Origin of the sequence: Mycobacterium sp. UM_11 (genome assembly GCF_001414075.1) — a bacterium.
Taxonomy (GTDB): domain Bacteria; phylum Actinomycetota; class Actinomycetes; order Mycobacteriales; family Mycobacteriaceae; genus Mycobacterium.
The window spans coordinates 1-53,217 of sequence record NZ_LATC01000026.1; the positions used below are offsets into that span (position 1 = coordinate 1).

The following is a 53,217-nucleotide window of genomic DNA, read 5'->3' on the forward strand; positions in this document are numbered from 1 at the left end:
CACCGTGTCCCCGCACTGATCGGCCACCGCCGGATACGGCCGATCCGTCGGCAACTCCACACGTTCGGGAATCCCGGCCAGCGCATCCTGCCAATACGCCAACTGGCGGGCGATCGGACCGCAGCCATCCTCAAGGTCACCAAACTGTGCCCGCTGCCACAACGTGTAATCCGCGTACTGCACCGGCAAATCAGCCCAATCGGGGGCGTGGCCCTGCCGTCGCGCCTCATACGCCGCGCTGAGGTCCCGAACCATCGGCGCCAGCGACAACGCATCAAAGGCGATGTGGTGTAGGACGATTCCCACCACATGCTGGCCTGCACCGACCGAGTACACGCGCACACGAATCGGGATGTCCGTCGACAGGTCGAACCGATAGCCGGCGAGCGCGATCAACTCGGCGGTCACTTCGTCCTTCGGCAACGGCACCACCGCCGCATCCCCGCGATGCCACATGCCGCGTTCGGCCGGCAGCACCCGCTGGAACGGGACACCGCCAGTGTCCGGAAACACGGTTCGCAGGGATTCGTGGCGCTCGATGACATCGTCGAGCGCACCAGCCAGCGCCTCGAGATCCAACGGCCCGCTGATTTGCAACGCGGTGGGCATGTTGTAGGTGGCGGCGCGGTCCTGCCAGTGCGCCAGGAACCAAAGTCGGCTCTGGGCAAACGACAACGGAATCACGGACGGCCGGTCGCCCGCCACCAACGGTTGACGCGCGGTCCCGTCCTCGGCGAGGTGGGGTGCCAACAGCGAGACCGTGGGCGCGTCAAACAGGGTGCGCAACGAAAGGCGGGCATTCAACGACTTGTTGACGGCGGTGACGAGACGCATAGCCGACAGCGAGTCGCCGCCCAGGTCGAAGAACGACTCATCGACGCCGACCCGCTCGAGCCCCAGCACCTGGGCGTAGGCGTCGGCCAGCACCTCTTCCACGGCGGTGGCCGGTGCGCGAAATCTATTGGCATCGGCTAGTTCCGGTGCCGGCAGCGCCCGGGTGTCGAGCTTGCCGTTGACCGTCAGCGGCAGCGCCTGCAACACGACGATGGCCGCGGGGACCATGTAGCCGGGCAGCCGCTCGGCCAGCTCGGCGCGCGCGGCGTCTGGGTCGATTGTCCCGGTGACGTAGCCGACCAGGCGCTGGGCCCCGGGTTGGTCTTCGCGGGCGATCACGGCCGCCTGATCGACGCCGTCCAGCCCCGCCAGCGCGGCCCGAATCTCGCCGAGTTCGACTCGGTAGCCACGGATCTTGACCTGCTCGTCGGCGCGACCGAGGTAGTGCAGCTGCCCGTCGCTGCCCCAGCGCACCAGGTCCCCGGTGCGGTACATCCGGGTTCCGGGTGGCCCGAACGGGCAGGCGACAAAGCGTGACGCCGTGAGGCCCGTCCGGCGCCAATAGCCGACGCCCACACCACGGCCCGCCACATACAACTCGCCGACCACGTCGACCGGCACCGGCCGTAGCCAGCCGTCGAGGACGAACAGCGCCGCCCCCGGCACCGGCGCGCCGATCGGCGGCGCACCCGAGCCCGGCGCCAGCGGCGCGCTCCTGGACGCGCACACCGTGGTCTCGGTGGGGCCGTAGCCGTTCACCATTTCCCGTCCCGGCGCCCACTGGTCCACGATCTCGCCCGGGCATGCCTCGCCGGCGACCAATAGCGTTGCCGACGCCAAACTTTCGGAGGGCAGAACCGCCAAGGCGGAGGGGGTTTGACTCAACACGTCGACCCGCTCGGCCTCCAGCAGGGCTCGGAGCTCGTCCGGTGAGCCGGCCACCGATTCGGGGACCACCACCAGCCGCCCCCCGAACAACAGCGCACTCCAGATCTCTTCCACCGAGGCGTCGAACGCCAACGAATGCCACTGCGCCCACGCCCGTCCCGGGTGATCCGAGTAGAGCGATCGCAAGAGCTGCGTCACGTTCTGATGAGTGACCGCAACACCCTTCGGCTCGCCAGAGGTCCCGGAGGTGTAGATGAGATACGCGACATCGTCGGCCGAGGGCGCGGACAACGGGGTGGCGGTCCGGGCCTCCACCGCCGGATCGGCGACGTCGATGACGGTCACCGCGCGCCCGTCCACCCGCGGCCGCAACTCCGTGGTCGTCAGGACGGCGACGGGGCCGGCGTCGGCCAGCATGAACCCGATTCGGGCCTGCGGCAGACCAGGATCGATCGGCAGGTACGCCGCACCGGTTTTGAGTACCGCAAGCATCGCCGTGACCGCGTCGGCGCACCGGGGCAACAGCAGTGCGACGCACCCGCCGGGCCGGGCCCCGCGTTCAATCAGACGGTGCGCCAATCGGTTAGCGGCCTCGTCGAGCTGCCGATAGGTCATCGAGCGGCCGTCGAAGGTCACCGCCACCGCCTCCGGGGCCCGCGCCACCTGGCCGGCGCACAACTCCGGAATCGTCGCCGGCACCGCGGGCCGGGTCAACACCGCCCGGTTGCCCCAGCCGTCCAGGCGCGCGGCCTCCTCGGCGTTGGATGGGTCGATCGAAAGCAGACCGCGCGCCGGGTCGGCGGTCATCGCCGCCAGCACCCGCCGCAGCCGCTCCGCGATGTCCGAGACGGCAAAGTCCGGGAATTGTTGTCCGGCGCCTTCGATGCCGAACAACAGGTGGTCACCGACGGCGGAAAAGAACAATCCCAAGCCGTCGGCGAGGCCCGAATTGGTGTACGACGCCGACGCCGACAGGCCGGCGAAGTCCAGCGCCATCGCAGCGGGAAGGAAGTTGATGCTCACTCGCTGGGTGAACTGACGGGGATCCCCGGGCCGGGCTTTGCGTTCCAGCGCGCCTACCGGAAAGCGCTGATGCCGCAGTGCTTCCCGAATTCTGGTGTCAACATGGCGACAGAAATCGCTCACCGTTGCTTCCGGCGCAACGTTCAAGATCAGCGGAACGACCCCGGAGAGCATTCCGGGAAGGGTCTTGGACTCCGGGGAAACCCGCCTACTCACCGGGAAGTCGAGCACCACCTCCGAGCGGTCGCCGCACCACGCGCGCATCAACAGGGCGCACGCGGCCGTGATCACCGACGAGCGGGGCATATCCCACGCGTGCGACAGCTCGTCGACGCGGCGGAGGACCACCGGATCGAGCGCAACCGGGGCGGAAGACCGGTATGGGCCGCGCTCATCGCCGTCGCGCGCGAGCCTATCGAAAACCGTTGTCGTTGGCAGGTGTTCAGCCCAATAGTCCCGATCCTCCAGGTAATCGGTCGAGGCCTCGTATTCCGCCTCGGACCTGACCAAGTCCTCGAGCGAGCCGAAGAACGCCGGTGGCATCGGTGCACCCGCCATGACAGCGGAGTAGAGGGTGGCGATCCGATGGCCGATCAGCGCAATGCCGGAGGCGTCTACGACGATGTGGTGACAGCAAGTGAACCAATAGAACTCGTTGGATGCGGTTTGAAAGAGCGCGAATTTGAACAGCGGCCCGGTGAGGGGCATGGGCGCCCGCTGAATCGATGCCGCGATTTCGCGGGCCTCCTGCACGGCGTGATCCGAGCCGCGCAGGTCATGGAAAGCGAGCTCGACATCGGGCTCATCGATCGTCTTCTGCAGAACCTGGCCGTCCTCGGCGAAGAACGTGGCCCTGACGGGCTCGGCCTCGCGCAGCGCTCGGCGGATCGCCCACTCGAGGGGCTTCCGCTCGACCCGGCCGTCGATTTTCACGAACAGGCCGAGTTGCCAGTCGGTCGCGGAGCGGCCCGTTTCCTGGGCGAGCCAGATGTCCAGCTGTCCCGGTGTCAGCGGAAGTCGGCGCTCGTCGGCTTGCATCGATGTGCTCGACATCAGGCGACCTCCGCGGGCGCGAGCTTCTCGCACAGCAGGGTCGCCAGACCACGGATCGTGATGGTGGAGATGTCAGCGGATGGGATGCGCACCCCCGTTTCGGATTCGATGCGGGTGCGCAGTTCGAGCGCACCGAGTGAGTCCATGCCGTATCCGGAGAGCGGGCGGTCGGGGTCGACGCTGCGGCGCAGGATCAGGCTGACCTGCTCGGAGATCAGGCGGCGCAGCGAGGTTGGCCATTCATCCAATGGCAACCCGTCGAGTTCGGTGCGCAGCTTGCTTGTGCCCGTCGGGTTCCCCGTGGAGCGGAACGCTTCGGCGAACGGGCTGCGCTCGGCCACGAGCTGCAGCCATGAGGAGCCGGTGACGGGCGCGTACCCGGTGTAGGCGCGGTCGTGGCGCAGCAGCGCTTCGAATGCGTGGGCGCCCTCGTCGGGATGGATTGCCAGGTCGGAACTTTCGGCCAGGGCGGTGGCCCGCCCGATCTGGGCCCAGGGGCCCCAGGCGATGGTCGTGGCCGGCAGGCCCTGAGCCCGCCGCCAGTGGGTGAAGGCGTCCAGCCAGCTGTTGGCTGCGGCGTAGGCGCCCTGCCCCGGGGAGCCCACCAGCGCCGCGGCGGAGGAAAACGAGCAATACCAGTCCACGGGTTGGCCGGCGGTGGCGGTGTGCAGCTGCCATGCGCCGTAAACCTTTGGCGTCCAGCCACGTTCGACGATGTCGCCGGTGATGTTGCCCAACGTGGCATCCTCCACCACCCCGGCCGCGTGGAGCACCCCACGCACCGCAAGGCCGGTGTCGGTCGCGGCGGCGACAAGACGCTGCGCGGTGCCGGGCTGGGCGATGTCGCCGCACTCCACCGCGACGTCGGTACCGCTCGTCCTAATGCGCTCGATCGTCTCCAGTTGATCCTGCGTCGGCTGGGATCGCGAGCACAGCACGATGCGGCCGCATCCGGCGGCCGCCATCTTCTCCGCCAGGAATAGCCCCAGGCCCCCGAGCCCACCGGTGATGAGGTAGGCGCCATCGCGTCGGAAGACGGGGACCTGGGCCGGCGGCACCACCACCCGGCGCATGCCGCTGTGGGGTACGTCGAGCACGAGTTTGCCGATGTGCCGGGCGCCCTGCAGCATGCGAAGGGCGCTGTCGGCGTCGGCAAGCGGGTAGTGCGTGCCGCTCGGCGTCGGGAGCGCGCCGTCCGCTATCAGCCGGTACACCGTTGTCAACAGGGCATGTACGTGGTCTGGCTGGCTGGCCGCCAGCAACTTGAGATCCACGCTGTGGAACGCGAGGTTGCGCGCGGGGAATGGGCCCAGGCGGGCCTCGTGCCCGCTGATGTCGATGAATCGCCCTCCGGGCGCGAGCAATTCGATTCCGGCCCGTTGGACGGCGCCGGGAGCCGAGTTGAGCACGATGTCCACGCCGTACCCATCGGTGTCACGGCGTATCAGCTCGGCGAAAGCGGTGTCTCGCGAGTCGTACACGTGATCGATGCCGTTGTCGCGCAACAGTTCCCGCCGTGCCTCGCTACCGGCGGTGGCGAAGACCTCGGCGCCCGCGGCGCGGGCCATCGCGATCGCCGCCTGCCCGACCCCACCGGTCGCGGAGTGAATCAAAACCCGATCACCGGCCTTCATGCGGGCCAGCTCGTGTAATCCGTGATACGCGACGGCGTGCGACGTCGGAATCGCCGCAGCCGCTTCGTCGGACAGCCCGGCCGGCAGGGTGACCGCCAGGCGCGCGTCACAGGTGACGAAGGTGCCCCAACAGCCCCCGGCGCACAGACCCCCGACGCGATCGCCCACCTTGGGCCCGACGACGCCGGGGCCGACCGCGGTCACCGCTCCGGCGAAATCGGTACCCGGCGGCCGCCGCGGGTCACCGTTCAGCGCGGCCGGCAGGTCGGCGTAGTTGATTCCCGAAGCGCTGACCGCGACCTCTATCTGACCCGGCCCGGGCGAAACGCGTTCGCAGGAGACGAGTTCCATTGACCCGAGGTCGCCGGCGGCGCCGATTTGCAGACGCATCCCGTCCTGCCCGAGGTCGACGACGGAGGTGCGCCGCTCCTCGGGCCGCAGCGGGGCGGGGGACAACCGCGCCGTATACCAGGTGTCCTCTCGCCACGCGGTCTCGTCCTCGTCCGACCCGCTGAGCAGTTGCCGGGCCAGGTGCTCGGGGTCGGTGGTTTGGTCCACGTCGATCTGCGTGGCGCGCAGGTGCGGATTTTCGGTGCCGATCACCCGCACCAAGCCGCGCAGCCCGGCCTGCTCCAGGTTGGCCACGTCGCCGGCCACCACGGTCTGGGCGTTACGCGTCACCACGTAGAGACGCGGAAGGGCCCCGGGGAAGTCCGCGAATTCGCGGGTGATGCGGACCAGATGCTGCACGGATTCACAACCCAACCGCGGGGATTCGCCATCGGTCGCATCGGTTCGCGATCCCGTCAGCACCACCATTCCGCTGAATCCGCCGCGGCGCAGTTGATCGCGGAGCTCCGTGGCGGCCGCGACGTGATCGGCACCAGCTGGCCAGCACATGGTGATGCATTGCCCGCCAGCGCGTTTCACCGCATCCGTCAAACCCAGATCGCTGGCGGTGTTGACCAGCAGCCAGGTCCCGGCGCTGGCGTACTGCGCCTCGGGCAAATCCCGCTGTCGCCATTCGATGCTCAGCAACCGCTCCGCCAACAGGCGATCGTGGTGCTCGGCGCCGGATGCCCCGGTCCCCAACCGCAGCCCTTGCAACACCAGCAGGGTCACCCCATCCCCATCGAGGATGTCGAGGTCGGCCTCCACCCCGGAGAGGTCGGCTCTGGTCACCCGTGTGTAGCAGTAGCGGGCGGTCTTGGCCGCGCCGTGGAAACGAATCCGTCCGATGCCGAGCGGCAGTGCCAACACGTCCTGGCCCAGGGCCTGCACCCGCGGATGCGCCGCGATCGACTGGAAGCACGCGTCGAGCAACGCCGGGTGCACCCCGTAAGCCTGTTGTTGTGAACGGATTTGGCCGGGCAGGGCGACCTCGGCCAGGACGGTTTCGGTCTCCTGCTCACCGGTGTGCAACGCGATCAGGCCGCTGAACGCCGGGCCGTAGCGAACACCGCGCCGGTCCAGGCGTGCGCGCACCTCTGCGCCGTCCTCGCGGCGCGGGTGGGCGGCAAGCAGCGCGGGCACGTCGCGGGTGGCCGGCCGCTGGTCGGCGGCGGCGCGCAGGACCGCCGTCGCATGGGGCCCTTGCTGTTTGGTTTCGACGGCGAATCGGACCGTGCCCGGCGACGAGACCGTCGCCGAGGCGCTGACGGTGGTCTGCTCGTCCAGCAGCAGCGCCTGTTCGATGCGCAGGTCGTGCACCTCGGCGGGGTCACCGAGCACGGTGCGCGCGGCGGCCAGCGCCATCTCGCAGTACGCCGCCGCGGGAAGCACGGCGACGTCGCGGATTTGGTGATCGCCCAGCCACGGCTGGGCGGCGGTGCCGACCTCGGCCTGCCAGACGTGGTGTTCGGGTTCCTCCAGGAGGCGCACGTGCGCGCCCAGCAGCGGATGGACCGCAATGGTGCCGCCCCGCGTCGACGGTTCCCGCTCACCCCGGCCCAAGAACAGCCGACGGTGGGTCCAGGTGGGCAACGGCGCATCCACCAGCTGGCCATTCGGGTAGAGCACGGAGAAGTCGACCGGGGCGCCCGCGCTGTGCAGCTCGGCCACGAAGCCGCGCAGCCCGTGCGGCATCGGCTGGCCGCGGCGCATCGCGGCCAGCGCGGCCAGCGGCATGTCGAGGCTGCGGGCGGTCTGTTCGATCGCATGGGTGAGCAGCGGGTGCGGCGCCAGTTCCGCGAAGACCCGGTACCCCTCCTCGAAGGCGGCCCGGACCGCCGGGGCGAACCGCACCATCTGGCGGAGGTTTTGCACCCAATACTCGGCGTCGCACACCGGCCGCTCGCGCGCGTCGTACAACGTCGCCGAGAAGAAGGGGACGTCCGGCGGCATCGGGCGCAGCTCCGCGAGCGCGTCGGCCAGGTCGTCGAGGATCGGATCGACCTGCGGGGAGTGCGAGGCGACGTCGACGGCGATTTCGCGGGCCATCACGTCGTGCAGCTCCCAGGCCGCGACCATGTCGCGGACCGTTTGGGTGGCACCGCCGATCACCGTGGACTGCGGCGAGGCCACCACCGCCACCACGGCGTCGTCGACGCCGCGGGCGACCAACTCCGAAAGCACTTGCTGGGCAGGAAGTTCCACCGACGCCATCGCGCCGGCGCCGGCGATGCGGGACATCAGCCGCGAGCGCCGGCAGATGACGCGCGCCCCGTCCTGAAGCGATAGGGCCCCGGCGACGACGGCCGCGGCGACCTCGCCCAGGGAATGCCCGATGACCGCGCCGGGGTGCGCGCCGTACGCGCGCAGGGTGGCGGTCAGCGCGACCTGCATGGTGAACAGGGTCGGCTGAACCCGATCGATACCGATGACCGCCTGCGAGCCGGTCAGCGCCTCGGTCACCGAGAATCCCGACTCGTGGGCGATCAGGGGCTCGGCCGCGGCGACGGTCGCGGCGAAAACCGGCTCAGCCGTGAGCAATTCAGCGCCCATCCGGTCCCATTGCGAGCCCTGCCCCGAGAAAACCCACACCGCGCCGCGGTCGTCCTGGCCGGTCGCGGCCGGGCAGGGACTGTCGCCGGCGGCCATCTCACGCAAGGCCTCGATGAGCTCCGGGCGGCCGTCCGCGATGACGGCGCCGCGCACCGGGCGGTGCACGCGCCGACGCGCCAGCGTGTACGCCAGGTCCGGTAACTGCACGTCCTCGCGTGCCGCCAGCCAGTCGGCCAGCCTGCCTGCGGTGCGGCGCAGCTCCCCGGCCGAGCTCGACGACAGCGGAAACACCAGCGGGGCCGCCGTCACCGGCTCGGGCGAAAGGACCTGATCGGCAGGGGGTTCGGGCGCCTGCTCGACGATGACGTGAGCGTTGGTTCCGGACAGCCCATATGAGGACACCGCCGCCCGCCGGGGATGCCCGCCGCTGCCGGGCCAGGGGGTAATCGATTGCGGCACGAAAAGATTCGTGTCGATCGCGGCCATCTCGTCGGGCAGGCTGGTGAAGTGCAGATTCTTCGGCACCACGCCGTGCTGCACGGCCAGAATCGCCTTCATCAGGCCGATCGGGCCGGCCGCCGCCTGGGCATGCCCGAGATTGGTCTTGACCGCGCCCAGCGCACAGGGGCCGCCCGCGCCGTAAACCGCTGCGAGGCTTGCGTATTCGACCGGATCACCGACCGGCGTTCCGGTGCCGTGGGTCTCCACCATGCCGATGCTGCCGGCGTCGACGCCGGCCGCGGCCAGCGCCGCCCGGTACACCGCGGTCTGCGCGGCAACCGACGGGGTCGCGATGTTCACGGTGCGGCCGTCTTGATTGGCGGCGGAGCCGCGGATCACGGCCAGGACGCGATCACCGTCGCGCAGCGCATCGGACAACCGCTTGAGCAGCACCACCACACAGCCTTCGGCGGAGACGAATCCGTCGGCCGCGACGTCAAACGCGTGACACCTCCCGGAGGGGGACAGCATGCCTTCCGCCGAGCCCGCCACGAACTTTCGCGGATCCAGGATCACGGTGGCGCCGCCCGCGAGGGCGAGGTCGCTTTCCCCGTTCCCCAGGCTCTGGCAGGCCAGGTGCACCGCCGTCAGCCCCGACGAACATGCGGTGTCCACGGTCATCGCCGGGCCGTGGACGCCCAACGCGTACGCGATGCGGCCGGACGCCAAACTGAAGCTGCTGCCCGAGAATCCGTACGGGCCCTCCACGGCGTGCGCGTCGGCGGCCAGCAGCTGGTAGTCGCCGTGCGTCAAACCGACGAACACCCCGGTGAGCGAGCCGACCACGGTCTCGCGCGTCAGCCCGGCGTGTTCCATTGCCTCCCAAGAGGTTTCCAGCAGCAATCGGTGCTGTGGGTCGATCGCGACGGCCTCGCGCTCGGTGATCCCGAAGAAGTCGCAGTCGAACCCGGCGACGTCGTCGAGGAACGCGCCCCACTTGGTGACCGAGCGACCCGGCACCCCCGGCTGCGGGTCGTAGTACTCCTCGGCGTCCCACCGGTCGGGGGGTACCTCGGTGACGAGGTCATCCCCGCGTAGCAACGCCTCCCACAACCGCTCGGGCGAGTCGATTCCGCCCGGCAGTCGACAGGCCATGCCGATGACAGCAGTGGAAGTGGCACCCGCTGGCTCCACGGCCGTTCACCCTCTTCTTATCCGACGGGGCGGTACGAGCGTTCGAGCCCAAATCGGTTGGTGGATCCCCGCCGTTCGTGCTCTCGCCGTGCTTTGCTCGTGACCTTCCTAAGCAAATGGGCACCGTTCTCCACCGACAGAACGGGCCGCCAGTGCGCGCGGGAGTGACCCGATGCCCGCGAAGGCCACGCTCCCGTTTGCCGCCCCAGCAGTGGACGCGTCCGGCCCGCTAATTTCATCCGGCCTTGCCCAGCCTCGAAGCCCTGTATCCCGGTGGCCGCGCCGGGGCGGCCGCTGCCGCTCCTTCGTCGCCCTCGATATTCAATTCGGCCGGGCGCGGCGCACGCACGCAGCGAGGATGGGCGCGTTCTCGCCCTTCCGGCAGGTGGCCGAAGCCTCGGCGAAGCCCCGCCCCGACCCGTCCCGCGCCGGTTGTCACCGGCCGCGACGAGCGCGTTGTCATTGTCGTTGTCGACAGAGTGACGATCATCGGTTCTCCCACACCGCAAGTCGACATGCGTGCAACAAACCATACATAAGGTCACCTGGGCGCGCGCCGCGTTGAGGCAAATTCCTCGCTGCGATCAGTGTGTTAGCCAGGTGTTAAGCCGGGATTGGTCGGACGGCCCGGCGGAGAACCGCTTCCGAGGCGGGCGCTCTACTGCGCCTGGCCCTGGGAGGCCAGGAAACCGGCGACGCCGCGGACCATCGCGTCGGCGTATTTCTGCCGGCCCTCGGCCGACTCCATCAGCGCAGAATCGGCGGGGTTCTTCATGTTGCCGCACTCGACCAGGATCGACGGGTACTGCGCCAGGTTCAGCCCGGCCAGGTCCGAGCGCCCGTACAGCCCGCTTTGCCCGATGTAGTTGGCCGGCGGGATCCCGGAGGCCTGCATCTGGTCGCGCATGATCCGGGCGTATTGCACCGACGGGCCGGCCTGCACCTGGTTGAGCGGCGGGGCGGAGTAGTTGACGTGAAATCCCCGGCCCGACGCCGGTCCGCCGTCGGCGTGGATGCTCAGAACCGCGTTGGGGTGCAGCGCGTTGGCCATGTTGGCGCGCTCGTCGACGCAGGGCCCGAGGCCGGTGTCGTTGCCCCGCGCCATCGCGGTCCGGACGCCCAGGGCGTTCAACGCCGCGCGCACCCGCAGGGCGGTGTCCCAGGTGAAGGTGTGTTCCTGATAGCCGCTGTTGGTCGACGTCCCGCTGGCCTGGCAGTCCTTGGTTCCGCCGCGGCCGGTGGGCACCTGCCGGTTGATGGAGGCGTCGTTGGAACCGTTGTGGCCGGGATCGATGAAGACCACCATGCCGGCGATGTTGGACGGGACCGCCCACGCGGCGGGGGTCGTGGACGGGGTGATCGCCGCCGAAGCGGCAACCAGCACACCGATGACCAACCTGATGCCGACACGCCTGCTCGCTCGTAGGTCCACGGCGCAAAGGTAGCCTCGCGCGGTCTACGCTGGGGGTTTCGAATCGCCGGACACCCGCAGGCGAAACCAACTCGAGACCAAGATGCGAGGGGACTGTCATGCAACCCGGAGGCGACATGTCGGCGCTGCTCGCCCAGGCGCAGCAGATGCAGCAGAAGTTGATGGAAGCCCAGCAACAACTCGCCAACGCCGAGGTGCACGGCGAGGCCGGCGGTGGCCTGGTCCGGGTGACGGTGAAGGGCAGCGGCGAGGTGGTCGCGGTGCAGATCGATCCCAAGGTGGTCGACCCCGGCGACGTCGAGACGCTGCAAGACTTGATCGTCGGGGCCATGTCCGACGCCTCCAAGCAGGTCACCCGCATGGCGCAGGAGCGGCTGGGGGCGCTGGCCGGCGGATTCGGCGGGCCCCCGCCGGGCCAGCCACCGGCGCCGGCGCCGGGGCTTTAGATCGTTCATGTTCGAAGGACCCGTCCAGGATTTGATCGACGAGCTCGGCAAGCTGCCGGGTATCGGGCCCAAGAGCGCCCAGCGCATCGCCTTCCACCTGTTGTCCGTCGAACCGCCGGACATCGACCGGCTGACCGCGGCGCTGGGGCAGGTGCGCGACGGTGTGCGGTTCTGTGCGGTGTGCGGCAACGTCTCCGACAACGAGCGCTGCCGGATCTGCTCGGATCCGCGTCGGGACGGCTCCCTGGTGTGCGTCGTCGAGGAGCCCAAGGATGTGCAGGCCGTCGAGCGCACCCGAGAGTTCCGCGGCCGCTACCACGTGTTGGGCGGTGCGCTGGATCCGCTGTCCGGGGTGGGGCCCGAGCAGCTGCGGATCCGCGAGTTGCTGAGCCGGATCGGGGAGCGGGTCGACGGCGTCGACATCACCGAGGTGATCATCGCGACCGACCCCAACACCGAGGGCGAGGCCACCGCCACCTACCTGGTCCGGATGCTGCGCGACATCCCGGGGCTGACCGTCACCCGGATCGCGTCCGGCCTGCCGATGGGCGGCGACCTGGAGTTCGCCGACGAACTCACGCTGGGTCGCGCGCTCGCCGGCCGCCGGGCGATGGTCTGAGCCGCTACCCCGTCACGACGGCGAAGTTGTCGCTGGTCGCCCACGCCTTCTCGAAGGTGGCCAGGGATACCTGTTCGTCGCGGCCGGCCTCGATACCGCTGTCGTTGAGGTGCACGACGCCGGCCGTGGTGTCGATGCCGATGACGACGACGAAGTGGTTCTCCTGGGTGCGGTTGCCGGGTTCGTCCCAGATGATCCGGTCGTTGAGCCCGACGATCACCTTGTTGCCCCGGTCCAGTTCGTGGGCCAGCGCGTCGGTATCGGTGTGCACCCCGGTGGCGTGGATGCCGTAGTGCGCCAGCAGCACCGCCAGGTCGCTATTGCTGGTCTTGCCGGCGGGCCGGTAGATCGGGCCCGAATGGCTGACGCTGGGGATGTTGCCGGCGGCGGCGGTGATCTCCGCCTCGCTGGGCTCGTGCCCGCTGATCTGACCGATCACGTCGGCCACCGCCATCTCCCCGCAGTCCAAATCCTGTTGCTGGTAGCGCCAATAGGGCGCGGCGGCGGCCGGGTCGCCGTGCATCCCGTCGCGGGCGGCGTGGGCCGCGCCGGCGAAGGCGACCGCCAACGCGGCCGCCGCGCCGAGCGTCGCGGCGAGTTTGGAGGTGTCCATGCGGCAAGGCTGGGCGATGGCCCTAAAGGAATCCTTGGGGTGCCGCTCGCTGCTCGCCGACACATAAACCACGGCGACGCCTTACGGCGCGTCGTCACAACCGGTTATATGTCGCGACCCGCAGGGGGCGCCTCAGCGCGCCCCCAATCGCTCCCGGCGTAACAACTCCACCTCCGGCAGGTCCAGCGGCGCCAGGTCGCCCACCACCTTGCCCAGCAACAGGTCGGCCAGTTCGGGGTTGCGGGCCAGGCACGGCCCGTGCATATAGGTGGCGACGACGCTGCCCTGCACGGCGCCGTCGAAGCCGTCGCCCGCCCGGTTGCCCGCGCCCTTGGTCACCGCGCCCAGCGGCGCCGCCGCGGGACCGAGAACGGTGCCGCCCCGGTGGTTCTCGAAACCGGTGAGCCGTTGGGTCAGCCCGGGCAGCAGCGGCTTGGTGATCAGCTCGCCGATGGTGCGGGCATCCTGCGGCGAGGTGGTGGCGTCGAGCATGCCGACGCCGTCGACCCGTTCGCCCGCCGACGTCTCATACCACTGGCCGAGCACCTGGACGGCCGCGCAGATCGCCAGCACGGGCGCCCCCCGCTCCGCGGCGCGCTGCAGCCCCGGATGTTTGATCAGGTGCCGGGTGGCCAACCGCTGCGCGTAATCCTCCGCCCCGCCCAGGGTGTAGAGATCCAGCGAATCCGGCACCGGGTCGGCCAGCGTGATCTCGACGATCTCGGCGGGGATGCCCCGCAACAGCAGCCGCTGGCGCAGCACCAGCGCGTTGCCGCCGTCGCCGTAGGTGCCCATCACGTCGGGCAGCACCAGCCCGATCCGCACGGTCGAGTCAGCCATGGCGCGCCAACGCCCGTTGCAGCTGCAGGAAGGCGGTGTAGTTGGCGACGACCTCGACCCGCCCCGGCGGGCAGGACGCGATGGCCGCCACGGTGTCGTGCACCAACGTGTGCTCGACCCCCGCGTACCCGAGGCGCACCGCCAGGTCGGTGCCGCGTTCGCCCGCCGCGACGACCGCTGTCTCTTCGAAGTGCTCGAAGCGCACGTCCCACAGCCAGGACAGGTCCTCGCCGTCGGGCACCTGCCCGTTGACCGAGATCACCACCCCGGCCGCCTGCTTGTCGACCATCGACAGCGCCTCCTGCCAACCGGCCGGGTTCTTGGCGAGCAGGATTCGCGCCTCGTGCGCGCCCACCCGGACGGTCCGGTACCGGCCGGCGACCTCGTCGACGCCCGAAACGGCGGCCACCGCCTTCGCCGGGTCGGCGCCGAGCGCGACGGCGGCGGCGACGGCCTGGACGGCGTTGCCGCGATTCACCGCCCCCGGCAGCGCCAACCGCATCGGCAGGGCCAGCCCGTCGGGCCCGTACAGCGTTTCGTCGTCGAACCACCACTGCGGGCTGGGCCGCTTGAAGTCGGCGCCGGTCGAGTACCAGTGGCCCTGGTCGCGGACGATGACCTCGCCGCTGCGCGGGCAGCTGACCGAGTCGTTCGCCCAGGAGCCGCCGGCGGCCACCCACACCACGTTGGGACTGTCGTAGGCCGCCGACGTCATCAGCACGTCGTCGCAGTTGGCGACCACGACCGTCCCGGGGTGCCGGGCCAGCCCCGCCCGCAGCGTGCGCTCGATGACGTTGATCTCGCCGACGCGGTCGAGCTGGTCGCGGGACAGGTTGAGCAGGATGATGACAGCCGGCTCGACGGCGTCCGAAACGTGCGGCACGTGCATCTCGTCGACTTCCAGGGCCGCCAGTGGCGCCGCGCGGTTGGCCGCCAGCGCCGCCACCAGCCCGGCGTCCATGTTCGCGCCCTCGGCGTTGGTGGCCACCGCGCCCAGCGTGCCCAGGGCGGCGGCGGTCATCCGGGTGGTGGTCGACTTGCCGTTGGTGCCGGTGACGACGACGGTGCGGCGTCCGGCCGCGAGCTGACGCAGCACCGAGCGGTCCAGGGTCATCGCGATCAGGCCACCGATCATGGCCCCGGCCCCGCGACCGGTCACCCGCGAGGCCCAGCGCGCGCTCGCTCCCGCGGCGAGGGCAAGGCGTGCACGGGTGGTAACCACCCGGGCAGTTTAAGGGCGATCGCGAGCGCGGTGCAGAGCGCCGGGCGCTGCGGGTCGCCCTCATTGGCTAAGGGCGATCGCGAGCGCGGTGCAGAGCGCCGGGCGCTGCGGGTCGCCCTCATCGGCTAAGGGCGATCGCGAGCGCGGTGCAGAGCGCCGGGCGCTGCGGGTCGCCCTGATCGAATTCAGCGACCGACACGGCGGCGCAGCGACCAGGCGATGTCGGTCGGACGTGCCATCCTCAATTCATGAACCGGGTGTCCTGGGGGCGGCCGGCCAGCGAGCCGGACGGGGGCTGGGCTGTCATCGACGTCGAGACGTCCGGCTTCCGGCCGGGCCAGGCGCGGGTCATCAGCCTGGCGGTGCTCGGTCTCGACGCCGACGGCCGCGTCGAACAATCCGTGGTCAGCCTGCTCAACCCCGGCGTGGACCCGGGTCCCACACACGTGCACGGGCTCACCGCCGCATTGCTGGAGGACCAGCCGCAGTTCGCCGACCTCGTCGACGACGTGATCAAGGTGCTGGACGGCCGCACGCTGGTGGCGCACAACGTCGCCTTCGACTACGCGTTCCTGGCCGCCGAAGCCGAGCTCGCCGAGGCCGAACTTCCCATCGAATCCGTCATGTGCACGGTCGAGCTGGCCCGGCGGTTGGACCTCGGCATCGACAATCTGCGGTTGGAGACGCTCGCGGCGCACTGGGGCGTGACCCAGGAACGGCCGCATGACGCCTTCGACGACGCGATGGTGCTGACGGGTGTGCTCGCCTCGGCGCTCGAGCGGGCGCGCGAACGCGACATCTGGCTGCCGGTGCACCCGGTGACCCGCCGCCGGTGGCCCAACGGCCGAGTCACCCACGACGAGCTGCGCCCGTTGAAGGTGCTCGCCTCGCGGATGCCCTGCCCGTATCTGAACCCCGGGTTGTATGTGTGCGGCAGGCCCCTGGTCCAGGGCATGCGGGTGGCCCTCGCGGCCGAGGTCGGCCGCACCCACGAAGAACTCGTCGAGCGCATCCTGCATGCCGGGCTGGCCTACACCGACGCCGTCGACAGCGAGACGTCGCTGGTGGTGTGCAACGATCCGGCGCCGGATCAGGGCAAGGGCTACCTGGCCCGCCAGCTCGGGGTGCCGGTGATCTCCGACGCGCAGTTCATGGACTCGATCCGCGTCGTCCTCGGTGGCACCAGCATGGAGGAGTTCACCGACACCGCCGAGGTTCACCAGCAGCTCGCGCTGTTCTGAGGAATCCCTTGTACCACTACGCCTGTAGTGCTACCGTTGCGACATGAGTACCACTACAGATGTAGTACATAGGCGTTCGTGGTGGGCGTCCTTCCGCCGGCACGGCTACTTCTTCCGACCCGCGGCCATGCTGACCATCTCGCTTGGGTGCGCCCTGCATCTCTACCGGGTGATCTTCGGCGACGCACTCACCCTGCAGCACGCCGCGACGCTGACCAACGACCGGATCCTGCTGGTGCCCATGACGTACGCCGGCATCACCGGCATCCTGGTATGGCGGCGCGTCAAATTTTCCGGCAATCGGCACCGGGCGCTGTTCACCGCATCGGTGGTCTACATCGCCGGCAGCGTGCCGCTGCACATCTATCTCGACTACGTGATCAAAGACCTGAAGTTCGTGACCTGGTTTCCGATGTGGTTCAGCTATCTGCTGCTGATCGTCGTCTATCCGGCGTTCCTGACCATGTTCTGGCGACTGCGCTTGCAAGACTGATGCCGCCCAACCCGGAGCGCCGCGCGCAGTTGCTCGACGCTGCGATCGACATCCTGGCCGACGTGGGCGTCGGCGGGCTGACGCATCGCCAGGTCGACGACCGCGCCGGCCTGCCCGCCGGGACGACCTCGAACTACTTCCGGACGCGCCAGTCCCTGCTGGAAGCCACGGCCGCCCGCACCGTCGAGTTGCACTGGCGGCGCGTCGAAGCCCTGCGGGCCGCGATCGGATCGCTCACCCGCGATGGCGTCAAAGCGCTGATGACGCAACTGCTTTCGGTGCCCGACGAGCAGTTCCGCCGGTTCACGCTGGCCCGGTTCGAGCTGTTCATGGAGGGCACCCGCCGGCCCGAGTTGCGGCCGTTGCTGAAGGACCTCCAGGTAGCCGCGGTGCAGAGTGCCACGCTGATCTTCGAGGCGGCGGGCTATACGCCCGAGCCCGAGCAGATGGAGGAGCTGAGCCGCCTGCTCAACGGCTACGTGTTCAGCAACCTGACCATCGGGGGCGCACCCGGCGACCCCGCCGGCCTGGTGGACCGGCTGCTGGGGACGTACTTCGACGGCTAGACCCGCGACGCCCGGTTGACCGCCGACACGACGGCGCGCAGCGACGCGGTCGTGATCGACGGCGCGATGCCGACGCCCCAGACGGTGCGGCCGTTCACCGACGCCTCCACGTACGCCGCGGCCTGCGCGTCGTCACCGGCGCTCATCGCGTGCTCGGAGTAGTCCAGGACCGCGACGTTGAACCCGACACTGTCCAGCGCGTGGACGAACGCGGCCAGGGGGCCGTTGCCGGCGCCGCTGATCTCGGTTTCCTTGCCGTTGACCTTCACGGTCGCCGAGATCGTGGTGGTGCCGCTGTCCTCCTCCGACGCCTCGACCCGCTGTTTCATCCGTTCCAGCGGCCACACCGGGGCCAGGTACTCCTCGTAGAACGCGTCCCACATCTCCTTGGGCGAGACCTCGCCGCCCTCGCCCTCGGTGATCTTCTGGATCGCCTGGGAGAACTCGATCTGCAGCCGCCGGGGCAGGGCCAGGCCGTGGTCGGACTTCATGATGTAGGCCACGCCGCCCTTGCCGGACTGCGAGTTGACCCGGATCACCGCCTCGTAGGTGCGCCCGACGTCCTTGGGGTCGATCGGCAGGTACGGCACCTGCCACAGCATGTCCTCGACGTCGGAGTCCGCGGCGTCCGCGTCGATCTTCATCTGGTCCAGGCCCTTGTTGATGGCGTCCTGATGGCTGCCGGAGAACGCGGTGTAGACCAGGTCGCCGCCGTAGGGGTGACGCTCGTGCACCGGCAACTGGTTGCAGTACTCCACCGTGCGACGAATCTCGTCGATGTTGGAGAAGTCGATCTGCGGGTCCACGCCGCGGGAGAACAGGTTGAGCCCCAACGTCACCAGGCACACGTTGCCGGTGCGCTCGCCGTTGCCGAACAGGCAACCCTCGATGCGGTCGGCGCCGGCGGCGAAGCCCAATTCGGCTGCGGCGACGGCGGTTCCGCGGTCGTTGTGCGGATGCAGGCTCAGGATGACCGACTCTCGGTTAGCCAGGTTGCGGCTCATCCACTCGATCGAGTCGGCGTACACGTTGGGGGTGGCCATCTCCACCGTGGCGGGCAGGTTGAAGATGATCGGATTGTCGGGCGTCGGGGCGATGATCTCGCCGACGGCGTCACACACCTGCCTGGCGTATTCCAGCTCCGTTCCGGTGTAGGACTCCGGCGAATACTCGAAACGCCATTGGGTGCCAGGGTATTTGGCGGCCTCCTCGACGCACTTGCGGGCGCCGTCGGTGGCGATGGCCTGCACCGCGGCCCGGTCGGCGCGAAACACCACGCGGCGCTGCAGGATTGACGTCGAGTTGTAGAAGTGCACGATGGCGCGCGGCGCGCCCTCGCACGCGGTGAAGGTGCGCTCGATGAGCTCGGGGCGGCATTGCGTCAGCACCTGGATGGTGACGTCGTCGGGAATGGCGCCCTCGGTGATGATCTCGCGGACGAAGTCGAAGTCGGTTTGACTGGCCGACGGGAACCCGACCTCGATCTCCTTGTAACCCATCCGGACCAGCAGATCGAACATGCGGCGCTTGCGGGTGGGGCTCATCGGGTCGATCAGCGCCTGGTTGCCGTCGCGCAGGTCGACCGCGCACCACAGCGGGGCGCGGTCGATGACCCGCTCGGGCCAGGTGCGGTCGGGCAGGCGGATGGCTTCGACTTCCTCGGTGAAGGACCGGTACCGGTTGACCGGCATCGCCGAACCGCGCTGCGGATTCCACGCGGGCTGGCCGGGCCCCGGCGGGCCCGCGGGTTTGACGATCGATCGGGTCGAGGTGAAGGAGTCGGGATTGGAAGTCACGGTATTTGCTCCGGGGGTGTCAGAAGGAACCTCAGACCGGCGCATCGCGAACACCCGCGACGGGAGGCCGGTCTGGATCAGACCCCGTCGCGGCGTCCGAGGAGGAGCACCCGCTGCACGAGGAGCACTCTACCGCGATTGGCGCGTCGATCGAAATCTGCTGGCTGCGACGGCGGCGGCCGCCGGGCTCCGGCCGCCCCCGGGTGGCCGGCGAGCCGCCGAAATCGAGTACCGCACTACTCACGCCAACCCGCGTTCTCCGGCCCTACGGTCGGGGAAGTCACACAAACAGGAGGGTGTCATGACGGCTTTACGAGAGTCCCCACGCGTCAAAGACGTTGAGGCAATGCTTGATTGGAGTCACGTTCGCGGTTACGGCTGGCGGCCGCAGCTTCCGGACGTGCGCGACCGGGTCTACACGGCGAGGCTGCGGACGCCGGCGCCCGCCGAAGCCGACCTGCGGCCGTCGATGCCACCGGTCTACGACCAGGGGCAGCTCGGCTCCTGCACCGGCAACGCGATTGCCGCCGCGATGGAGTACGAGCGGGACCGGCAGGGTCTGCCGGACTTCGTGCCGTCGCGACTGTTCATCTACTACAACGAACGCGCCCTCGAAGGCACCGTGTCCAGCGACTCGGGTGCGGTCATCAGGGACGGCATCAAAACGGTCAACTCCGACGGGGTCTGCCAGGAGACGCTGTGGCCCTATGACCTCGGCATGTTCACGGTCAAGCCGCCGAAGCGTTGCTATGTGGCGGCGCTCACGGACAAGGCGATGCAATACGAGTCGATCCAGACGCTGGGCGACCTGAAGGACGCGATCTCCTCGGCAATACCCGTGGTATTCGGCTTCACCGTCTACGAGAGCTTCGAGTCACAGGCCGTCGCGCACACGGGCGTCATGCCCATGCCCAAACCGGGTGAGTCGACCGTCGGCGGTCACGCGGTGCTCGCGGTCGGTTATTCGGATCCCAAGGGGCACTTGATCGTTCGCAACTCGTGGGGAGATTCGTGGGGTGACCACGGCTACTTCTACATGCCGTACGCGTACCTGACCGGGGCCAAGTCGGCGTCCGACAGCGCGCCCATCAACGGGGCCCATCTGGCCAGCGACTTCTGGGCGATCCAGCTGGTGTCGTCGTAGCGGCCGGCCGGTAGCCCGGCGACGGCGACCGGACCCGAGCGCGCGGACCCACGTATTCTGTTTGCGACCTATCTCCGCGAACGGAAAGAGAAACGTGGCGCTCGTCGTACAAAAATACGGCGGATCCTCGGTGGCCGACGCCGACCGGATCCGCCGTGTCGCCGAGCGGATCGTCGCGACCAAGAAGCAGGGCAACGACGTCGTCGTGGTGGTCTCCGCGATGGGCGACACCACCGACGACCTGATGGACCTGGCCCAGCAGGTCTGCCCGGCCCCACCGCCGCGCGAACTCGACATGCTGCTGACCGCGGGCGAGCGCATCTCCAACGCGCTGGTGGCCATGGCCATCGAATCGCTGGGCGCGCAGGCGCGCTCGTTCACCGGTTCCCAGGCCGGCGTCATCACCACCGGCACCCACGGCAACGCCAAGATCATCGAGGTCACGCCCGGGCGCCTGCAGGACGCGCTCGACGAGGGGCGCATCGTGCTGGTCGCCGGATTCCAGGGCGTCAGCCAGGACACCCGCGACGTCACCACGCTGGGCCGGGGTGGTTCGGACACCACGGCCGTGGCGCTGGCCGCCGCGCTGCACGCCGACGTCTGCGAGATCTACACCGACGTGGACGGCATCTTCACCGCGGACCCGCGGATCGTGCACAACGCGCGCCGGTTGGACAAGGTGACCTTCGAGGAGATGCTCGAAATGGCGGCCTGCGGCGCGAAGGTGCTGATGCTGCGCTGCGTGGAATACGCCCGCCGGTACAACATTCCGGTGCACGTCCGCTCGTCCTACTCAGACAAGCCCGGCACCGTCGTCGTCGGATCGATCAAGGACATAGCCATGGAAGACCCAATCCTGACCGGAGTCGCGCACGACCGCAGCGAGGCCAAGGTGACCGTCGTCGGCATCCCCGACATCCCGGGGTACGCCGCCCGGGTGTTCCGGGCCGTCGCCGACGCCGACGTCAACATCGACATGGTGCTGCAGAACGTCTCCAAGATCGAGGACGGCAAGACCGACATCACCTTCACCTGCTCGCGCGACAGCGGGCCCACGGCGGTGGCCAAGCTGGACGCGCTCTCCGACGAGATCGGGTTCACCCAGCTGCTCTACGACGACCACATCGGCAAGGTGTCGCTGATCGGCGCGGGCATGCGCAGCCACCCCGGCGTCACCGCGACCTTCTGTGAGGCCCTGGCCGCCGTCGGCGTCAACATCGAGCTGATCTCCACCTCCGAGATCCGCATCTCGGTGCTGTGCCGGGACACCGAACTAGATAAGGCCGTCGTGGCGTTGCACGAGGCGTTCGGGCTCGGCGGTGACGAGAAGGCGACGGTGTATGCGGGAACGGGCAGGTAAATGGTTGCGATCGGAGTGGTAGGCGCCACCGGCCAGGTCGGCCAGGTGATGCGCAGGTTGCTCGACGAGCGGGACTTCCCCGCCACGTCGGTGCGGTTCTTCGCGTCGGCCCGTTCACAGGGCCGCAAGCTGGAGTTCCGCGGGCAGGAGATCGAGGTCGAGGACGCCGCGACGGCGGACCCCGCGGGCCTGGACATCGCGCTGTTCTCGGCCGGCAAGACGATGTCGCTGGTGCAGGCGCCGCGGTTCGCCGCGGCCGGGGTGACGGTGATCGACAATTCGTCGGCCTGGCGCAAGGACCCCGAGGTGCCGCTGGTGGTGTCCGAGGTGAACTTCGAGAGGGACGCCCACCACCGACCCAAGGGCATCATCGCCAACCCGAACTGCACCACGATGGCCGCGATGCCGGTGCTCAAGGTGCTGCACGACGAGGCCGAGCTGGTGCGCATGGTGGTCTCGAGCTACCAGGCGGTGTCCGGCAGCGGGCTGGCCGGGGTGGAGGAGCTGGCGACGCAGGCGCGCGCGGTCATCGACGACGCCGAGCAGCTGGTGCACGACGGCTCCGCGGCCGAGTTCCCGGCGCCCAAGACCTATGTCGCGCCCATCGCGTTCAACGTGGTGCCGTTGGCCGGCTCGCTGGTGGACGACGGCTCCGGGGAGACCGACGAGGACCAGAAGCTGCGGCACGAGAGCCGCAAGATCCTCGGCATCCCCGACCTGGCGGTGAGCGGCACCTGCGTCCGGGTGCCGGTGTTCACCGGACACTCGCTGTCGATCAACGCCGAATTCGCCCGGCCGCTGTCGCCGGAGCGCGCGCGAGCGCTGCTCGACGGCGCGCCCGGCGTCAAGGTGGTCGACGTGCCGACCCCGCTGGCGGCCGCGGGCGTCGACGACTCCCTGGTGGGCCGCATCCGGCGCGACCCGGGTGTGCCCCACGGGCGCGGCCTGGCCTTATTCGTGTCGGGAGACAACCTGCGCAAGGGGGCGGCGCTGAACACCATCCAGATCGCCGAGCTGCTGGCCGCCCAGCTGTGAATCGGCGGGTGGGCTCATCGAGCTCAGCCCACACCCGACTGGTCGCGCGGTGCTCGCTCGCACTGACTCTGCTTGCGCCGCAATGGTTTTGGGTGGCGCACGCCGACCCGCCGGCGCCGGCCCCCGAGCCTATCGTGCAGCCGCTGGCGCCCGGGCAGGTGCTGCGGATCGGCCCCACCGCCGGCACCGGCACCCCCACCGGGGACTACGGCATCGGCGCGACCGACCTGTGTGAGTTCGTCGAGTTTCCCACCGAGCTGCTGCAGGTCTGCGGGGACAGCTTCGCCGGGCAGGGGGTGGGGTTCGGCGGCTGGTATGCGCCGGTCGCGCTGCATGTGGACACCGCGTCCGTCGACGACCCGGCCGGGGTCCGCTACACCGGCGTGACCGGGATCGGCAACCCGTTGCTGGCCGATCCCACCCCGGCAGGCTCCTCGCAACTGCCCGCCGGGGTGGTGCAGATCAACCGGCGCAACTACGTGATGGTGACGACGACGAGGAACCTCGAGCCGCAGAGCTCTCGGCTGGTGACGGCCGAGCCCGCGCGGGCGGGGTGGCAGACCGTCGCCGGGTCGCGGCGACCGGCCTCGTATCAGGGCGGCTCGCAGACGCAGATCAGTGGCTACTACGACCCGATCCCCACCCCGGACTCGCCCACCGGGTGGGTGTACATCGTGGCCGACAGCTTCACCCGCAGGGAGCCGGTCGTGCTGTATCGGGTGCCCCCGCAATCGTTTACCGACCGGTCCCGCTGGCAGGGCTGGGCGGCCGGACCGGGCGGCGGCTGGGGTAAGCCCCCGACCCCGTTGTGGGCAGACGCGGTGGGCGAGCTGTGCGTGCGGCAGATCGACGGCAAGGCGGTGTTGTCCTATTTCAACGCCGTCACCGGCAACATGGAGGTCCGCGTCGCCGACGACCCGACGGCGCTGGGTGACGCCCCGGTGACCACGGTGGTGCAGCACGACGAGTGGCCCGAGCCGGCCGAGAGCCTGCCGCCGCCCTACGACAACCGGCTTGCGCAGCCGTACGGCGGGTACATCTCGCCCGGTTCCACCCTTGACGAGCTACGGCTCTTCGTCAGCCAGTGGGACACCCGCGCTCGGGTGGCCGCGCCGTACCGGGTCATCCAATTCGCGGTCAACCCGTTCAAACCGGAGTCAGCCGGCTGAATCGCGGGCCGCGTGCCGCCCGCGTCAGAGGACGATCTCCTTCGGCGGCGCCTCCGGCCGGTCGGTGGGCGGGGGCTCGGTGGGAACCGGCCCGGCCGTCTGTCCGCCGGGCGCGGCGCCTTCGGCGAGGGACGCTTGCCGTTGGGCTTCCTCGGCGGCCTTCGCTTCCTCGGCGGCCTTCGCTTCCTCGGCGGCCTTCGCTTCCTCGGCGGCCTTCGCTTCCTCTTGGGCCTTGGCTTCCTCCTCGGCCTTCGCTTCGTCTTCCTTCTTCTTCTCCTCGTCCACCGGGGTGGTGTCCGAGGCGAGCGTCGCCGGGGCCGCGCCCCCCTGCCCGAGGCCCTGGAAGCTTTGCGCGGCGCCCTGCACGCCCTGCATCACACCCTGCATCCCCTGGCCGAGGCCCTGCAGGCCTCCCGCGACCTGACCAAGCTGCGGGGTGTTCAGACCGGGCGTCGGATTCGGCTTCGGGTCGGGCTTGGGTTCTGGCTTGGGTTCGGGCTTGGGTCCTTCACCGGGGGCGTGGATCACCGTGGCCTTGGGGGGAGGCGGGGGATTCACCGGCGCCAGGGGCAAGTTCGCGTATTTCACGTAATAACTCAGCGCGGATTCCGATTGCGCCTGAAGTTTCTCGTACCAGTCGATGGCCGACGGCAAGTAGGCCTGGTTGTTCTGCGAGTAATACGCATACCAGTAATCGCAGAGGGCGACCTCATAGGACGTGGGATGCGCGCCCTCCAACGCGTACTGGTCCTGATAACCGGTCTTGCCGGCGGCCTTCTTGTGCACGTCGACGACCCGGTTGGCCTGCTTGGCGAGGTCCCCGCACAGCGCCGCCATCGTTATCACGTATTCCCGCTGTTTCTGGAAGTTCTGCTCGACGCTGTCCCTGGCCTCACCCTCCCAGCTGTTGAACAGCCGGAATCGATTGGTCTGCTCCAGAAAGGCCCGCTGGAACGTAATCCATTCCTGCGCGAACCCCCTGAAGGCGGTGCCCTGGTCGCCGGATTCGATCTCCGCCGCCGCCTGCCGCACCTCGTAGTAGGGGAGCTCGATCGTCGACGCCGCCGGCAACGGCGGCGGCGCGGTCCACGGCTCTTCGTCCGCGACCACCGCCGCGGGGGCCACCGACGACGCGGATGAACCGCTGTTCATGGTGCTTGCAATGGCCTCCGCGGACTCCGTCTCGACCTGCTCGTAGGCCTTGGCCGCGTTCCGCAGGGATTTGGCGAGCGCCTTCCACTCCCGTTCGCACCCTTTGAGGTACATCCGCACATTGTCGGCGTTGAGCGCGAGGCGTGCGGCCGCGTCGGTGACGAACGTCAGGCCACACGGCCCCGGTGGGTTGGTGGACGGGACGGGCGGCAGCGGTTGCTCGATCTCGGCGGCGCGCGCGAGGAGCTCCTGATACTCGACGTTCAGCGTCTGCGTCATAGCCGCTCGTACTCCTTGTGCCGCGGGCGGTGCGGTGGCGCCGGTCACCACCAGAGCAATCCTAAGCCCGCGAGTGGGGCCTGGTATGCGCTTATTTGCGCGGGCCGCGCGGCGCGAAACCCGCAGGAATGCGCAGCGGGGCAGGCGATGTCGGCGGCCGGCGCGGCCCGCCGTTTCAGACGGGGCCGGGCTCACAGCTGCTACATAACCAATGCATAGCCCGAACTATTGTTAACGCCTTCATCATTTGTCTCATGAGTGAAACAGCTGAAACCCCCACCGTGCGGTCGTCCACCGCAACCGCACCGGCCGCCGCGGAAGCCGTGGCGGCATACCGCGCCCCGCGGGTCTTCCAACTCGCCGCGTGGGTCGCCATCGTCGCCGGGATCGTGTTCATCGTCGCGGTCGTCTTCTTCACCGGCTTCATCCTCGGCCACCGCGGCGGACACCACGGCCATCACCATCACAAGCACCACGCCGCGTGGATGCACCAGCACCGCATGGGCGGCCCGGGCGGCCCGGGCGGCATCCAGCAGGGCGGACCCGGTGCGCAGCAGGGCGGACCCGCTTCGGCGACTCCCGGCGCGCCCGGCCCCAGCCAGATTCCGTCGTCGGTCGCCCCCTCCCGGTAGTCCAATCCCCGTCGATCAATCAGCAGCCCGGTGCTCACCAGAGCACCGGGCTGCGTGTCGCTTCGTCGCCGGCGACTAACCGGCGGGTATCGATTCACAGCAAGTTTGTCGGCGCAACCTGTTAGGCCCGACGCGGCGCTGGGCAATATTCAAGGCATGAGCCAGACACCCGAGCCGACGACCCCCTCGACGCCCGCCGCCGCAACCGCGGCCCCGCCGCCGCCCCCGGAGCGGGTGCGGCCGCCGCGGCTCTACACGGCGGCGGCCTGGGTGATCATCGTCGCCGGCGTCGTCTTCATCATCTCCACGGTGTTCTTCGCGGGCGCCTTCGTTTACGGGTATTACCACCACTGCCACCATCACCACGGCCAGATGTTCCGGCCGGGTGGCAGCCCCGGGCCGGGCAACGGCCAATGGGGTCCCGGACCCACCCCGGCCAGCCCGTGGGGTGGCGGCCCCGGGTTGATCGTGCCCATGCCGCCCGGCGGTCCGGGCGGCCCCGGCGGACCGGTCAGCGGCCCGGGCGTCAGCGGCCCCGGCGGGCCGTCGATGAGCCCGCCCGCCGCGCCGGCACCGCGTCCCTGACCGACCGCTTCGGATAACCGACGCAGCCCACCAAACGAGGAGACAGCGAAATGACGGAACGCTTCACCACCAACGACGCGGGCATCGCCGCCCCCAGTGACGACCAGTCGTTGACGATCGGTCCCGACGGCCCGATCCTGCTGCAGGACCATTACCTGATCGAGCAGATGGCCCAGTTCAACCGGGAGCGCATCCCGGAGCGTCAGCCGCACGCAAAGGGCGGCGGCGCCTTCGGCACCTTCGAGGTCACCAACGACGTCAGCAAATACACCAGGGCCGCGGTGTTCCAGCCCGGCACCAAGACGGACATGCTGGCGCGGTTCTCCACCGTCGCCGGCGAGCGGGGCAGCCCGGATACGTGGCGCGATCCCCGCGGCTTCGCGCTGAAGTTCTACACCAGCGAAGGCAACTTCGACATGGTCGGCAACAACACACCGGTCTTCTTCATGCGGGACCCGCTGAAGTTCCAGCACTTCATCCGGTCCCAGAAGCGTCTGCAGGCCAGCAACGTCCGCGACCACAACATGCAGTGGGACTTCTGGACGCTCTCGCCGGAGTCGGCCCACCAGGTGACCTGGCTGATGGGCGACCGGGGGATCCCCAAGACGTGGCGCCACATGAACGGCTACAGCAGCCACACCTACAGCTGGATCAACGCCGCCGGCGAGATCTTCTGGGTGAAGTACCACTTCATCACCGACCAGGGGATCGACTTCCTGCCCCAGGAGGACGCCGACAGGCTGGCCGGCGAGGACGGCGACTACCACCAGCGCGACCTCTACGAGGCGATCGAGGGCGGCCAGCACCCCAGCTGGACGCTCAAGATGCAGATCATGCCGTACGACGAGGCCCGCAATTACCGGTTCAACCCGTTCGACCTGACCAAGGTGTGGCCGCACGGCGACTACCCGCTGATCGACGTCGGCAAGATGACGCTGAACCGCAACGTGACCGACTACCACACCGAGATCGAGCAGGCCGCTTTCGAGCCGAACAACACGGTGCCCGGCACCGGGCTGAGCCCGGACAAGATGCTGCAGGCCCGCGGGTTCTCCTACTCCGACGCGCACCGCGCCCGGCTGGGGACCAACTACCGGCAGATCCCGGTGAACACGCCGAAGGTCGAGGTGAACAGCTACTCGAAGGACGGCGCGATGCGCATGCAGAACGTCTCCGACCCCGTGTACGCGCCCAATTCCTACGGTGGCCCGCACGCCGACCCGGCACGCGCCGCGGAGGTGCGCTGGCACGCGGACGGCGACATGGTCCGCGCCGCGTACACGCTGCACGCCGAGGACGACGACTGGGGGCAGGCCGGCACCATGGTCCGCGACGTCCTGGACGACGCCGCGCGGGACCGGTTGGCGCACAACATCATTGGACACGTCTCCAAGGGTGTGAAGGAGCCGGTGCTGTCGCGGGTGTTCGAGTACTGGCGCAACGTCGACCCCGATCTGGGCAAGAAGGTGGAAGAGGGCGTGCGGGCAGAAGGGGGCTGACCACGCCCCGGCGTTCCTGGCATGATCGCTGGAATGACCATGTGGGTCCGCGCGGCCGCGATCGCCATCGCTCTCGCCATCGACGCCGCGGCCGCCCTGCCCGTCGCGGCCGCCCACCCGTCGGAACCCGGGGTGGTGAACTACGCGGTGCTGGGCAAGGGCTCGGTCGGCAACATCGTCGGCGGCCCGATGGGCTGGGAATCGGTGTTCACCCAACCCGTGCAAGGCGATTGGGTGGACGTGCCGGTGTGCAACAACTGGGCCGACATCGGGCTGCCCGAGGTGTACAACGACCCGGACCTGGCGTCCTTCAACGGCGCGGTCACCCAGACGTCGGCCACCGACCAGACCCACCTCGTCAAGCAGGCGGTGGGCGTGTTCGCCACCGGCGACGCCGCCGGTCGCGCGTTCCACCGCGTGGTGGACCGGACGGTGGGCTGCTCGGGCCAGACCACCGCGGTGCATCTGGACAACGGCGTCACCCAGGTGTGGTCGTTCGACGGCGGGCCGCCGGGTGCCGCCGACGCCAACTGGACCAAGCAGGAGGCCGGCACCGATCGGCGGTGTTTCAATCAAACCAGGCTGCGCGAAAACGTGTTGTTGCAGGCCAAGGTCTGCCAATCTGGCAACGCCGGACCGGCGGTCAACGTGCTGGCCGGGGCGATGCAGAATGCGCTGGGTCAATGAATCGGGTTTCGGGGCCCGTTCTCAGCACGCTTGAAAGTCGGCACGAACGGGAATATGTCGGGGCCATCTGCTAGATGAAGTAGTGGCGGTTATCGTCCCTTTAGCTCCCCGCGAGGAGGCGGTCCGCCGGCGCGTGTTCAGGCTGTTCGGGCCCGAAGGGATCGTGATATGACGTTCGCCGCTATCACTACCGCGGGCTCCGAGCTGTACAGCGCGGCCATGGCCGATTCCAAGGCCGCCGCGCGCTACATCGCCGACGCCTGCCTCGTGGACGCGCCCCTGGGCCGCGTCGGCCTGGAGGTGGAGGCCCATTGCCACGACCCGGCCGACCCGCACCGCAGGCCCGGCTGGGAGGAGATCGCCGAGGTACTCGGCGTGCTGCCGGCGCTGCCGGGCGGCAGTCGGGTCACGGTGGAACCCGGCGGCGCGGTGGAGCTGTCCGGCCCGCCGGCCGACGGGGTGCTTGCCGCGATCGACGCGATGCGGCGCGACCAGGCCGTGCTGCGGTCGGCGTTCGCCGACGCCGGGCTGGGTCTGGTTTTCCTCGGGGCGGACCCGCTGCGGGCACCGCAGCGCATCAACCCGGGCGCGCGCTACCGCGCCATGGAGCAGTTCTTCGCGTCCAGCCGCTCGGGCGAGGCGGGCGCGGCGATGATGACGTCGACCGCATCCATCCAGGTCAACCTGGACGCCGGGCCGCGGGCCGGCTGGGCGGACCGGGTGCGGCTGGCGCACGCCCTCGGGCCGACCATGATCGCGCTGGCCGCGAACTCCCCGATGCTGTGCGGGGACTTCACCGGGTGGGCGTCCACTCGCCAGCGGGTGTGGGGTCAGATGGACTCGGCGCGGTGCGGGCCCATCCTGGGCGCCAGCGGCGACGACCCGGGCACCGACTGGGCGCGCTACGCGCTCAAGGCCCCGGTCATGCTGGTGCACGCCCCGGACGCCGTGCCGGTCATGGAATGGGTGCCGTTCGCCGACTGGGTGGACGGGCGTGTGCTGCTCGGCGACCGCCGTCCGACCGTCGCCGACCTGGAATACCATCTGACCACGTTGTTTCCGCCCGTACGCCCGAGGCAGTGGCTGGAGATCCGCTACCTCGACAGCCTGCCGGACGAACTCTGGCCGGCCGTGGTGTTCACGCTGGTGGCCCTGCTCGACGACCCCGAAGCCGCCGCCGCCGCGACCGAGGCGGTCCAGACGGTGGCCACCGCGTGGGACACCGCGGCCCGGCTGGGTCTGCGGGACCGTCGACTGCACACCGCGGCGACCAAGTGCGTGGCCGTCGCCGCCCGGCTGGCCCCACCCGAACTCGGCGATTCGATGCAGCGTCTGCTCGACGCCGTCGAACGGGGCCGATGTCCGGGTGATGACTTCTCCGACAACGTGATTCGGCACGGCATCGCGGCTACCGTGGCGCGACTGGCGCAAGGGGAGCTGTGACGTCCGCGCAAAGGCTTGCCGACGATTTGGCGCGGGCGCGGGCGCGAACACTGCGCCTGGTCGCTTTCGACGACGACGAACTGTACCGGCAGTACGACCCGCTGATGAGCCCGCTGGTGTGGGATCTCGCGCACATCGGGCAGCAGGAGGAGTTCTGGCTGCTGCGCGCCGGTGACCCGGGCCGGTCCGGCATGTTGCCACCGGCCGTCGAGGGCCTCTACGACGCCTTCGTGCATTCCCGCGCGAGCCGGGTCGAGTTGCCGTTGCTGTCCCCCGACCGCGCGCGGGCGTACTGCCGCACCGTGCGGTCGGCGGTGCTCGATGCCCTCGACGCGTTGCCCGAGGAAAGCGACGACTTCGCGTTCGGGTTGGTGGTCAGCCACGAGAACCAGCACGACGAGACCATGCTGCAGGCGCTGAACCTGCGCAGCGGCGCCCCGCTGCTGCAGGAGGGCGCGGCGCTGCCGGCCGGCCGGCCCGGCCTGGCCGGGACCTCGGTGCTGGTGCCCGCCGGGCCGTTCGTGCTGGGCGTGGACGCCGCGAGCGAACCGTATTCGCTGGACAACGAGCGTCCCGCCCACGTCGTCGAGTTGCCGGCGTTCCGGATCGGCCGGGTGCCGGTCACCAACGGCGAGTGGCGGCACTTCATGGACGACGGCGGGTACCTCCAGCCGCGGTGGTGGTCCGAGCGCGGCTGGGAGCATCGCCAGCGCGCGGGCCTGACCGCGCCGCAGTTCTGGAGCGCCGACGGGCGGACCCGCACCCGGTTCGGCCACGTCGAAGACGTCCCCGCCGACGAGCCGGTGCAGCACGTCACCTACTTCGAGGCGCAGGCCTACGCGGCCTGGGCCGGCGCCCGGCTGCCCACCGAGATGGAGTGGGAGAAGGCCTGTGCCTGGGACCCCGCCACCGGCACCCGGCGCCGCTACCCGTGGGGTTCCGAGCCGCCGTCGGATGCCCTCGCGAACCTGGGCGGCACGTCGTTGCGTCCCGCGCCCGTCGGGGCCTATCCGGCCGGTGCGTCGGCGTACGGGGCGGAGCAGATGCTCGGCGACGTGTGGGAGTGGACCAGCTCGCCGCTGCGGCCGTGGCCGGGTTTCGTCCCGATGATTTACGAGCGGTATTCGCAGCCGTTCTTCGACGGCGACTACCGGGTGCTGCGCGGTGGCTCGTGGGCCGTGGAGTCCGCCATCCTGCGGCCCAGCTTCCGGAACTGGGATCACCCGATCCGGCGTCAGATCTTCTCCGGCGTCCGATTGGCTTGGGACGTCGAGGATTTCGCCTGATGTGCCGTCACCTCGGCTGGCTCGGGGCCGACGTCAGCGTCTCCTCGCTGGTGCTGGACCCGCCGTACGGGCTGCGGGTGCAGTCGTATGCCCCGCGCCACCAGAAGCACTGCCTGCTCAACGCCGACGGTTGGGGTGTCGGATTCTTCGACGGCGGCACCCCACGCCGCTGGCGCAGCCAGGCGCCGTTGTGGGGCGACGTGTCGTTCGACTCCATCGCGCCGGCCCTGCGCAGCCATTGCGTGGTGGCAGCGGTGCGCTCGGCGACCGTCGGCATGCCCATCGAAGTCAGCGCGACGGCCCCGTTCACCGACGGCCAGTGGTTGCTGTCGCACAACGGAATCGTCGACCGTGCGGTGCTGCCGGTCGCCGCGCGGGCCGAATCGGTCTGCGACAGTGCTATTCTCGCGGCCGTCATCTTCGAGCGCGGCCTCGACGCGCTCGGTGAAACCATTACCGAGATCGCGGCGGCCGACCCGAACGCCCGGCTGAACATCCTGGCCGGCAACGGCTCTCGCCTGCTGGCGACGGCCTGGGGTGACACGTTGTCGCTCCTGCGCCGCCCGGACGGTGTCGTGCTGGCCAGCGAACCCTATGACAACGACTCCGATTGGGAGGATGTGCCGGATCGCCACCTCGTCGAAGTCACCGCGGCGGGTGTCACACTGACCCCGCTGGAACACCCGGAAGGTTCTCGATGACGCTGACACTGTCCAACCACCTGGCCGCCGACTCCGCGTACCAGGCCTTGCGCCGGGACGTGTTCGAGGGGCTGCAACAGACGCCGAAGTCGTTGCCGCCCAAGTGGTTCTACGACTCGCTGGGCAGTCATCTGTTCGACCAGATCACCCGGTTGCCCGAGTACTACCCGACCCGCGCCGAGGCCGAGATCCTGCGCGCGCGCTCGGCCGAGGTCGCGGCGGCCAGCGGGGCCGACACCCTGGTGGAGCTGGGCAGCGGGACGTCGGAGAAGACCCGGCTGTTGCTCGACGCGCTGCGCGAGCGCGGGGCGCTGCGCCGCTTCGTCCCGTTCGACGTCGATGCCGGCATCTTGTCGACGGCCGCGGCGGCCATCCAGCGCGAGTACGACGGCGTCGAAATCAACGCCGTCTGCGGCGATTTCGAGGAACACCTGACCGAGATCCCGACCGGCGGGCGGCGCCTGTTCGTGTTCCTGGGGTCGACGATCGGCAACCTGACGCCCGGTCCGCGGGCCGAGTTCCTGGCCAGCCTGGCGGCCCAGATGCGGCCGGGGGACAGCCTGCTGCTGGGCACGGACCTGGTCAAGGACACCGGCCGGCTGGTGCGCGCCTATGACGACTCGGCCGGGGTGACGGCGGCGTTCAACCGCAACGTGCTGGCCGTGATCAACCGGCAACTCGACGCCGATTTCGACGTCGAGGCTTATCAGCACGTGGCGCGCTGGAACGCCGGGGAGGAACGCATCGAAATGTGGTTGCGCGCCAGCCGGGACCAGCGGGTCCGCGTCGACGCGCTCGACCTGACCGTCGATTTCGCGGCCGGGGAGGAGATGCTCACCGAGGTGTCGTGCAAGTTCCGCCCGGACGGGGTGAGCGCCGAACTGGCCGGCGCCGGACTGCGGCGCACCCGGTGGTGGACGGACGCCGCGGGCGATTTCGGGTTGTCGTTGGCCGTGAAGTGACGGCCGACGGGTCGCTGGCGCAGCGATGGCGGGCGGCCCGCCTGCCCGTGGCCGGACTGCACCTGGACAGCGCGGCCTGTTCGCGGCAGAGCCTCGCGGTGATCGCGGCCGCCGACCAGCACGCGCGCAACGAGTCGGAGGTCGGCGGGTACGTCGCGGCGGAGGCGGCCGTGCCCGCGCTCGACGCCGGGCGGGTCGCGTTCGCCGCGCTGGCCGGCATGCCCGACGCCGAGGTGGTGTTCACCACGGGCTCGCTGAACGCGTTGGACCTGCTGCTCGGCGCCTGGCCGACGGATCGCCGCCGGGTCGCGTGCCTGCCCGGCGAATACGGCCCGAACCTGGCGCTGTTTGCCGCCCACGGATTCGACCGTCAGCTGTTGCCGACGCTCGACGACGGCCGCGTCGCGCTCGACGACGCGGCGCTGGCGCTTGCGGACGAACCGCCCGATCTGGTCCACCTGACCGCGGTCGGCAGCCACAGCGGTGTGGTGCAACCGTTGTCGATGATCGCCCGGCTGTGCCGCGAACTGGGGCTGCCGCTCGTCGTCGACGCCGCCCAGGCGCTGGGCCAGGTGGACTGCGCGGTCGGCGCCGACGCGACCTACGCGTCGTCGCGCAAGTGGATCGCCGGGCCGCGCGGCGTCGGGGCGCTGGCGGTGCGCCGGGAACTGATGGAAACCCTGCGGCCCAGGCTGGCGGCGCCGGATTGGCTCGCGGGATCGTCCACGGTGGCCCAGCAACTCGAGTTCGGCGAAGCCAATATCGCCGCGCGCGTGGGCTTTTCACTGGCTTTGGGGGAGCATCTGGCGTACGGCCCGCAGGCCGTGCGGACGCGGCTGGCCGAGGTGGGCGCTGCCAGCCGCAGGGCGCTGGCCGACGTGGCCGGCTGGGCGGTGGTCGAAGAGGTCGACGAGCCGAGCGCCATCACTACGCTGGCCCCGGTCGACGGCGCCGATCCGCAGGCGGTGCGCGCGTGGCTGCTCGCCGAGCGGCGGATTCTCACCACCTTCGTCGGCGTGCAGCGGGCGCCCCTGGAACTGGCCGGGCCGGTGCTGCGGATCTCGCCGCACGTCGACGCCAGGGCCGACGATCTGCAGACCTTCGCCGAGGCGCTGATCGCGGCGACGGCGGCGACGTCCGCCTGAGAGATCAGTCCGCTTTGTGCGCGGTCAGCAGGTAGGCGGGCATCTTGATTCGGCCCTTCTCGTCGCGTTCGTGCGGCGGGAATTCGAAAGGCGCGTTGGGGATTTCGACGACGTTCGACAGGATGTGGGCCGGCCGGATCTCGTCGACCTCCCAATGCTTGCTCACCGCGGCGCGAAGTTCGTCTTCGTCGACCTCGTTGGGCTTCGGCTCCATCTCGGCGGGAAAGGCGCCCTTGGCGAACACCAGCACGAACAGGCCGGCCCCCGGCGCGGCCGCGCGGTGGATGGAGCTCAGGTAGCCGTCGCGGCCCTCGACCGGCAGCGAGTGGAACAGCGTGGAATCGACGATCGTGGAGAACCGGCCGTCATAACCACTGAACGAAGTGATGTCGGCCTGGACGAAGCTGGCCGTGGTCAGGCCGCGCTCCCGGGCGGCCTCGGTGGCCGCCGCGACGGCCGTCGGCGTGAGGTCGACGCCCACCACCGTGTAACCCTGCGCGGCCAGCGCCAACGACAGCTCGGCGACCCCGCAGCCCGCGTCCAGGACGTCGCTGCGGAATTTCCCGGCGGCGGCCAGCGCGGCCAGTTCGGGTTGCGGCTCACCGATGTTCCACGGCGGCGGGCCCTCGAAGTGCGCCTGCTCGCGGTATGCGCTGTCCCAGTCCATGACCTGATCGCCCGTCATGGTTTCAACCTACCCGCGACTCCCAGGTGTGCACCGGCTCGTTGGCGTGCATGTGCTCGCAGTAGCGGCGCAGCATCTCGGCCAAGGCGGCGGGGCGGGTCATCCCGCCGGCTTCGAGCGCGCGCACGGTCGACACCTGCCAGCTGGCGCCGTTGCGGCCCGTTCGGGCGCGGCCCTCGACGACACCGAGGAAGCGGTCGCGCACTTGCGCGTCCATGCCCCAGCGGCGCAGTCCCTCGTCGGCGATCGGCAGCAGCGTGTCCAGCACCAGCGTGGTCGCCGCAACCTCGCCTAGGCCCGGCCAATGCAGCCGGGCATCGATGCCGTTGCGCGCCGCGGCGAGGAAATTCGCTTGCGCCGCAGCGAAATCCATGCCGTGCCACACGGGGTTGTCCTCCTCGGACAGGACGCGCAGCACGCCGTAGAAGAAGGCCGCATTTGCCACCATGTCCACGACGGTCGGGCCGGCCGGCAACACCCGATTCTCCAGCCGCAGGTGCGGGCGCCCCTCGACCACGTCGTAGACCGGCCGGTTCCACCGGTACACGGTGCCGCTGTGCAACCGCATTTCGGACAGCCGCGGCGCCCGCCCGGCGGAAAGCTCGGCGGCCGGGTCCTCGTCGGACACCTCGGGCAGCAGGGGCGGGAAGTAGCGGATGTTCTCCTGGTAGAGGTCCAGGACCGAGGTGATCCACCGTTCGCCGAACCACACCCGCGGCCGCACGCCCCGCGACTTGAGCCGCTCGGGCCGGGTGTCGGTGGACTGGGTGAACAGCTCGATGCGGGTCTCGGCCCACAGCTGATGGCCGAAGAAGTACGGCGAGTTGGCCCCCAGCGCCAGCTGCGGGCCGGCCAGCACCTGGGCCGCGTTCCAGTTGGCGGCGAACCTTTCCGGGGCCAGTTGCAGGTGCAATTGGATACTGGTGCAAGCGGATTCGGGCGCGATGGACACGGCGTGCCAACTCAGCGGCTCGGGGCCGGAGATGTCGATCGGAATGTCTTCGCCGCGGGCGGTGAAGATCGATTCGTTGAGCGCCGCGTACCGTCTCGAGTCGCTCATCCAGCCGGTGGCCAGGTGTTCGGGCATCAGGGTGGGCAGGATCCCGATCATCACGATGTGCGCCCCGCCCGTGCCGGCCTTGATCTCGGCGTCGTTGAGGCTGGCCCGCACCTCGCCTTCCAGATCGAGCGCGGTGTGACCGGGCAGGGCGTGGGGCGGCACATTGAATTCGATGTTGTAGGCACCCAATTCCGGTTGGAAGGCCGGGTCTCCGATGGCGTTCAGCACGTCGCGGTTGGACATCGCCGGCTGGTAGTCGGCGTCGACGAGGTTGCACTCGATCTCCATGCCGGTGAGCGGCTGTTCGGAGTCGAAGTGGGACCGCGCCAGCATCGTTTCCAGGACGTCCAGGCAAAGCTCGAGCTTGCGCTGGTATTCCCGCCGTTGCGCGCTGTCGTACGTGGTGCGCTTGACCTCTTCGCCCACACCGCCGATGGAACAGGGTTGCCCGCGGTAACGCAAGCAGCGCGGCCGCTTGTCGAGTGGGGCAGACCGTGATGGACTCCTGACGTGCCCGAGTTTGTAGCCGCCATCGACCAGGGAACCACCAGCACCCGCTGCATGATCTTCGATCACGACGGGGCCGAAGTGGCGCGCCATCAACTTGAGCACGAACAGATCCTGCCCCGCGCCGGCTGGGTCGAGCACGACCCGGTGGAAATCTGGGAGCGCACCTCCTCGGTGCTGTTGTCGGTGTTGAATCGGGCCAATCTGTCCGCCAAAGACATTGTCGCGCTTGGCATCACGAACCAACGGGAGACCACGCTGGTGTGGGATCGGCGCACCGGCCGGCCCTATTACAACGCGATCGTCTGGCAGGACACCCGCACCGACCGGATCGCGTCGGCGCTGGAACGGGACGGCCGCGGCGAGGTGATCCGTCGCAAGGCGGGCCTGCCGCCGGCGACGTACTTCTCGGGCGGCAAGCTGCAGTGGATCCTGGAGAACGTCGACGGGGTGCGGGAGGCCGCCGAGAGCGGTGACGCCCTGTTCGGCACCCCGGACACCTGGGTGCTGTGGAATCTGACCGGTGGCCCGCGCGGCGGCGTGCACGTCACCGACGTGACCAACGCCAGCCGGACCATGCTGATGAACCTGGAGACGCTGGACTGGGACGACGAGCTGCTGTCGTTCTTCTCGATCCCGCGGGCGATGCTGCCGTCCATCGCCCCGTCGTCGTCGCCGCAGCCGTACGGCGTCTCGGCGCAGACCGGGCCGGTCGGCGGCGAGGTGCCGGTCACGGGCGTCCTCGGCGACCAGCACGCGGCGATGGTGGGCCAGGTGTGCCTGTCGGAGGGCGAGGCGAAAAACACCTACGGCACGGGAAACTTCTTGCTGCTCAACACCGGTGAGACGATCGTGCGATCCGACAACGGGCTGCTGACCACCGTCTGCTACCAGTTCGGCGACGCCAAACCCGTTTACGCGCTTGAGGGTTCGATCGCGGTCACCGGTGCCGCGGTGCAATGGCTGCGCGACCAGCTGGGCATTATCAGCGGCGCCGCGCAGAGCGAGTCGCTGGCGCGCCAGGTCGCCGACAACGGCGGGGTGTATTTCGTCCCGGCGTTCTCCGGGCTGTTCGCGCCCTACTGGCGCTCCGACGCCCGCGGGGCGATCGTGGGGTTGTCCCGGTTCAACACCAACGCGCACCTGGCCCGCGCGACGCTGGAGGCGATCTGCTACCAGAGCCGCGACGTGGTGGACGCGATGGCGGCGGATTCCGGTGTGCGCCTTGAGGTGTTGAAGGTCGACGGCGGCGTCACCGGCAACGACCTGTGCATGCAGATCCAGGCCGATGTGCTCGGCGTCGACGTGGTCCGTCCGGTGGTCGCCGAGACCACCGCGCTGGGCGCGGCCTACGCGGCGGGGTTGGCGGTGGGGTTCTGGGCCGACCCGTCCGACCTGCGCGCCAACTGGCACGAGGACAAGCGCTGGACGCCGGCCTGGAGCGACGAGGAGCGCGCGGCCGGCTACGAGGGGTGGCGCAAGGCGGTGCAGCGGACCCTGGACTGGGTCGACGTGTCCTGATCCAGGGTCCGCTGCGGGGCGGGGCTCAGTCCTCGCCGAGGATGCCGTAGACCTCGCGCCGGGCGTTATTGAGAATTTCGACGATGCGCTGCTGCTGCTCGGCGGTGGCGGTGTGCGCGGACTGCGCGACCGCGCCGAACAATTGGCCGACGGCGGCCCGCAGGTTCATCTGACCCGGGTCGGCGCCTTCGGCGATCTCGTCCCACGGCGGGGTCTCGATCTTCTCGGCCGCCGCGCGGCCCTCGTCGGTGAGCTCGAACAGCTTCTTGCTGCCTTCGCTCTCGCTGGCGGTGATCAGCCCCTCGTCAGTCAGCAGCTGCAGCGTCGGATAGACCGAGCCGGGGCTCGGCTTCCAGAGCCCGTTGCTGCGTTCGGCGATCTGCTGGATCATCTCGTAGCCGTGCATAGGCCGCTCGGCCAGCAGCGCCAGGATGGCCGCGCGGACGTCGCCGCGCTTACCGCGGCCGGGGCCGCCACGGCGCCATCCGCCGCGCCGGCCGCCCGGACCGAAGCCGAATCCCGGGCCGAACCCGGGTCCGAAGCCGGGGCCGAATCCGGGTCCGAAGCCGGGGCCGAATCCGTGGTCACCCGCCTGGTCGCGGAGGTTTTCGATGAATTCGCGCCGGGCCTGGCGGCGGGCGCCGTGCAGGGCGCGCCGTTGCGCCGGGCCGGGGGCGAAGCCGAATCCACCGGCGAACGGTCCGTTGGGGGGTGTGAATGGGTTGCTCATGGTTGTAGTCCTCACGTTCTCGGGGAAGCGCGCGATCTGCGCGCTTACGGAATATCACGATATATCGGAAACTATCGCGATGCAACGTCTGGTCGGCGGCAACCGCGGTGCGCCGCCGCCGCGATGCCCTTGACCTGCGCCGACGCGTTTCCGGCTGTGACCGCCGGGGCGGTTTGCGCCGCGCAGGCGGCGGGTAGGAACTTTGGGATGAACGCCGATAACTCCAACCTGGCGGTGGGCAGCGGGACCGCCGCGACCGGCCCCGGGCAGGGTGACAGCGGTCGCGGAAGTGGTAGCCGCAACGTGTGGCCGTGGGTCAACTGGGCGCTGGCGCTGGCCACCGTGCCCGCCGCGGCCATCGTGATGCTGTTCGCGCTCGGCGCGGTGATGAGTACCGCCGGCTGCGCCGACCGCAGTTGCCCCAACCTGGGCCGCGGCGGTATCGATTTCGGGGTTGCGTTCTACGGCGCACCCGCGGTCGCCGTCGTGGTGATCGTCATCTCGCTGTTCACCGCGAAGCGCCGCGGCGGCATCGCCGTTCCGCTGTTCGGGTGGGCGCTGCTGATCGCCGACGTCGCACTCATGGCGCTCAGCGTCTCCGGTTAGCCGCCGTCAGCCCGGGGGCGAAAAACCGCCCGGCGCGGGATTGGGGGGCGCCTGCGCGGGGGGCGCCTGCGCGGGTGGCGCCTGCTCCGGCCACGGGACCGCCTGCGGTTGCGGCCAGGATGGCCACGGCGCGGGGCCCGGCGGCATGGCGGGCCGAAGCCGGGCCAGCTCGCGGCGGTGCCGTTCGGCGAGCACGGCCGCGAGCACCAGCTCCGGCGGGGCGCCGGGCGGAGGCGGCGGGGCGACGCGGGACATCACGTCGCCGGCGATGCGATATGCCATCTGCTGGCGTAACTGCCGATCGAGTTGTGTTGCGCGCGAGAGGAATTGACGCGCGACCTCGGCTTGCCCGGGGGATAGCCCGGACAGCTGCAGCGACGAGGCCCACCAGGCCAGCGCGGGTGGCATCACCGGCGGGGGACCCAGCCGGGGCCCGCGTTCGTTGACCACGATGGTGCCGGCGAAGATGTCGCCGACCCGCTTGGCCTTGGGCGACAGCAGGCTACAGATGACGGCGGGACTACCGAACAGCATCCAGATCTCCACCACCGACGCGAGCGCCCGAAACAGGGCCTGCCGGAAGCGTTCTGGACCGCCGTCGTCGGACACCACCCGCAGCCCCATCGCGATCTTGCCCACCGAGCGTCCGCGCGTTGCCGTTTCGAGCACCACGGGGTAACCGACGATCACCACCACCGTGAAGATCAGCAGCACCGCGGTGCTCAGCGCCGGGTCGAACTCGGTCAGCGTGGCGGCCCACAGCATCAGCCCGAGGACGTAGCAGACGACGAGCACGGCGATATCGATCAGCGCGCTCAGCGTCCGCACCGGCAACTGGGCGATCTGTACATCGAGCACGACGGCGTCGCCGGTCACCACCTCCGACATAACACCGAACGGTACAGGGCGATTAGGCTGCGCAGGGTGGACGTCGACGCATTCGTGCTGGCCCATCGCGGTACCTGGGACCGCCTCGACCGGCTGGTCGGCAGGCGTCGCTCGCTGACCGGTGCCGAGGTCGACGAACTCGTCGAGCTGTACCAGCGGGTGTCCACCCACCTGTCGATGCTGCGCTCGGCCTCCTCGGACTCGCTGCTGATCGGTCGGCTCTCCAGCCTGGTCGCGCGCGCCCGATCCGTGGTGACCGGCGCCCACGCGCCGTTGACCCGCACCTTCACGCGGTTTTGGACGGTGTCCTTCCCGGTGGTCGCGTACCGGTCCTGGCGGTGGTGGCTGGGCACCGCGGTGGCCTTCTACGCCGTGGTCGTCGTCATCGCGTTCTGGGTGGCCGGCAGTCCCGAGGTGCAGTCGGTCGTCGGAACGCCAAGCGACATCGAGCAATTGGTCAACCACGACATCGCCTCCTACTACAGCGAACACCCCGCCGCGGCGTTCGCCCTGCAGATCTGGGTGAACAACTCCTGGGTGGCCGCGCAATGCATCGCGTTGGCCGTCCTGTTGGGTCTGCCGATCCCGATCGTGCTGTTCCAGAACGCCGCCAATCTGGGACTGATCTCCGGGCTGATGTTCCAGGCCGGCAAGGGCGGCCTGCTGCTCGGGCTGCTGCTGCCGCACGGGCTGCTGGAGCTGACGGCGGTGTTTTTGGCGGGGGCGGCGGGGATGCGGCTGGGCTGGTCGGTGATTTCGCCCGGCGACCGGCCCCGCGGACAGGTGCTGGCCGAACAGGGCCGCGCCGTCGTGTCGGTGGCGATCGGGCTGGTGGGCGTCCTTCTGGTCTCGGGGTTGATCGAGGCGCTGGTGACACCTTCGCCGCTGCCCACCTTCGTTCGGGTCGGCATCGGGATCGTCGCCGAGGCGGCGTTTTTGTTCTACATCGTGTACTTCGGTCGCCGCGCGGCCAGGGCCGGTGAGACCGGCGACATCGAAGACGCGCCCGACGTGATCCCCACGGGCTGAAGCGGTTACAACCGCCCGGTGGCCTTCATCGCCAGATAGCGGTCCGCCAGGGCGGGCGCGAGCTCGGTGGGTGGGGCGTCGACGACCTCCACCCCACCGCGGCGCAGCCGCGTGGCTATCGCGCGGCGGTCGTTGCGCGACCGTTCGGCGGCCGCGGCGTCGTACACGGCGGCGGGATCCGAGCGCCCGGCGGCCATCTGGTCTACCCGCGGGTCGGCGACCGCGGCCACCATCAGGTGGTGTTTCGCCGACAGCTGCGGCAGCACCGGCAGTAACCCCTCGTCCAGCGCGGTCGCGTTCAGGTCGGTCAGCAGCACCACCAGCGAGCGCCGGCGCGCCCGCCGCGAAATGGCGGAAACCATTGCGGTCCAATCGGGTTCGAGCAGCGCGGGTTGCAGGGGGGCCATCGCTTCGACGAGCTGGGCGAGCAGTTCGGTGCGCGAGGCGCCGAACACGCCGGCCCGGGTGACCCGGTCGTGGGCGAGGAAGTCGACGTGGTCGCCGGCCCGCGACGCGAGCGCCGCCAGCAGCAGGGCGGCATCCATCGACCAGTCCAGCCGGGGCCAGCCCGCGGGGTCGGAGGCGGTCGGGTCGACGCCGACGCGGCCCGCGGCGGTGCGGCCCGTGTCGAGCACGATCACCACGCGCCGGTCGCGTTCGGGTCGCCAGGTGCGGACGACGACGTCGGCGCGGCGCGCGGTGGCGCGCCAGTCGATCGACCGCACGTCGTCCCCGACGACATACTCGCGCAGCGAGTCGAATTCGGTGCCCTGCCCGCGGATCAGCGTCGGCAGCAGGCCGTCGATCTCGCGCAGTTTGGCCAGCCGCGCGGGCAGGTGCTTGCGGGACAGGAAGGGCGGCAGCACCCGCAGCAGGCCCGGAACCGCTTGCGAGCTCTGCCGTCCCGCCAGCCCCAGTGGGCCGATGGACCGGGCGGTGACCACCTTCGCGCGCTGCTCGCCGCGGCGGACGGGTCGCAGCCGGGACTGGACGTGCTGGTGCTGCCCCGCCGGGATGTGCACGGGGTGGATGCGGGGCTGCGCGCCGGCGCTGGGCGGCCAGGCGTCGCGAACCTGGCCGCGAAACCGCCGCCGGCCGTCATTGTGGATCAACAGCCCGACGTCCACCTGCTGGGCGAGCCGGGCGGAGCGGTCCGGGGACCGGATGTAGCGCAGTTTGCGGGTGCTGGCCGCCAGCGCGACGTCCGCGGCCACCGCGATCGCCAGCGTGACGAACAGAACGCCGAAAGTCCTTGCCGGCCAGGGCGACAGCGCGATGGGCAGGACGCACATCAGCGCGACCAGCCCGGTGCGTCCGGTCAGGATCACTAGCGCGGCACCGGAACCGACGCCAATATTCCGTCGAGCACGCCGTCGGGGGTGGCCCCTTCGAGCTCGGCCTCGGGGCGCAGCATCACCCGGTGCCGCAACGTCGGCCGGGCCATCGCCTTGACGTCGTCGGGGGTGACGTAGTTGCGGCCGGACAGCCACGCCCAGGACCGGGCCGTGGCCAACAGCGCGGTCGCCCCGCGCGGCGACACGCCCAGCTGCAGCGCGGGCGACGAGCGGGTGGCCCCGACGATGTCGACGATGTAGCCCAGCACCTCGTCGGCGACCAGCACCTGCCGCACCGCGTCGCGCCCGGCGGACAGCTCGGTGGGCCCGGCCACCGGCTTGATCGCCGACAGGTCGCGGGGGTCGAAGCCCTGGGCGTGCCGCCCGAGGATGGCGATTTCCGAATCACGGGGCGGCAGAGTCACATTCAGTTTCAGCAGGAAGCGATCCAGCTGTGCCTCGGGCAGCTGGTAGGTGCCCTCGTATTCGACGGGGTTCTGCGTCGCGGCGACGATGAACGGGTCGGGCAGGGGCTGCGGCACCCCGTCCACGCTGACCTGACGCTCTTCCATCGCCTCGAGCAGCGCGGCCTGTGTTTTCGGCGGGGTCCGGTTGATCTCGTCGGCCAACAGCAGGTTGGTGAACACGGGCCCCGGCCGGAACGCGAACGCGGCGGTGCGCGCGTCGTACACCAGTGAGCCCGTGACGTCGCCGGGCATCAGGTCGGGGGTGAACTGCACGCGCTTGAACTCCAATTGCAGCGCGGCGGCCAGCGCCCGCACCAGCAGCGTCTTCGCCACTCCCGGAACGCCTTCCAGCAGCACGTGGCCCCGGCAGAGCAGCGCGATCACCAGGCCGCTGACCACCCCCTCCTGTCCGACGACGGCCTTGGCGAGCTCACCGCGCAACGCCAGCAGCGCATCTCGCGCCGCCTCGGCGGTGGGGGTCTGGGCGGGGGAAGGAGACTGTGTCACGTCCGTGTGACCTGCCTTTCGATGTCGTCAAGCGCACGGGCAAGTTGTAGCAAATCGTGGTCCGTCGCCGGGGGTGGCCCGAACAGCTGGTAGGAAACGAATGCGGGATCGGCCCCGCTGCGGCCGGCCACCGCGGCCGCCACCGCGGGCGGCGACGCCCCGAGATTCAGGCCCAGCCGGGGCAGCAGCCGCTGCAATGTGGCGGTGCGCAGCGCCGCGGCGGCGCGGTCGCGGGCGCGGCGCGAACGGTACAGCCGACCGCGGCCCTCGACGGTCTCCGACGCGCGCACGACGACGGGCAGCTCCTCGGCGACCAGCGGGCCGGGCCGCCGGCCCCGCCACAGCGCGACCAGCAGCACCACCAGGCAGAGCTGCCAGACGATCCACGTGACGTTCGCCGGAATGAGGTCGGAAATCGAACCGGGTGGCGGTGATTCGCCCTCGATCCGGTGCGGTGCGTACCAGACCAGCCGCGGCCGCGCGCCCGCGAGGTTCATCGCCAGGGCGGCGTTGCCGGCCTCCAACAGCGCGCCGTTGGTCAGGAAGTCGGTGCTGCCGACCGCGGTGACGGTTCGGCCGCCGTCGCGGAAGCGGATCAGCGCGCCGCCGTAACAACGGGTCATCGCCCGGCCGTCGGTGGCGTGGTAGGTGTCGCTTGGCCCGAATCGGACCGGCCCGGCCCGGATGGCCTCGCGCAGCGTGCAATCGGGGTCGGAGTCGAACTTGTCGGCGGCCGAGACGCGCACGCCGGGCAGCAGTGCCTCGCGGGTGCGCGCCGTCGGTTCCACCAGCAGCAGGTCGCCGGGCGCCTTCGCCAGCCGATCCAGTAGCGGGTCGGTCAGATACTGGCTCTGGGCCACGAGGATCAGCGCGTCGGGGCGCGCCGCCCGTTCGACGTCGGCGATGCTGCCGGCGACCACGACGTCGACGCCGCCGTCGCGCAGGAGCGCCACCAGCGCATGGGTGCCGTCGGGACTCGTCGACGCCGGATCCATCCGTGGGCCGGGCCGCGGGGCGGTCAGGTAGGCATCGACACCGGCGATGACGGCGAGGACGATCAGCGTGAGGACCACCCAGCGCCCGGATCGCCAGCGCCGCACCGCCGTTGAGGCGGTGGGTTCGCGACGGCCGATGGTGGCCATCACCGCACCCGCGCCCACGAGTCGGGCGTGGCGGTGTGCCCCGGTGCGCCGGGCCCGGCCGCCGAGCGGAACCGCAGGTGGTCGTCGAGGTCGGCGATCATCTGGTATGCGCCCTGCGTCCCGGGTCGCTCTCCGTAGGTGACGTCATTGAAAGCCGTTGCAGCCCCCGATAATTCACCGGCAAGGTGGGGCAATGCGGCGCCGGCGTCGGAGGCCAGTTCGTTGGCGGTACGGCCCGGCGCCGGGTTGAGGACGCCGGTCTCCTCGAGCTGGCGGGCGACCGCGCGCAGCCGGTGCCGGATCGCCGCGGCCCAGTCGCCTTGTGCCGCATAGTTTTCGGCGGTCGCGCGATGCTGGGCCGCGGTGAGCTGCGCGGCTTCGAACAGCTGATAGTCGCCGCCGCGGTTGGTGCGCATCGTGCGCCGCCCGACGTAAACGGCGGCCACCAGCGCGATCCCCAGCAGAATGAAAAGCACCGTGGCCGTGAGCCATCCGCCCGGCAGGTGGGCGGTCTTCTGCAGCAGCCGGTAAAGCACCTCGTTCAGCCATTCGGCTACCTGTTGGCCCACCGAGCCCTTCGCGTAGATCGGCTTGTTGAGTTCGTCCTGGGCGGCCTGATGGGCGGCATCGTGGTCGATGTCGATGGAGGGCACCGTGTCACTCGTCCTCAGACCGGCCGGGTCAGCCAGAGGTCGTCGGTGGAGGCGGCCGCGTACGGTCCGCCGGCCGCGCCGGTCTGCAGCACCAGGTCGAAGGCCTCCGCGCGCATGCGGCGGTCGGTGTAGAGCAGCGCGATGACGCCGGCATTGAAAGGCGCGGTGATGATCTCGCCGATCGCCGCGCCCACCGACGCGATCGCCGTGCTCACCACGAAACCCGCGGTGGACGTGCTGACCATGAAGATCTGGCTGGCGATGTTGAACGGCACCGCGACCGCGCCGGCGATGACGGACGTCACCAGCAGGGTCAGCACCCGGATGCCCAGCACCCGCCAGAAGCCGTTGCGGACCAACGCAAACGATCGGGTGATGGCGTCGAGGACCGGTAGCCGTTCCAGCACGATCAGCACGGGCGCGAACAACACCAGCGTGTACAGGCACACCACCAACGCGATCACGGCGAGCGCGAGTGGCAGCCCCAGGATGATCACCGCCGCGGTGCTGCCGATCGCCGCCAGCACGGCGACGATCACCGCCACCAGGCCCGCGACCACCGCCAATGCGGCGCCTTCCAGCACGGCCAGACCGAACAACGGCAGCAGCCGGCCCCGGATTTTGGCCCAGGTCTCCCCGATGGTGATCGGCGACCCGAACACCGCCCGCCCGACGATGACGGTGAGCATGCCCGACAGCAGCATGCCGCCCAGCCAGGCGACCACCACGCCGGCACCCATCGACGTGAACCAGGCGCCGATCACTCCAGTGGTCAGCTCCTTGCCGTGGCCGCTCGAAAACCGGCCGTAGGCCGCCAACGGCCCGAAGACGGCCACCTTCGTGACGATCTGGATGATCACCACCACGATGGCGGTCAGCCCCAGCGTCGCCTTGGGGTTGGCGCGGACGTAGCCGACCGCGCCGTTGAAGATGTCACCCAAGGTCAGCGGTCGCAGCGGGATGATGCCGGGCTTGACCGCTCCCGGAACCAGTTGCGGCGGACCGTAACCCGGCGGCGGACCATAGCCCGGCGGGGGGCCATAGCCCGGCGGGGGGCCGTAGCCGGGGGGCGGGCCGTAGCCCGGTGGCTGGCCGTAGCCGGGGGGTGGGCCGTAACCCGGTGGCGGCCTGTAGCCGGGTGGGGGGCCGTAGCCCGGTGGGGGGCCGTAGGCCGGCGGCGGGCCAACCGGATAGCCGGGCGGGGGCGAGCTCACCGTGTTCCGCGGCGTTCGCGGGCGGGCCCGTCGTTCATCATGGGCTCCATCCTGTCGGTGGTGCGGGCATTTCTCAATCGTGGCGAGGCCGGCGGCGCGTAGCGTCTCTGCCATGGCCGAACTCAAATCCCGGCTGCGGGCCGACCTGACCGATGCGATGAAGAGCAAGGACAAGCTGCGAACGGCGACCCTGCGGTTACTGCTCGCCGCGATCCAAACCGAGGAAGTCTCCGGCAAACAGGCCCGGGACCTCTCCGACGACGAAGTGATCAAGGTGCTGGCGAGGGAATCCCGCAAACGCGCCGAGTCGGCGGAGATCTACACCCAGAACGGCCGCGGGGAGCTCGCCGCCAACGAGCATGCCGAGGCGCGAATCATCGACGAATACCTGCCCACGCCGCTGACCGAGGCCGAGGTGGCCGACGTCGCCGACACCGCGATCGCCCAGGTCGCCGAGGAAATCGGTGAGCGCCCGGGCATGAAGCAGATGGGTCTGGTGATGAAGGCGGCCACCGCGATCGCGGCCGGCAAGGCCGACGGGGCCCGCCTGTCGGCGGCCGTCAAGGAGCGGCTCTAGCCAGCACCACTCTGGTGCCGTCCGCGGCGCGCCTGGTGACGCGCCGGGCGTCGAGCTGCTCGAGCAGCGGCACGGCAACCCGGCGGGTGGTGCCCAGCGCGCGGCGCGCGTCGCTGACGGTGAACGGTTGCGGCAGCGTCGCCAGGACGCCGGCCGCCCGGTCCAGCGCGCCGGACCCCAGCACGACGCCGTCGGCGATCCGGGTCAGCCGCCCGGCGCGCACCGCGGCGGCCAGCTCGCGGGGGCCGAGCTTGAGGTCCGCGAGCTCGTCGGCCTCCGGCGCCCGAAAAGGCTCGGCGGCCAACCACTCCTCGACCGCGCGCACCGCCTTGTCGACGCGGGCCGGCAGGCCCGCGCCCGGCGCGCGGACCAACCCGTCGACCACCTCCAGGCCGGTGCCCTCGAGCAGCTTCGGTAGCAGTTCGGCGGCGGGCAGCCCCACCCGCTGCCGCAGCGTCTCCAGCGGCATTCCCGCCGCGACGTCGTGCTCGTCCGCCCAGCGCCGCACCGCCGCCGTCGCGCACTCGCGCCGCTCGGCCCACCACTGCGGGTCCACCACCCAGTCCCCCACCCGGAGCCCGGCCAGCGGCAGGCCCATGGCCCGCAGCTCGACCGCGCGGGCGCACTCGGGCGGGCGGATCCGGCCGGTCGCCAGCTCCGCGGCGCGATCGCGGGCGGCGCCCCGCCGGCGCAACGCCGGCGGCCGGACGTCGAGCACCCGGATGCCCGCCGCGATCCGGTGCTCGCCCGGGTCGCGGAGCAACCCGACGTCCCCGACCCGCAGCGGCAGGGGCCTCGCGAGACGCAGCCGGGCCGCGGCCGCCCCCAGCTGACGCACTTGGACCGGCACGGCCGCGGACCCGACATGCAACACCAACTGGCGATGCAAGCCGTCGGCGGCCCGCAGGGCGACGTCGATCTCCGCGGTGTCCAGCCACGCCCCGGGCGTGCGGACGGTGTCCCCGCGACCGACGTGCTCGCGGTCCACACCGCGCAGGTTCAGCGCGACGCGCGCCACCGCGCCGACCGCCGGTTGGTCGCGGCCCAGCGATTGCACGCCGCGCACCGTCACGCGCCGGCCGGCCTGTTCCAGCTCGTCGCCCACCCGGATCGTGCCCGCGGCCAGGGTGCCGGTCACCACCGTGCCGGCGCCCCGGACGGTGAAGCTGCGGTCGACCCACAGCCGCACGTCGGCGTCCGGGTCCGGGACCGGCAGCCGGTCGGTCAGCGCCAGCAGCTCCGCGCGCACCCGCTCCAGGTCGGTGCCGACCGCGACGGGCGCGCCCGCGAGCGAGGTGGCGGCGAACCGTTCGCGCGCCTGCGCGATGGCCGGGCCGGGATCGGCCAGGTCGGCCTTGCTGATCACCACCAGCGCGTGGCGCACCCCAAGGGCGTGCAGCGCCGCGAGGTGTTCCTCGGACTGCGGCATCCAGCCCTCGGTCGCGGCGACGACGAACATGACGGCCGGCACCGCCCCCACGCCGGCGAGCATGTTGGCCACGAACCGTTCGTGGCCGGGAACGTCGACGAACGCCAGCTGGCGGCCACCCAGCTCGGTCCACGCGAAGCCGAGGTCGATGGTCAGGCCGCGGCGTTGCTCCTCGGCCAGCCGGTCGGGCCGCATGCCGGTGAGCCGGTGCAGCAGCGTGGACTTCCCGTGATCGACGTGCCCGGCGGTGGCTATGACGAACATGCCCGCACCGCCGCGGCCAGCAGCGCGTCGTCCTCGGCCGCCACCGTGCGCAGGTCGAGCAGGCAGCGGCCCCCCTCGAGGCGGCCGACGACGGGCGGGCTGGCGGCGCGCAGCGCGGCGGCGTAGGACTCGGGCAGGCTCACGGCGGCGCTGGGCAGCCGGACGTCCGGCGCGCCGCCGCCGCCGACGGCCGCGAAGCAGTCCACCGCCTCGGCGCCCGGCAGCGCGGCGGCGAGCGTCTCCGCACGGGCCCGCAGCTCCGCGACGTCGACCACCAACGCCTCGGCGACCGGCGTCGGCGGGCCGGTCAGCGTCGCTTCCAGCGCGGCCAGCGTCAGCTTGTCGACCCGCAGTGCGCGCGCCGCAGGGTGGCGGCGCAGTCGCTCGATCAGCTCGGCGTCACCCAGCAGCAGGCCGGCCTGCGGGCCGCCGAGCAGCTTGTCACCGCTCGCGGTGACCAGGTCGGCGCCGTCGCGCAGCGTCGTCGTCGCGTCGGGCTCGTCGGGCAGCACGGGGTGCGGCGAGAGCAACCCGGAGCCGATGTCGACGACCAGGGTCACCCCGAGGTTCGCCAGCTCCGCGACGCCGACGGCCGAGGTGAACCCGGTGACGTGGAAGTTCGACGGGTGCACCTTGAGCACGAAGCCGGTCTGCGGCCCGATCGCCTCGGCGTAGTCGCGCAGGCTGGTGCGGTTTGTGGTGCCGACCTCGCGCAGCCGAGATCCGGCCGAGGCCAGCAGCTCGGGGATGCGGAAGCCGTCGCCGATTTCGACGAGCTCGCCGCGGCTGAGCACGATCTCCTTGCCCGGGGCCAGCGTGAGCGCGGTCAGCAGCAGCGCGGCGGCGTTGTTGTTGACCACGTGCACGCCACCGGCGGCGGGCACCGCCCGGGACAGCGCCGCCAGCGCGGCCCGCCCGCGGCGGCCCCGCCGTCCCGTCGCCAGGTCCAGCTCGACGTCCGTGGTGCCGGCCGCGGCGACCACGGCGTCGACGGCGGCCCGCGACAGCGGCGCCCGTCCCAGGTTCGTGTGCACGACCACGCCGGTGGCGTTGATGACGGGGCGCAGGCTCGACGCGGTGGCGGGCAGGGCGGCGACGGCGTGCTCGGCGACCCGCTCGGGCTCGATCTCCCCGGCGCGCGCCCGCTGCTGCGCGTCGGCGATCACCGACTTCACCAGCGCGCGGCCCAGCAGTCGCTGGGCTTCGACCAGGCGCGGATCGGCGAGCAGGGTGTCGGTGCGCGGCACCCGCCGACGCGGGTCGCTCACGTCACGCTCGAGGGAATATGGCGGAGGCGGACGGGAATCGAACCCGCCAGCGGCAGCGTCTGCCGTTCGACGGTTTTGAAGACCGCGCCGGTCACCAGACCGGACACGCCTCCTCGGACCATGCCGACCATTATGTATCCGTGGCCTACCGACTAACCCAGTACGCCCACGGCGGCGGTTGCGCGTGCAAGATCCCGCCCGGTGAGCTGGAGGACGTGGTCCGCGGGCTGGGCGCGAGCGCACCGCGCGACCCGGCCGGCGAGCTGCTGGTGGGCCTGGACCACGGCGACGACGCCGCGGTGGTGCGCCTGCAGAACGGCACGGCGGTGATCGCGACGACGGACTTCTTCACCCCGGTGGTCGACGACGCGTACGACTGGGGCCGCATCGCGGCCACCAACGCGTTGTCCGACGTGTACGCGATGGGCGGCCGCCCGGTGGTCGCGCTGAATTTGCTGGGCTGGCCCCGCGATGTGTTGCCGTTCGAGCTGGCGGCCGAGACGCTGCGCGGCGGGCTGGACGTCTGCGGCCTGGCCGGTTGCCACCTCGCCGGCGGGCACAGCGTCGACGACCCGGAACCCAAATACGGGCTCGCCGTCACCGGGATCGCGGATCCGAACCGGTTGCTGCGCAACGACTCCGGCAAGCCCGGCACGCCGTTGTCGTTGACCAAGCCGCTGGGCGTCGGCGTGCTGAACAGCAGGCACAAGGCCACCGGTGAGCGCTTCGAACAGGCGATCGCCGCGATGACGACGCTCAACGCGGCGTCCGCCGCGGCCGCGCTGGCCGCTGGCGTCGAATGTGCCACGGACGTAACCGGTTTCGGCCTGCTCGGACACCTGCACAAGCTGGCGCGGGCCAGCGGTGTGACCGCGATCGTCGAGGCGGCGGCGGTGCCGTATCTGGACGGCGCGCGGGATGCGCTGGCGGCCGGCTATGTCAGCGGGGGCACGCGACGCAACCTCGACTGGGTGGCCCCGCACGCCGACCTGTCGGCCGTCGGCGAGGACGAGGCCCTGCTACTGGCCGACGCCCAAACCTCGGGCGGGCTGCTGATCGCCGGCGAGATCCCGGGCGCGCCGGTGGTCGGGGAGCTGGTGCCGCGCGGCGAACACACGATCATCGTCCGCTGAGCCGGGCGGTGTTTCGGTGGCCGGCACTAGGGTAAAGGTCATGGCTATGCGGAAGCTTTTCTTACAGTGGCCGGTCGTGCGTCAGCTGCGCTCGGGTGACAAGCTCGGCCGCGGGTCGGCGGTGACCTCGAAGCAGACGCGCGCCGTCACGCCGCGCACGACGACGGCCGACCGGGTGGTGCAGAGCATCTGTCCCTACTGCGCGGTCGGCTGCGGGCAGCGGGTGTACGTCACCGACGAGCGGGTGGTGCAGATCGAGGGCGACCCGGACTCGCCGATCTCACGAGGTCGCCTGTGCCCCAAGGGCGCCGCCAGCGAGCAGCTGGTTAACTCGCCGGGCCGGCAGCTGCACGTGCTCTACCGCCCGCCGAGGGCGACCGAATGGCAACCGCTGGACCTCGAGACCGCGATCGACATGGTCGCCGACCGCTTCGTCGAGGCCCGCCGGCACGCCTGGCAGGACATCGACAAAAAGGGCCATCCGCTGCGGCGCACCATGAAGATCGCCGCCCTCGGCGGCGCCACCCTGGACAACGAAGAGAACTACATCATCAAGAAGCTCTTCACCGCCGCCGGCGCCATTCAGATCGAGAACCAAGCTCGCATTTGACACAGTTCCACGGTTCCCGGTCTGGGGACCTCCTTCGGGCGCGGTGGCGCCACCCAATCACTGCAAGACATGGCCAACGCCGACTGCATCGTCATCCAGGGCTCCAACATGGCGGAATGTCATCCCGTCGGCTTCCAATGGGTCGAGGAGGCAAGAGCAAACGGCGCCAAGGTCATTCACGTCGACCCACGCTTCACCCGTACCTCGGCAGTTTCGGACAAGCACATTCCGATCCGGGCCGGCTCTGACGTGGTGCTGCTCGGCGCGCTGATCAATCACGTCATCAGCAATGACTTGTGGTTCAAAGACTACGTCGTCGCGTATACCAACGCCGCCACCCTGATCAACGAAAACTACCGTGACACAGAGGATCTGGGCGGCGTGTTCTCCGGTTACGATCCCGAGACCGGGCAGTACGACACGTCGACGTGGGCCTACGCCGGACAAGAAGAGGGTGAGCAACGGCAAGAGCACGGCGCCAGCGCATCCGCCCGCGCCGCCGGCGATGTGCACGGTAGCGGCGGTCCGCCGCTGCCGCACGCCCGCGTGCAGCGCGACGAGACCCTGCAGCATCCCCGAACGGTGTTTCAGATCGTCAAGCGACATTACGCCCGCTACACGCCGGAGATGGTGCGTGACGTCTGCGGCATCAGCACCGAGGACTTCCATTACCTCGCGCGCACCATTGCGGCGAACTCCGGCCGCGAGCGCACCACCTGTTTCGCCTACGCCGTCGGCTGGACTCAACACACGCTGGGGGCCCAATTCATCCGCACCGCAACGATTTTGCAGCTACTGCTGGGCAACGTCGGCCGCCCGGGCGGCGGCATCATGGCGCTGCGCGGGCACGCCACGATCCAAGGCTCGACCGATATCCCGACATTGTTCAACCTGCTGCCGGGCTACCTGTCGATGCCGAAGGCCGGTGTGCACGACACCTTCGACGAGTACATCAAAGCGGTCGGACCGAAGAATCAGAAAGGTTTCTGGGCCGACGCCGACACCTACATCGTCAGCCTGCTCAAGGCGTGGTGGGGCGAGGCGGCCACCAAGGACAACGACTGGGCCTACGACTACCTGCCGCGGCTGTCCGGTCCGCACGGCACGTACCAGACCGTCATGTCGATGCTCGACGACGATGTCGACGGCTACTTCCTGCTCGGCCAGAACCCCGCCGTCGGGTCGGCGCACGGCCGGCTCCAGCGCATGGGCATGTCGCACCTGAAGTGGCTGGTG

The 53,217-nt window shown here is 70.3% G+C and carries 43 protein-coding genes and 1 tRNA gene; 24 read left to right on the forward strand and 20 right to left on the reverse strand.

Translation table 11 applies throughout. The features are described 5' to 3' along the window. The 3 genes from WU80_RS09155 to WU80_RS09165 form a co-directional block, all read right to left on the reverse strand. Positions 1 to 3,783: non-ribosomal peptide synthetase (locus WU80_RS09155; RefSeq protein WP_156349425.1), on the reverse strand; the 3,783-nt coding region annotated here is incomplete at its 3' end. A gap of 14 nt (positions 3,784 to 3,797) precedes the next feature. After that, positions 3,798 to 10,010 (reverse strand): type I polyketide synthase, encoded by a 6,213-nt coding sequence (pks2, locus tag WU80_RS09160; RefSeq protein ID WP_055399841.1) that lies wholly within the window; start codon positions 10,008 to 10,010, stop codon positions 3,798 to 3,800. Positions 10,011 to 10,668: 658 nt separating this feature from the next. Next, positions 10,669 to 11,442, reverse strand: coding sequence for an Rv3717 family N-acetylmuramoyl-L-alanine amidase (locus tag WU80_RS09165; protein WP_082459716.1), 774 nt, complete (start codon positions 11,440 to 11,442; stop codon positions 10,669 to 10,671). A gap of 98 nt (positions 11,443 to 11,540) precedes the next feature. On the opposite strand from WU80_RS09165, the gene WU80_RS09170 reads away from it, so the two are divergent. Both WU80_RS09170 and recR read left to right on the forward strand, forming a co-directional pair. Further along, entirely contained in the window at positions 11,541 to 11,888 is a 348-nt protein-coding gene (locus tag WU80_RS09170) for a YbaB/EbfC family nucleoid-associated protein (RefSeq protein ID WP_055399844.1), read from the forward strand. A gap of 7 nt (positions 11,889 to 11,895) precedes the next feature. Further along, positions 11,896 to 12,507, forward strand: coding sequence for a recombination mediator RecR (gene recR, locus WU80_RS09175; protein WP_055399846.1), 612 nt, complete (start codon positions 11,896 to 11,898; stop codon positions 12,505 to 12,507). Positions 12,508 to 12,511: 4 nt separating this feature from the next. Here recR and WU80_RS09180 read toward each other — a convergent pair whose 3' ends face one another. From WU80_RS09180 to WU80_RS09190, 3 genes are all read right to left on the reverse strand, one after another. Beyond that, positions 12,512 to 13,120, reverse strand: coding sequence for a C39 family peptidase (locus WU80_RS09180; protein ID WP_055399848.1), 609 nt, complete (start codon positions 13,118 to 13,120; stop codon positions 12,512 to 12,514). A gap of 132 nt (positions 13,121 to 13,252) precedes the next feature. Next, the gene (locus WU80_RS09185; RefSeq protein ID WP_055399850.1) at positions 13,253 to 13,960 is read right to left on the reverse strand and encodes a type 1 glutamine amidotransferase; all 708 of its coding nucleotides are present in this window, start codon (positions 13,958 to 13,960) and stop codon (positions 13,253 to 13,255) included. Next, entirely contained in the window at positions 13,953 to 15,182 is a 1,230-nt protein-coding gene (locus tag WU80_RS09190; RefSeq protein WP_055399852.1) for a Mur ligase family protein, read from the reverse strand. The genes WU80_RS09185 and WU80_RS09190 overlap by 8 nt, the downstream gene beginning before the upstream one ends. 248 nt (positions 15,183 to 15,430) lie before the next feature. Between WU80_RS09190 and WU80_RS09195 the strand changes: the two genes are divergently transcribed. From WU80_RS09195 to WU80_RS09205, 3 genes are read left to right on the forward strand one after another with little or no spacing between them, the layout of a single operon-like run. Beyond that, positions 15,431 to 16,423 (forward strand): DEDDh family exonuclease, encoded by a 993-nt coding sequence (locus WU80_RS09195; protein ID WP_055399854.1) that lies wholly within the window; start codon positions 15,431 to 15,433, stop codon positions 16,421 to 16,423. A gap of 43 nt (positions 16,424 to 16,466) precedes the next feature. Further along, a complete protein-coding gene (locus tag WU80_RS09200; protein WP_055399856.1) occupies positions 16,467 to 16,916 on the forward strand; it encodes a hypothetical protein in 450 nt (149 codons plus the stop codon). Next, positions 16,916 to 17,482, forward strand: coding sequence for a TetR/AcrR family transcriptional regulator (locus tag WU80_RS09205; protein ID WP_055399858.1), 567 nt, complete (start codon positions 16,916 to 16,918; stop codon positions 17,480 to 17,482). Before WU80_RS09200 ends, WU80_RS09205 begins: the two co-directional genes overlap by 1 nt. Here WU80_RS09205 and leuA read toward each other — a convergent pair. Then, entirely contained in the window at positions 17,479 to 19,278 is a 1,800-nt protein-coding gene (gene leuA / locus WU80_RS09210) for a 2-isopropylmalate synthase (protein WP_055399859.1), read from the reverse strand. The genes WU80_RS09205 and leuA overlap by 4 nt on opposite strands. Positions 19,279 to 19,624: 346 nt before the next feature. Here leuA and WU80_RS09215 point away from each other — a divergent pair, with 346 nt between their 5' ends. From WU80_RS09215 to WU80_RS09230, 4 genes are all read left to right on the forward strand, one after another. Then, entirely contained in the window at positions 19,625 to 20,422 is a 798-nt protein-coding gene (locus WU80_RS09215) for a C1 family peptidase (RefSeq protein ID WP_055399860.1), read from the forward strand. 94 nt (positions 20,423 to 20,516) lie between these two features. Beyond that, entirely contained in the window at positions 20,517 to 21,782 is a 1,266-nt protein-coding gene (locus tag WU80_RS09220) for an aspartate kinase (RefSeq protein ID WP_055399861.1), read from the forward strand. Continuing rightward, positions 21,783 to 22,817 (forward strand): aspartate-semialdehyde dehydrogenase, encoded by a 1,035-nt coding sequence (locus WU80_RS09225; protein WP_055399864.1) that lies wholly within the window; start codon positions 21,783 to 21,785, stop codon positions 22,815 to 22,817. Positions 22,818 to 22,825: 8 nt separating this feature from the next. Beyond that, entirely contained in the window at positions 22,826 to 23,986 is a 1,161-nt protein-coding gene (locus tag WU80_RS09230) for a DUF4185 domain-containing protein (protein WP_197281086.1), read from the forward strand. 24 nt (positions 23,987 to 24,010) lie between these two features. On the opposite strand, the gene WU80_RS09235 is transcribed toward WU80_RS09230, so the two are convergent. After that, complete coding sequence (locus WU80_RS09235; RefSeq protein WP_055399870.1) at positions 24,011 to 25,417, reverse strand: hypothetical protein; 1,407 nt, start codon at positions 25,415 to 25,417, stop codon at positions 24,011 to 24,013. Positions 25,418 to 25,671: 254 nt separating this feature from the next. Here WU80_RS09235 and WU80_RS09240 point away from each other — a divergent pair, with 254 nt between their 5' ends. The 9 genes from WU80_RS09240 to egtE all read left to right on the forward strand — a co-directional run bounded on the left by WU80_RS09240 (position 25,672) and on the right by egtE (position 34,357). Further along, positions 25,672 to 26,049 carry a hypothetical protein gene (locus WU80_RS09240; protein ID WP_055399872.1) on the forward strand — a complete coding sequence of 126 codons (378 nt, stop codon included), beginning with the start codon at positions 25,672 to 25,674 and terminating at the stop codon, positions 26,047 to 26,049. Positions 26,050 to 26,205: 156 nt separating this feature from the next. Beyond that, entirely contained in the window at positions 26,206 to 26,634 is a 429-nt protein-coding gene (locus WU80_RS09245) for a hypothetical protein (protein ID WP_055399874.1), read from the forward strand. Between the two features lie 50 nt (positions 26,635 to 26,684). Further along, a complete protein-coding gene (locus WU80_RS09250) occupies positions 26,685 to 28,133 on the forward strand; it encodes a catalase (RefSeq protein ID WP_055399876.1) in 1,449 nt (482 codons plus the stop codon). 39 nt (positions 28,134 to 28,172) lie between these two features. Then, a complete protein-coding gene (locus WU80_RS09255; RefSeq protein ID WP_156349426.1) occupies positions 28,173 to 28,820 on the forward strand; it encodes a sensor domain-containing protein in 648 nt (215 codons plus the stop codon). 168 nt (positions 28,821 to 28,988) lie between these two features. Continuing rightward, on the forward strand, positions 28,989 to 30,263 hold the full coding sequence (egtA, locus tag WU80_RS09260; protein WP_055399880.1) for an ergothioneine biosynthesis glutamate--cysteine ligase EgtA: 1,275 nt from the start codon (positions 28,989 to 28,991) through the stop codon (positions 30,261 to 30,263). Next, positions 30,260 to 31,549, forward strand: a complete 1,290-nt coding sequence (gene egtB, locus WU80_RS09265; RefSeq protein ID WP_055399883.1) for an ergothioneine biosynthesis protein EgtB — start codon at positions 30,260 to 30,262, stop codon at positions 31,547 to 31,549. The genes egtA and egtB overlap by 4 nt, the downstream gene beginning before the upstream one ends. Next, on the forward strand, positions 31,549 to 32,250 hold the full coding sequence (egtC, locus tag WU80_RS09270) for an ergothioneine biosynthesis protein EgtC (RefSeq protein WP_055399885.1): 702 nt from the start codon (positions 31,549 to 31,551) through the stop codon (positions 32,248 to 32,250). The genes egtB and egtC overlap by 1 nt, the downstream gene beginning before the upstream one ends. After that, a complete protein-coding gene (gene egtD, locus WU80_RS09275; protein WP_055399886.1) occupies positions 32,247 to 33,212 on the forward strand; it encodes an L-histidine N(alpha)-methyltransferase in 966 nt (321 codons plus the stop codon). Before egtC ends, egtD begins: the two co-directional genes overlap by 4 nt. Then, positions 33,209 to 34,357, forward strand: coding sequence for an ergothioneine biosynthesis PLP-dependent enzyme EgtE (egtE, locus tag WU80_RS09280; protein WP_055399888.1), 1,149 nt, complete (start codon positions 33,209 to 33,211; stop codon positions 34,355 to 34,357). The genes egtD and egtE overlap by 4 nt, the downstream gene beginning before the upstream one ends. Positions 34,358 to 34,361: 4 nt before the next feature. On the opposite strand, the gene WU80_RS09285 is transcribed toward egtE, so the two are convergent. Both WU80_RS09285 and WU80_RS09290 read right to left on the reverse strand, forming a co-directional pair. Beyond that, positions 34,362 to 35,042: a bifunctional 2-polyprenyl-6-hydroxyphenol methylase/3-demethylubiquinol 3-O-methyltransferase UbiG gene (locus WU80_RS09285; protein WP_055399890.1), complete on the reverse strand. Its 681-nt coding sequence runs from the start codon at positions 35,040 to 35,042 to the stop codon at positions 34,362 to 34,364. Positions 35,043 to 35,046: 4 nt separating this feature from the next. Then, entirely contained in the window at positions 35,047 to 36,528 is a 1,482-nt protein-coding gene (locus WU80_RS09290) for a hypothetical protein (protein ID WP_055399892.1), read from the reverse strand. 84 nt (positions 36,529 to 36,612) lie between these two features. Between WU80_RS09290 and glpK the strand changes: the two genes are divergently transcribed. Continuing rightward, complete coding sequence (glpK, locus tag WU80_RS09295; RefSeq protein ID WP_082459717.1) at positions 36,613 to 38,130, forward strand: glycerol kinase GlpK; 1,518 nt, start codon at positions 36,613 to 36,615, stop codon at positions 38,128 to 38,130. A gap of 25 nt (positions 38,131 to 38,155) precedes the next feature. On the opposite strand, the gene WU80_RS09300 is transcribed toward glpK, so the two are convergent. Next, positions 38,156 to 38,860, reverse strand: a complete 705-nt coding sequence (locus WU80_RS09300) for a PadR family transcriptional regulator (protein WP_055399894.1) — start codon at positions 38,858 to 38,860, stop codon at positions 38,156 to 38,158. Positions 38,861 to 39,067: 207 nt separating this feature from the next. Here WU80_RS09300 and WU80_RS09305 point away from each other — a divergent pair, with 207 nt between their 5' ends. Next, a complete protein-coding gene (locus WU80_RS09305; RefSeq protein WP_055399896.1) occupies positions 39,068 to 39,466 on the forward strand; it encodes a hypothetical protein in 399 nt (132 codons plus the stop codon). A 6-nt stretch (positions 39,467 to 39,472) separates the two neighbouring features. Here the strand turns inward: WU80_RS09305 and WU80_RS09310 are convergent, their stop codons facing one another. Further along, complete coding sequence (locus tag WU80_RS09310) at positions 39,473 to 40,354, reverse strand: RDD family protein (protein ID WP_055399898.1); 882 nt, start codon at positions 40,352 to 40,354, stop codon at positions 39,473 to 39,475. 36 nt (positions 40,355 to 40,390) lie between these two features. Between WU80_RS09310 and WU80_RS09315 the strand changes: the two genes are divergently transcribed. Next, the gene (locus WU80_RS09315; RefSeq protein ID WP_055399900.1) at positions 40,391 to 41,383 is read left to right on the forward strand and encodes a stage II sporulation protein M; all 993 of its coding nucleotides are present in this window, start codon (positions 40,391 to 40,393) and stop codon (positions 41,381 to 41,383) included. A gap of 5 nt (positions 41,384 to 41,388) precedes the next feature. On the opposite strand, the gene WU80_RS09320 is transcribed toward WU80_RS09315, so the two are convergent. From WU80_RS09320 to WU80_RS09340, 5 genes are read right to left on the reverse strand one after another with little or no spacing between them, the layout of a single operon-like run. Then, a complete protein-coding gene (locus WU80_RS09320) occupies positions 41,389 to 42,711 on the reverse strand; it encodes a DUF58 domain-containing protein (protein WP_055399902.1) in 1,323 nt (440 codons plus the stop codon). Beyond that, positions 42,711 to 43,691 (reverse strand): MoxR family ATPase, encoded by a 981-nt coding sequence (locus tag WU80_RS09325; RefSeq protein ID WP_055399904.1) that lies wholly within the window; start codon positions 43,689 to 43,691, stop codon positions 42,711 to 42,713. The genes WU80_RS09320 and WU80_RS09325 overlap by 1 nt, the downstream gene beginning before the upstream one ends. Next, complete coding sequence (locus WU80_RS09330; RefSeq protein WP_055399960.1) at positions 43,688 to 44,833, reverse strand: DUF4350 domain-containing protein; 1,146 nt, start codon at positions 44,831 to 44,833, stop codon at positions 43,688 to 43,690. Before WU80_RS09330 ends, WU80_RS09325 begins: the two co-directional genes overlap by 4 nt. After that, the gene (locus WU80_RS09335; RefSeq protein WP_055399906.1) at positions 44,833 to 45,486 is read right to left on the reverse strand and encodes a DUF4129 domain-containing protein; all 654 of its coding nucleotides are present in this window, start codon (positions 45,484 to 45,486) and stop codon (positions 44,833 to 44,835) included. The genes WU80_RS09330 and WU80_RS09335 overlap by 1 nt, the downstream gene beginning before the upstream one ends. A 14-nt stretch (positions 45,487 to 45,500) precedes the next feature. After that, entirely contained in the window at positions 45,501 to 46,814 is a 1,314-nt protein-coding gene (locus WU80_RS09340; protein WP_197281087.1) for a hypothetical protein, read from the reverse strand. Here WU80_RS09340 and WU80_RS09345 point away from each other — a divergent pair. Beyond that, on the forward strand, positions 46,813 to 47,277 hold the full coding sequence (locus WU80_RS09345) for a GatB/YqeY domain-containing protein (RefSeq protein ID WP_055399910.1): 465 nt from the start codon (positions 46,813 to 46,815) through the stop codon (positions 47,275 to 47,277). The two genes, WU80_RS09340 and WU80_RS09345, sit on opposite strands and share 2 nt — an antisense overlap. Here WU80_RS09345 and WU80_RS09350 read toward each other — a convergent pair. The 3 genes from WU80_RS09350 to WU80_RS09360 all read right to left on the reverse strand — a co-directional run bounded on the left by WU80_RS09350 (position 47,261) and on the right by WU80_RS09360 (position 50,351). Next, positions 47,261 to 48,970 carry a selenocysteine-specific translation elongation factor gene (locus WU80_RS09350; RefSeq protein ID WP_055399912.1) on the reverse strand — a complete coding sequence of 570 codons (1,710 nt, stop codon included), beginning with the start codon at positions 48,968 to 48,970 and terminating at the stop codon, positions 47,261 to 47,263. The genes WU80_RS09345 and WU80_RS09350 overlap by 17 nt on opposite strands. Next, on the reverse strand, positions 48,958 to 50,238 hold the full coding sequence (gene selA, locus WU80_RS09355) for an L-seryl-tRNA(Sec) selenium transferase (protein WP_055399961.1): 1,281 nt from the start codon (positions 50,236 to 50,238) through the stop codon (positions 48,958 to 48,960). Before selA ends, WU80_RS09350 begins: the two co-directional genes overlap by 13 nt. Before the next feature lie 18 nt (positions 50,239 to 50,256). Then, positions 50,257 to 50,351, reverse strand: a tRNA-Sec gene (locus WU80_RS09360). 27 nt (positions 50,352 to 50,378) lie between these two features. On the opposite strand from WU80_RS09360, the gene selD reads away from it, so the two are divergent. Further along, positions 50,379 to 51,371 carry a selenide, water dikinase SelD gene (gene selD, locus WU80_RS09365; protein WP_055399963.1) on the forward strand — a complete coding sequence of 331 codons (993 nt, stop codon included), beginning with the start codon at positions 50,379 to 50,381 and terminating at the stop codon, positions 51,369 to 51,371. A 40-nt stretch (positions 51,372 to 51,411) separates the two neighbouring features. Then, positions 51,412 to 53,217 (forward strand): molybdopterin-dependent oxidoreductase (locus tag WU80_RS09375; RefSeq protein WP_231633782.1); only part of this gene is annotated, 1,806 nt, incomplete at its 3' end.

What these genes read in the sequence shown, in the direction of transcription:
- WU80_RS09330 (WP_055399960.1), bottom strand. Translation starts at nt 44,833, where the DNA reads ATGGCCACCATCGGCCGTCGCGAACCCACCGCCTCAACGGCGGTGCGG.
- WU80_RS09300 (WP_055399894.1), bottom strand. Translation starts at nt 38,860, where the DNA reads ATGAGCAACCCATTCACACCCCCCAACGGACCGTTCGCCGGTGGATTC.
- recR (WP_055399846.1), top strand. Translation starts at nt 11,896, where the DNA reads ATGTTCGAAGGACCCGTCCAGGATTTGATCGACGAGCTCGGCAAGCTG.
- WU80_RS09215 (WP_055399860.1), top strand. Translation starts at nt 19,625, where the DNA reads ATGCTTGATTGGAGTCACGTTCGCGGTTACGGCTGGCGGCCGCAGCTT.
- WU80_RS09185 (WP_055399850.1), bottom strand. Translation starts at nt 13,960, where the DNA reads ATGGCTGACTCGACCGTGCGGATCGGGCTGGTGCTGCCCGACGTGATG.
- egtC (WP_055399885.1), top strand. Translation starts at nt 31,549, where the DNA reads ATGTGCCGTCACCTCGGCTGGCTCGGGGCCGACGTCAGCGTCTCCTCG.
- WU80_RS09345 (WP_055399910.1), top strand. Translation starts at nt 46,813, where the DNA reads ATGGCCGAACTCAAATCCCGGCTGCGGGCCGACCTGACCGATGCGATG.
- WU80_RS09285 (WP_055399890.1), bottom strand. Translation starts at nt 35,042, where the DNA reads ATGACGGGCGATCAGGTCATGGACTGGGACAGCGCATACCGCGAGCAG.
- WU80_RS09170 (WP_055399844.1), top strand. Translation starts at nt 11,541, where the DNA reads ATGCAACCCGGAGGCGACATGTCGGCGCTGCTCGCCCAGGCGCAGCAG.
- WU80_RS09240 (WP_055399872.1), top strand. Translation starts at nt 25,672, where the DNA reads ATGAGTGAAACAGCTGAAACCCCCACCGTGCGGTCGTCCACCGCAACC.
- WU80_RS09195 (WP_055399854.1), top strand. Translation starts at nt 15,431, where the DNA reads ATGAACCGGGTGTCCTGGGGGCGGCCGGCCAGCGAGCCGGACGGGGGC.
- WU80_RS09250 (WP_055399876.1), top strand. Translation starts at nt 26,685, where the DNA reads ATGACGGAACGCTTCACCACCAACGACGCGGGCATCGCCGCCCCCAGT.
- WU80_RS09200 (WP_055399856.1), top strand. Translation starts at nt 16,467, where the DNA reads ATGAGTACCACTACAGATGTAGTACATAGGCGTTCGTGGTGGGCGTCC.
- WU80_RS09255 (WP_156349426.1), top strand. Translation starts at nt 28,173, where the DNA reads ATGTGGGTCCGCGCGGCCGCGATCGCCATCGCTCTCGCCATCGACGCC.
- WU80_RS09350 (WP_055399912.1), bottom strand. Translation starts at nt 48,970, where the DNA reads ATGTTCGTCATAGCCACCGCCGGGCACGTCGATCACGGGAAGTCCACG.
- WU80_RS09205 (WP_055399858.1), top strand. Translation starts at nt 16,916, where the DNA reads ATGCCGCCCAACCCGGAGCGCCGCGCGCAGTTGCTCGACGCTGCGATC.
- egtA (WP_055399880.1), top strand. Translation starts at nt 28,989, where the DNA reads ATGACGTTCGCCGCTATCACTACCGCGGGCTCCGAGCTGTACAGCGCG.
- WU80_RS09305 (WP_055399896.1), top strand. Translation starts at nt 39,068, where the DNA reads ATGAACGCCGATAACTCCAACCTGGCGGTGGGCAGCGGGACCGCCGCG.
- WU80_RS09180 (WP_055399848.1), bottom strand. Translation starts at nt 13,120, where the DNA reads ATGGACACCTCCAAACTCGCCGCGACGCTCGGCGCGGCGGCCGCGTTG.
- WU80_RS09245 (WP_055399874.1), top strand. Translation starts at nt 26,206, where the DNA reads ATGAGCCAGACACCCGAGCCGACGACCCCCTCGACGCCCGCCGCCGCA.
- WU80_RS09310 (WP_055399898.1), bottom strand. Translation starts at nt 40,354, where the DNA reads ATGTCGGAGGTGGTGACCGGCGACGCCGTCGTGCTCGATGTACAGATC.
- WU80_RS09340 (WP_197281087.1), bottom strand. Translation starts at nt 46,814, where the DNA reads ATGGCAGAGACGCTACGCGCCGCCGGCCTCGCCACGATTGAGAAATGC.
- WU80_RS09235 (WP_055399870.1), bottom strand. Translation starts at nt 25,417, where the DNA reads ATGACGCAGACGCTGAACGTCGAGTATCAGGAGCTCCTCGCGCGCGCC.
- WU80_RS09225 (WP_055399864.1), top strand. Translation starts at nt 21,783, where the DNA reads ATGGTTGCGATCGGAGTGGTAGGCGCCACCGGCCAGGTCGGCCAGGTG.
- egtD (WP_055399886.1), top strand. Translation starts at nt 32,247, where the DNA reads ATGACGCTGACACTGTCCAACCACCTGGCCGCCGACTCCGCGTACCAG.